We start from the raw sequence: 48,286 nt of genomic DNA, 5'->3' as shown, positions 1-48,286 counted from the left end.
TGGATCCTCCGGTTGCCGGGAAATGCGTGCATTTTCCACCTGGGCACATCGATGCCGTTGGCCCGTGAGGATCCACCCCTCTTTGCTCTCACGTGCATGGGTGGGACGCGTTCATTTCATTCTCCATTATCTTGATGAGGGCCGGCGCATCGTGGCGCCGGCCGCAGGAAATTCGTTCGCGCGAAGCGGTCGGGGAAGCCGCTTCGCGCGAGGAGGCTCAGAGCGCGTGGGCCTGGTCGCCGGCGACCGGTGCGGCGCTGCCCTGCTCGTCGGCCACATAGCGCAGTTCGCGGTTCAGCACGCGCGTCGCGCGGGCCCGGTCGATGTCGTTCTCCCACACGGCGACGACCACCGTCGCGACGCAGTTGCCGATCAGGTTGGTCAGCGCGCGGGCGATGCCGACGAACCAGTCGACCGGCAGGATCAGCACGAGGCCGAGCACCGGAATCGCGGGAATCGCCGACAGCGTCGCCGCGAGGATCACGATCGCCGACCCCGGAATCCCGTGCGCGCCCTTCGACGTGACGAGCGATACCAGCAGCACGACGATCAGGTCATGCGTGGACAGTGGCGTGTTGGTGGCCTGCGCGATGAACAGCACGGCGAGCGTCAGGTAGATCGAAAAGCCGTCGAGGTTGAACGAATAGCCGGTCGGGATCACCAGGCCGACCGTCGAATCCTTGATGCCCATGTATTCGAGCTTGCTCATCACCTGCGGCAGCACCGCGTCCGACGACGCCGTGCCGAGCACGATCGACAGCTCCTCGCGCAGGTAGCGGATCAGCTTGAACACCGAGAAGCCCGCGATGCGCATCACGATGCCGAGCACGACCGTGACGAACACGATGCAGCTCAGGTAGAACACGGCGACGAGGTAGCCGAGCTGCTTGAGCGACGCGACGCCGTACTTGCCGGTCGTGAACGCGATCGCGCCGAGCACGCCGAGCGGCGCGAGCTTGATGATGAAGCCGATGATGCGGAAGAACACGTGCGACAGTTCCTCGATCAGGCTGTTCACGCGCTGCGCCTTGTCACCGAGCAGCGACAGCGCGGAGCCGAACAGCACCGCGAACACGAGGATCTGCAGGATGTCACCCTTCGCGAACGCGTCGATCGCGGTCTCGGGGATGATCTTCATCAGGTAGCCGGCCGTGTCCTTCAGGCTTTCGGCATTCTTCGCATACGACGAGAGCGAGGCCGCGTCGAGCGAGCGCAGGTCGATGTTCATCCCGACGCCCGGGCGCGTCAGCCACGCGAGGACGAGCCCGATGCCGAGCGCGATCGTCGTCATCACCTCGAAGTAGACGACCGCCTTCAGGCCGACCCGGCCGACCTTCTTCAGGTCGCCCGCATTGGCCATCCCGCTGACCACGACGCAGAACACGATCGGGCCGATGACCATCTTGATGAGCTTCAGGAAGCCGTCGCCGAGCGGTCGCAGCGACTCGGCGAAATGCGGGAAGAACGCGCCGAGCGCGACCCCCAGGATTAATGCGACGACTACCCGGCCAAACAGCGAATTGAGGAATTTCGACACGGCGCTCTCCCGATCCAACGGTTGCAGTTTCGTCTGTTCATACTGGTAAGACCAGTGATGTTATGGTGGATAGTAGGAAGCCGATATAGTCGCGTCAAGGGCGAACAAAATAGGGATTTCCCGCGCATGCGGGGGCGGATCGTGGCTTTCCCGTAGGCCGGTCATGCATCGTGCGCGGGCGGATTACAATGCCGGTCAGACCGGCCATCGTTCACATCATGAAAAACGTTCCGCACACCGTGACCGACGCCGCCATCGCGACGATCCGCGACCGGATCGAGGCAGGCGTGTACCCGGTCGGCAGCCTGCTGCCGGCCCAGCGCCAGCTCTCCGAGGAGCTGGAAATCAGCCGCGCGTCGCTGCGTGAGGCGCTCTCCACGCTCGAGGCGCTCGGGATGCTGCGCATCCGCGCCGGCAAGGGCGTCTATGTCGAAAGCGCCCAGGCGACGGCCGCCCATCCGTGGCAGTTCGCCGAGCAATCGTCGCCGCCCGACACGTACCAGATGCGCTACGCGCTCGAAGGGTTCGCCGCGCGGATGGCCGCGCACGTCGTCACCGACGACGACATCGCATGGTTCGAGGACAATCTCGCCGACCTGCACGTCGCGCTGACCGAAAGCGCACTCGACGAAGCGTCGCGGCTCGACTTCGACTTCCACATGCGGATCATCCATCTCGCGGGCAACGCGGCGATCGAGTCGGTGCTGCGCAGCAGCGCGGACATCATGAAGGAAAGCCAGCGCATGCCGTTCTATCGGCGCGAGCTGCTGCTGTCGACGTGGCACGAGCACCGTGCGATCGTCGACGCGTTGATCGCCCGCGATGCGGCCGCGGCCGGCACGGCGATCGAGACGCACATCGCGAATGCCGCGCAACGCGCGGGCATCTTCTTCCCGACGCCGGGCGCCTGACGCCGCCGTCGGCCGGCGGTCCCGGCCGCCGCGGCCGCCCTTCTCCGGTCGTACCGGTCATCCCCCCGAAGGATCGCGATACGCAAGCGCACGCGCGATGAACGCGCGCGCCGCGACGCTGCGGTACGCGCCCTTGCGCGTGAGCAGCGCCGCCGTGCGCGACGGCAGCGGCGGATCGAGCGCCAGCGCGCACAGGTCGCCGCTCTCGCCCGCGACCGCGTCCGGCAGCACCGTCGCGAGCCGCCCGCGGCGTACGAGCTCCAGCACCGCGCTGACCGTGTTCGTCTCGATCGCGATCGTCGGCCGCGCGCCCTGTTCGATGAAGTACCGGTCGATGCTTTCCCGCGTCGCGAACGCGCGGCTCAGCAGCACCAGCGGCTCGCCGACGAGCTCGGCCGGGCTCAGCGCGCGCCGGCGGCGGGCAAGGCGGTGCGTGCGGCCCGTCACGAGCGCGAGCGGTTCGTCCCACAGCGGCAGCGCGTCGATGTCCGGCGCGCGCGGCGGCACGAACGCGAAACCCGCATCGAGCCGGTCGTCGGCGAGCAGCGCCTCGATGCGCTCCTGCGGCATCGCGTCGATCGTCAGCGCGACGTTCGGGAAATCCGCATGGAACGCGTCGATCAGCGAGCCGCTCAGGTAGGCCGCGAAGGTCGGCATCATCGCGAGCCGCAGCGAACCGCTGCCGAGATCGGCGACGTCGTGCAGCGCACGCTGCCCGGCATCGAGCTCGTGCAGCGCCGCGCGCGCGTGACGCGCGTAGACCTCGCCGAATTCGGTGAGCTGCACCGCGCGGCCCGAGCGGTCGAACAGCTGCACGCCGAGCATGTCCTCGAGCTGGCGGACCTGCTGCGACAGCGTCGGCTGCGACACGTGCAGCACATCGGCCGCGCGCGTGAAGCTGCGCTGCTCGGCGACGGCCAGGAAATAGCGAATGTGGCGGAGTAGCATCGTGGGCGATGTATTGGTAATGCCAATGGATACCATAAGAATCCAGTCTTGGACGCTATGGTTCGATTTCCGCATCATACGCACATCCGCTCCCGCCCACGGCGCCTGGCCGCCGCACCGGAGCGGCCCACCCGGGCCCGCCCTCCCTTCGCCCGCTGCACGACGCGCCGCCCGGCGCGCATCGGCACATCGTCGATCCGTTGACGCCGGCCCCGATTTCCGCAACCCGCTTCGCCGACGACCCATGCCGCCGGCCGGCGCCGCTGTTTTTTTCGCGACCATGGAACCGCATCACGACAACCATCCTCCCCTGACCCGCGCGATGACGCTGCTGTTCGCCTGCGCGTGCGGCATCGTCATCGGCAACATCTATTACGCGCAGCCGCTGCTCGCAGCGATCGCGCACAGCTTCGGCCGCCCGCCCGCCGAACTCGGCTATCTCGTCACGCTGACCCAGCTCGGCTACGCGGCGAGCCTGCTGCTGATCGTCCCGCTCGGCGACGCGGTCAATCGCCATACGCTGATCGTGCGGCTGCTCGTGCTCAACGTGATCGCGCTGGTCGGCGTAGCGTTCAGCACGAACTTCACGATGTTCGTCGTCGCGAACGTCGCGCTCGGCTTCGTCACGTGCTCGACGCAGTTGCTCGTGCCGTTCGCCGCCTCGCTCGCCGATGCGCGCACGCGCGGCCGCGCGGTCGGCACCGTGATGAGCGGGCTGCTGCTCGGCATCCTGCTCGCGCGCGTCGCGGCCGGCGCGATCGCCGACGGGTTCGGCTGGCGCGCGGTGTACGGAATCGCCGCGGCGATGATCCTCGCGCTGACCGGCGTGCTCGCGGCGAAGCTGCCGAAGGACCGCCGCCACGCGCGGCTCGACTACGCGGCGCTGATGAAGTCGCTCGTCGCACTGGTGCGCGCGCAGCCGCTGATCGCGCTGCGCTCGACCTACGGCGCGCTCGTGTTCGCATGCTTCAGCCTGCTGTGGACCGGCCTCACGTTCCTGTTGAGCCAGCCGCCGTACAGCTATTCCGAAGGGCAGATCGGCCTGTTCGGGATCGTCGGCGCGGTAGGCGCGCTCGCGGCGACGTCGGCCGGCCGCCTCGTTGATCGCGGCCACGGCAACGCGGCGACCGGCCTGTTCGCGGCGGCCGTGCTCGCCTCGTTCGCGCTGATCGCGGCCGGCGCGCATTCGCTCGTCGCGCTGATCGCGGGCATCCTGCTGCTCGAAGTGGGCGTGCAGGGCATGCACATCTCGAACCAGAGCGTGATCTACGCGCTCGCCGGCCACGCGCGCAGCCGCGTGACGACGATCTACCTGACGAGCTACTTCGTCGGCGGCGCATTCGGGTCGTTCGCGGCGAGCGTCGCGTACGGCATCGACGGCTGGCGTGGCGTGTGCATCGCGGGCGCGGCGCTCTCGGGCGTGCTGATCGCCCTGTGGCTCGTGTCGCAGCGCGTCGGCGCGCGGCAAGTCACGCAATAGCCCGCTTTCGCCCTCGCCAATGAAAAAGGCACGCTCCGCAAATCGCGGGCGTGCCTTTTCTGCATGCGCACCGTCGCGCCATCAGCAGACGATCATGCCCCCTCGTGCGCGAAATCGATCAGCACCTTCATCGCACGCTGCCGGTCACCGGCCAGTTCGAACGCGCGATTCGCGTCGCGCAACGGGAATACGCCCGTCACGGCCGGGCTCAGGTCGACGCGCCGCGCATTGATCAACTGCACCGCGAGCGCGAATTCCGCATGGAAGCGGAACGACCCGCAGATCGACAGCTCCTTGGCGACCACGACGTTCTGCGGCAGGCTGACGTCGCCGCCGAGCCCGAGCTGCACGACGACGCCGCGCGGCCGCATCACGTCGAGGCCGTCGCGCAATGCGCGCGCATTGCCCGAACACTCGATCATCACGTCGAACGTCCCCTTGTCGGCGCCGTAGCGCGCGACCCAGCCGGTGTCCGTCGACGCGTTGATCACGTGATCCGCGCCGAGCGCGCGGGCAACCTCGAGCGGCGCATCGACCACGTCGGTCGCGACGATCTCCGCCGCGCCGTGCACGCGCGCCGCCGCGACCGCCAGCACGCCGATGGGCCCGCACCCCGACACGAGCACGCGGCGGCCGATCAGCGGGCCGGCGCGCGACACCGCATGCAGCCCGACCGCGAACGGCTCGGCGAGCGCCGCGAGCGACAGCGGCACATCGTCCGCCACCTTCACGCACTGCACGGCATCGCACACGAGCGCGTTGCGAAATGCGCCCTGCACGTGCGGCATGCGCATCGCGCTGCCGTAGAAGCGCATGTCGAGACACTGGTTCGGGAGCCCTTCCAGGCAGTAGCGGCACGCGCCGCACGGGCGGCTCGGATTCACCGCGACGCGATCGCCGACCTTCACCGACGTCACGTCCGGCGCGACCGCCGCCACCGTGCCGGCCACTTCATGGCCCAGCACCATCGGCTGCTGCAGCCGGATCGCGCCGAAGCCGCCATGCCGGAAATAATGGAGATCGGAGCCGCAAATGCCGCCCATCGCGACATCGACGCGCACCTGGCCCGGGCCGATCTCGCCCGCGTCCCGCTCTTCGAGCCGCAGGTCGTTCGGCCCGTGGATCACGAGACACATGCAACGCATACGCATGACGTTCTCCTATACCGCGCTGGTCAGGCCGCCGTCGACGAACAGCGTCTGGCCGTTCACGAAATCCGATGCGGCCGACGCCAGGAAGATCGCCGCGCCGCACAGCTCGTCGACGCGCCCCCAGCGGCCGGCCGGCGTGCGCTTGCACAGCCAGTCAGAGAACGCCGCGTCGTCGACCAGCGCGCGGTTCAACTCCGTCTCGAAATAGCCTGGCGCGAGGGCGTTCGCCTGGATGCCGTGACGCGCCCAGTCGGCGCACATCCCTTTCGTCAGCATCCGCACCGCGCCCTTCGTCGCCGCATACGGCGCGATCGTCGGCCGCGCAAGCTCGCTCTGCACCGAGCAGATGTTGATGATCTTGCCGCGGCCGCGCGCGATCATGTGGCGCGCCACCGCCTGCGCGACGTTGAACACGCCGTCGAGATTCACGCGCATCAGCGCATGCCAGTCGTCCGGATCGAATGCATCGAGCGGCGCGCGGCGCTGGATGCCCGCGTTGTTCACGAGGATGTCGATCGCGCCGACGCGCGCCTCGAAATCGTCGATCGCCGCACGCACCTGCGCGTGCTCGGCGACGTCGAACACCGCGTGATCGGCCGCGAAACCTTCATCGCGGAAATGGTGCGCGAGCGTCGCGGCCTTCTCCTCATTGCGATCGTTGATCACGATCGCAGCACCGGCCTCCGCGAGCCCGCGGGCGAGCGTCAACCCGATCCCACGTCCGGAACCGGTGATCAGTGCGCGGCGGCCGTCCAGGCGGAACCGGTCAAGCGCGTTGCTCATGCGTGTCTCCTCGTGCCATCGAGCCGACCGCCGGTCGCGGCCGGTCTCGCGATGAGCGTATCTTCGGCGCTCCGCCGGAGTCGCGCCAATGGTCTTTTTTGATCCGGTTATCATGAAATCAGATCACCGTCCGCCGCCCGCCCACCATGGAACTCAAGCAATTGCGCGCCTTCGTCACGCTCGCGGAAGAGCTGCATTTCGGGCGCGCCGCGCAGCGCCTGTTCATCGTGCAATCCGCGCTGAGCATGCAGATCAAGGCGCTCGAGGAAGATCTGGGCGCCCGCCTGTTCGAGCGCGACCGCCACAAGGTCGAGCTCAGCGATACCGGACGCGTGTTCCTGCCCGAGGCGCGGGCGACGCTGCAGCAGGCCACGCGTGCGGAGCAGATGGCGCGGCTGTCGAGCCGCGGCGAGATCGGCACGCTGCGCATCGCGTTCGTGTCGTCGGTGCTGCCGGCGCTGCTGCCGGCCGTGCTGCGCACGATGCGCGAGCGCTATCCACTGATCGCGCTCGAACTGAAGGATCTGCCGACACCCGACCAGATTGCCGCGCTGCGCGACCGGCGCATCGATTTCGGAATGATCCGGCTGCCGGCCGCGTATGCGGGCATCGACACGCGCGTGGTGCTCGAGGAGGGCTTCGTCGTCGCGCTGCCGATCGACCATCCGCTCGCCGCGCACGAGACGATCGCGCCGGCCGCGTTGCGCGGCCAGCCCGCGTTCGTGCTCGCGCGCCGCTACGCGCCCGGCTTTCACGACGACATGCTGCTCGCGCTGAGCCGCGCGGGCACGACGCTCGAGATCGCGCAGGAATTCGGCGAATTCACGACGATGCTCGCGCTCGTCGCGGCCGGGATGGGGATCGGGCTGATCCCGGCGGAAGCCGCGAGCGCGCTGCCGCCGAACGTGCTCGCGCGGCCGCTCGACCTGGCCGGGCACCGGACCGGCATCGGCCTCGCGTGGACCGACCTCGAAAGCCCGCTCAAGCGCGCGTTCGTCGACGCGCTCGAACACGTGACGGCGAACGCCGGGCAATAAAAAAGCCCGGCCGGAAAAACCGGGCCGGGCTCGTTCGCCACGCAGACCGCCTTGCGGCGGCCGCGCGACGTGCGGGATTACTTCGCGTTCGCGAATGCGACTGCCGTATCCAGCATGCGGTTCGAGAAACCCCACTCGTTGTCGTACCAGCTCGACACCTTGACGAGGCGGCCCGACACCTTGGTCAGCGTCGCATCGAACGTCGACGAAGCCGGGTTGTGGTTGAAATCGATCGACACCAGCGGTGCGTCGTTGTAGCCGAGGATGCCCTTCAGCGCGCCTTCCGATGCTTCCTTCATGATCGCGTTGACTTCCTCGACCGTCGTGTCGCGCTTCGCGATGAACGACAGGTCGACGATCGACACGTTGATCGTCGGGACGCGGATCGCGTAACCGTCGAGCTTGCCGTTCAGTTCCGGCAGCACGAGGCCGACGGCCGATGCAGCACCCGTCTTCGTCGGGATCTGGCTGTGGGTGGCCGAACGCGCGCGGCGCAGGTCTTCGTGGTAGACGTCCGTCAGCACCTGGTCGTTCGTGTACGCGTGGATCGTCGTCATCAGGCCGGTTTCGAGGCCGATCTTGTCGTTCAGCGGCTTGACGAGCGGCGCGAGGCAGTTCGTCGTGCACGATGCGTTCGAAATGACGGTGTGCTCGGCCTTCAGCACGTCGTGGTTCACGCCGTAGACGATCGTCGCGTCGACGTCCTTGCCGCCCGGCGCCGAGATGATCACCTTCTTCGCGCCGCCCTTCAGGTGCGCGCTCGCCTTTTCCTTCGTCGTGAAGAAGCCCGTGCATTCCATCACGATGTCGACGCCCAGCTCGCCCCACGGCAGTTCCGCCGGGTTGCGGTTGGCCAGCACGCGGATCTTGTCGCCGTTCACGACGAGGTAGTCGCCGTCGACCGACACTTCGCCCGGGAACTTGCCGTGCGCGGTGTCGTACTGGGTCAGGTGCGCGTTGGTCTTCGCATCGCCCAGGTCGTTGATCGCGACGATCTCGAGATCGTGCTTCTTGCCGTTTTCATAAAACGCGCGCAGCGTATTGCGGCCGATACGGCCGTAGCCGTTGATTGCGACGCGAATCGTCATGGTCTATCTCCTGATGGCTGAAAAAATTCGTTTCGTGCAGCTTCACGGTGCGACGCGCGCGGGGGTGACGCGCGTCGCGAATGCTTTTAGGCCAGCACGGCCTTCGCGGTCTCGACGACGTGCTCGACGGTGAAGCCGAAGTACTTGAACAGCACGCCGGCCGGGGCCGATTCGCCGAACGTGTCGATCCCGACGACGCCGCCTTCGAGGCCGACGTACTTGTGCCAGAACGCGGTCACGCCCGCTTCGATCGCGACGCGGCGCACGCCGTGCGGCAGCACGCGTTCACGGTATTCGGCGTCCTGGCGGTCGAACACGTTGGTCGACGGCATCGACACGACGCGGGCCGCGATGCCCTGCTGCGCGAGCGGCTCGACGGCCTTCATCGCGAGTTCGACTTCCGAGCCCGTCGCGATCAGGATGATCTTGCGCGCGACGATCTCTTCGTCCCAGTCCTTCAGCACGTAGCCGCCCTTCTCGATGTTCGCGATCTGCGCGTCGGTGCGCGGGTTGAACGCGAGGTTCTGGCGGCTGAAGATCAGGCTCGACGGACGGTCTGCGGCAACCGCGTGGGTCCATGCGACGGCCGTCTCGACCGTGTCGGCCGGACGCCATACGTCGTGGTTCGGGATCAGGCGCAGGCTCGACACGTGCTCGATCGACTGGTGCGTCGGGCCGTCTTCGCCGAGGCCGATCGAATCGTGCGTGAACACGAAGATCGACGGGACCTTCATCAGCGACGCGACGCGCAGCGCGTTGCGGCTGTAGTCGGAGAACGTCAGGAAGGTGCCGCCGAACGGCTTGTGGCCGCCGTGCAGCGCGAGGCCGTTGATCGCGGCGCTCATACCGAATTCGCGCACGCCGTAGTTGATGTGGTTGCCGAGCAGCACGCCCGCGCCTTCCGGATTCGCGCGGACCGCCTTCGATGCCTTCCAGTTGGTCAGGTTCGAGCCGGTCAGGTCGGCCGAGCCGCCGAGCAGTTCCGGCAGTGCGGCAGCCAGCCCTTCGATCGCCTGCTGCGATGCCTTGCGGGTCGCGACCGTCTCGGCGCGCTCGTTCGCGCCGGCGATGATCGCCGCGGCCTTCTCGGCCCAGTCGGCCGGCAGCTTGTTGGCCATCCGGCGCTCGAATTCAGCGGCTTCCGCCGGGAACTTCGCGCGATATTGCGCGAACGATGCGTCCCACTCGGATTCGGCACGCTTGCCGGCTTCCTTCGCGTCCCACGCCGCATAGACTTCCTGCGGGATCACGAACGGTTCCCACTTCCAGCCGAGCGCTGCGCGCGTCTTCGCGATTTCTTCCGCGCCGAGCGCCGCGCCGTGCACGTCGTGGCCGCCGGCCTTGGTCGCCGCGCCCTTGCCGATCACCGTCTTGCAGCAGATCAGCGTCGGCTTGTCCGACAGCTTCGCCTTCGCGATCGCCGCGTCGACCGCGTCGACGTCATGGCCGTTCACGTTCGGAATCACGTTCCAGCCGTAGGCTTCGAAGCGCTTCGGGGTGTCGTCGTGGAACCAGTTGACGACGTCGCCGTCGATCGAGATGCCGTTGTCGTCGTACAGCGCGATCAGCTTGTTCAGCTTCAGCGTGCCCGCGAGCGAGCAGGCTTCGTGCGAGATGCCTTCCATCAGGCAGCCGTCGCCGAGGAACACGTACGTGTGGTGATCGACGATCTTCGCGCCGTCACGGTTGAACTCGTCGGCCATCAACGCTTCGCCGAGCGCCATGCCGACTGCGTTCGCGAGACCCTGGCCGAGCGGGCCGGTGGTCGTCTCGACGCCCGGCGTGATGCCGTATTCGGGGTGGCCCGGCGTCTTCGAGTGCAGTTGGCGGAAGTTCTTCAGCTCTTCCATCGGCAGGTCGTAGCCGGTCAGGTGCAGCAGCGAGTACAGCAGCATCGAGCCATGGCCGTTCGACAGCACGAAGCGGTCGCGGTCTGCCCAGTGCGGGTTCGTCGGGTTGTGCTTCAGGTGGCGCGACCAGAGCGCAACGCCGATTTCGGCCATGCCCATCGGCATGCCGGGGTGGCCGGAGTTCGCTTGCTGGACGGCGTCCATCGCGAGCGCACGGATCGCGTTGGCCATCAGGGTGGTGGAGGCGGGAGACGAAGTCGTCATGTCGAGTCCGGAGAACGAGTCGAGGAAACGGGGGCACGGCGGCATCCGGAAGCTCGAGCGTCAATCGTTCCCGGCGCGCGGTGCGGCGCCTGACGGACGCGAAGCGGACGGAGCCTACGGACGGGGCTGCAAAGCTCGACATTTTAACAGATGGGCTGACATTTCCCTTGTCGGCGCGCGGTGTTCCGGCACGCTTTTCCGCGGAACCGCATGCCTCCTATAATTCAGGCGTCGGAACTGCCCGCCCCGAGCGGCCCGCCCGTGAACACGACCCTTCTCTTCCATCCCACGCCCGACGCCGCGTACGGCTTCCCGAACGCACGCCGGCTCGCGCACGTCGCGTCGCCGCACCAGCACATCGAAGTCTGGGAAACCCCGCAGCTCGGCCGCCTGTTCACGCTGGACGGACGGCCGATGACGTCGGTCGGCGACGAATACGTGTACCACGAGTGCATGACGCACCCGGCCGCGCTCACGCATCCGTGCCCGCGCAAGGCGCTTGTGCTCGGCGGCGGCGACGGCGGCGCGGCGCGCCAGCTGCTCAAGCACGCGTGCATCGAGCGGATCGTCGTCGCCGAACTCGACAATGAAGTGGTCGGCATGGCGCGCCGCTATCTCGACGACGTGCACCAGGGCGCGCTCGACGACCCGCGCGTTGAGGTCGTGATCGGCGACGCCGCGCATTTCGTCACGTCGACCGTCGAGCATTTCGATCTCGTCGTGTTCGACCTCACGCCGCCCGATTCGCCGGCGGCCGGTCTCTATACGCGCGAGTTCTACGCGCGACTCAAGCGGATCCTCACGCCGTGCGGCGCGATCTCGCTGCATCTCGGCTCGCCGGTGTTCCACGCGGCGCGCATCGCCGCGCTGCTCGCCGACCTGCGCGCGAGCTTCGCGTTCGTCGATCCGTTGTCCGCGCACGTGCCGCTGTACGGATCCCAATGGCTGATGGCGATCGCGAGCGACACGCTCGATGCCGCCGCGCTGTTCGCGCACGACATCGACGAGCGTCTCTCCGCGCGCCGCGTGCAGGGCTTGCGCTACTACGATGCGCGGCTCCATGCGGCCCTCTTTGCCCTGCCGCGCGCGCTGCGCGATACACTGGGCGTTCGTCGCTGAGCGTCCCGGGCGGACGCATCGTTCTGCGGGTTGGCCGCGCGTTCTCCCGCGCTCGACCCGCGACGCCCGCGCCCGGAACGATGCACGCGGCCCGCCGGCATGTCCGCGGAACCGCACCGGGCGCCCGCGCGCCAATATCCGTTGGACTGCCAAGCATGGGACCGGAGTAACCGCTCAAGCGCCAACACCGTTCGACAGGAGATTTTCATGACCGATCCACGTCCGGCCAACGTGCCTTGGTTGACGCCTTACCTGGCCGTGCGCAATGCGCATGCGGCCATCGAGTTCTTCCAGGCCGCGTTCGGCTTCGAGTTGCGTGACGTCCTCGACGAGGACGGCGCGATCATGCACGTCGAGATGACCTACCGCGGGCAACTGATCGTGATGTTCGCGCCAGAAGGCGCGTTCGGCTCCACCGCGCTCACACCGAAGAGTGCGGGCGCAACCGCCCCGCAATCGTTCTATTTGTATGTCGACGACGTCGACGCGACCTGGCAGCGCGCGCTCGACGCGGGCGCAAAATCGCTGACCGCGCCGCAAGACCAGTTCTGGGGCGACCGCTTCGCGCAGATCGAGGATCTCGACGGCTACCGCTGGGCGCTCGCGCGCCGTCTGAGCGCATGAACGGAGCTGCGATACGCATGAGTGAAGCCACCACCACCGCGGCCGTGCCGCGCTTTTTCATCGAGGCGGCGCTGCGCACCGACGCGACGCTCGCATTGCCGGCCGACGTCGCGCGTCACGCGCAAGTGCTGCGGCTGCAGCCCGGCGACGCGCTGGCGCTGTTCGACGGCAGCGGCGGCCAGTACCGCGCGCGGCTCGTCGAGATCGACAAGCGCAGCGCGCTCGCGCAGATTGAGGCGTTCGACCCGGCCGAGGCCGAGCCGCCTTATCGCGTGACGCTCGCGCAAGGCATCGCCGGCGGCGACAAGATGGATTGGGTGATCGAGAAGGCCGTCGAGCTCGGCGTCGCGGCGGTCGTGCCGCTGTCGACCGCGCGCGGCGTCGTGAAACTGTCCGGCGAGCGCGCGGACAAGCGCGTCGCGCACTGGCGCGGCGTCGTGCGCGCGTCGTGCGAACAATGCGGGCGCAACCGCGTGCCCGACGTCGCGCCGGTACGCGGCTTCGGCGCCTGGCTCGATGGGCTGCCGGCCGCGCCGGCTGACGGCGAGCTGCGGCTGCTGCTGTCGCCGCGCGCGAGCATCCCGTTCGCGTCGCTGCCCGACGCGCCGCCCGCGGCGGCCGTCACGCTGCTGATCGGCCCCGAAGGCGGGCTGTCACCGGACGAGGAAAACGCGGCTCGCGCACGCGGGTTCACCGCGTTGTCGCTCGGCCCGCGCGTGCTGCGCACGGAGACGGCCGGCGCGGCTATGCTCGCGGCGCTGGCCGCGCGCTGGGGCGGCTGGTGACGAGCCCGACGTATCGCGACACGCGGCGCGCCGGCTCGCGGGGTCGCCACGCGAATGCGACGCGCGGACGCAAAAAAGCCCGCGCGAGGCGGGCCTTTTGCCGGATCGGCCGCGTTCGGGCGGCCGACGGGTTCGCGCTTTACGCGAACGAATAGAACACGCGGAACGCGACCTTGCGCTCGGCCCAGAATTCGGCGGCTTCGCGGAACACGTCGAGCAGCGTTTCGCGCCCTTCCTTGTCGAATTTCTGCGCGATCGGCAGCCCTTCGAGGACGATCACGAAACCGGGCTGCGCGCCGGCCTTCGCGACCAGGTCGGTCAGGCAGTCGTACAGCGCATCGTAGTTCTTCCCGAAATGTTTCGGAAACAGGAACGACGTCGCGATCGTCTCCATCACTTCCTGCTTCGACTGCGCGGCGCCGCAATACGCGTACAGGAAATGCTGGCCGAGCCGGTTGGCTTCGTCGGCGAGATCCTGCACGCGGAACGCGCGGATCGACTGCACGAGATTGGGTCGCACGGTCGTGAAAAGGCTCATAGGCTCCTCGTTCGATGAAAGCCCGGGCTCGGCTTCCTGTTGCTCCGGCGCGCCGCCGGCCTGTGCCGCCGCGTGGAGTTGCATCACGCGCTGAAACAGATTGCCGTCGCCGGCCGCGAACAGTTCCGCCGCCGCCGTATCGTGCGCGTAGATGGAGTCGCTCATTCCGTTCATCCCGAAGTCATTCAACAATACGTTTAAAACTGTTGTAGTGGTCGTCTGTGTAATAACAGTTGTCGATCCGGCGCAATGGCCCGCCGCAGACGATCCGGCGCGCGCCGCGATTGCGTGCGCGCGGCGTCGGCACCGTGTACTCGTGGTAGTAGCCGCGCTTCGCCTTCGGCAGAATCCGCTCGCGGTTGCCGAAGACGACGCCGTCTTTCTCGTACGGATAGGGGCCACCGGCGCCGATCAGGCCAAGCGTGGTCACGGCCTCGCGCGGCAGACGGGCGGTCGGGATCGTATCGACCCCGCCGACGGCCAAGTCGGCCGACGCGGCCTGCCGTGCGTAAGCGGCGGAAACCAGACTGCCCGTCGGTGTACCGACGATACCCATCGCGAACATCGCGAAGACGGACGCGAGCGCGCCGTTGCGGAGCCACTTGCGTGCCATGAACCAGGGTTCCCGCTGTTAAATCAAGTAGTTGACGACCAACCAAAGGCGTTAGCGTAGCGCTATTGTCCGCGCGAATCAATGTTCGTTTGGGAATCGAAAGGCTGGCCCCGCCCGGAATCGCGCATTTTTTACCGAAACAAGACTACATTTATCTTATATGAGATAGAATATTGGCGGCATCTCTCGTATGGCAAGACTTTGCCTCCTTGCCACGCTCGCTGCCTGGAGTGGAGAGATGTTGCTGCTGCTTATGGGAAGCGCGTTTGCGCCCTGCCCGACGGCGTGCCCATTGCGGGCGCGCCTCTTTTTGCTTTTGTTTACAATTTCACCCGACGCGCGGCACCGGTTCGACCGTTGCCGCGCGGTTCTTTCCGACTCAGCGTGCGGCGTTCACGTCGGCGACCAGCAGCGCCGCCATGTTGACGATGCGGCGAACGGTCGCCGATTCGGTCAGCACGTGCACCGGCTGAGCCGCGCCGAGCAGGATCGGCCCGATCGCGATGTTGTTGCCGGCCGCCGTCTTCAGCAGGTTGTACGCGATGTTCGCGGCATCGATGTTCGGCAGGATCAGCAGGTTCGCGTCGCCTTCCAGCGTCGATTCCGGCAGGATTTCCTTGCGCAGCGCGGCGTCGAGCGCGACGTCGCCGTGCATTTCGCCGTCGACCTTCAACTCCGGCGCACGTTCCTGCAGGATCGCGAGCGTATCGCGCATCTTCTGCGCCGAAGGCGCGTTGCTCGTGCCGAAATTCGAGTGCGACAGCAGCGCGACCTTCGGCTCGATACCGAACCGGCGCACTTCTTCCGCGGCCATGATCGTGATTTCGGCAAGTTGCTCCGGGGTCGGATCGACGTTCACATGCGTATCGACCAGGAAGATCTGGCGGCCCGGCAGCACGAGGCCGTTCATCGCCGCGTACACGCTGCAGCCCGGGCGCTTGCCGATCACCTGGTCGATGAAGTGCAGGTGGCGGTGCGTGGTGCTGATCGTGCCGCAGATCATCCCGTCCGCTTCGCCCTTCTTCACCAGCATCGAGCCGATCAGCGTCGTGCGACGGCGCATCTCCACACGGGCCAGCTGCTCGCTGATGCCCTTGCGCGCCATCATCTTGTAGTACGTCTGCCAGAAATCGCGGTAGCGCTCGTCGTGCTCGGTGTTGACGACCGTGAAGTCGGTGCCCGGCGTGAGACGCAGGCCGTAGCGCTGGATACGGTGCTCGATCACCGACGGACGGCCGATCAGGATCGGCTTGGCGAGCTTCTCGTCGACGATGATCTGCACGGCGCGCAGCACGCGCTCTTCCTCGCCTTCCGCGAACACGACGCGCTTCTTCTCCGCCGGCGCGCTGCGCGCGAGCTGGAAGATCGGCTTCATCGTCGTGCCGCTGTGGTACACGAACTGCTGGAGGTGAACGCGGTACGCCTCCATGTCCTCGATCGGGCGCGTCGCGACGCCGCCGTCCATCGCGGCCTGCGCGACGGCCGGCGCGATCTTGACGATCAGGCGCGGATCGAACGGCTTCGGAATCAAGTATTCGGGCCCGAACGACAGGTCCTGGATCCCGTATGCGGTCGCGACGATGTCGCTTTGCTCGTGCTGCGCGAGTTCGGCGATCGCGTTGACGGCCGCGATCTCCATTTCACGCGTGATCGTCGTCGCGCCGACGTCGAGCGCGCCGCGGAAGATGAACGGGAAGCACAGGACGTTGTTGACCTGGTTCGGATAGTCGGTACGGCCGGTCGCGAGAATCGCGTCGGGGCGCACTTCGAGCGCCGCTTCCGGCAGGATTTCCGGCGTCGGGTTCGCGAGCGCGAGGATCAGCGGACGCTCGGCCATGCCCTTCACCATCTCCGGCTTCAGCACGCCGGCGGCCGACAGGCCGAGGAAGATGTCCGCGCCGTCAATCACCTCGGCCAGCGTGCGGGCTTCGGTTTCGCGGGCGAAACGCTCCTTGTCCGGATCCATCAGCTCGGTGCGGCCCTTGTAGACCACGCCGGCCAGGTCGGTCACCGTGATGTTCTCGAGCGGCAGGCCGATGTCGACCAGCAGGTCCAGGCATGCGAGCGCCGCCGCACCCGCGCCGGACGCGACGAGCTTCACCTTCTTGATGTCCTTGCCGACGACCTTCAGGCCGTTCGTGACGGCCGCGGCCACGACGATCGCGGTGCCGTGCTGGTCGTCGTGGAACACCGGGATCTTCATCCGCTTGCGCGCTTCGCGCTCGACGATGAAGCAGTCCGGCGCCTTGATGTCTTCCAGGTTGATCCCGCCGAAGGTCGGCTCCAGCGCGGCGATCACGTCGACCAGCTTGTGCGGGTCCGACTCGTTCAGCTCGATGTCGAACACGTCGATGCCGGCAAACTTCTTGAACAGTACGGCCTTGCCTTCCATCACCGGCTTCGACGCGAGCGGGCCGATGTTGCCGAGCCCGAGCACCGCCGTGCCGTTCGTGACGACGCCGACCAGGTTGCTGCGCGCCGTGAAGCGCGCGGCGTTCAGCGGGTTCTCGACGATCTCCTCGCACGCATACGCGACGCCCGGCGAATACGCGAGCGCGAGGTCGCGCTGGTTGATCATCTGCTTGGTCGGGGCGATCGCGATTTTCCCCGGGGTCGGGAATTCGTGATAGTCGAGAGCGGCTTCGCGGAGCTTGGCTTTGGAGGAGGCTTGGGTCGACATGTGTCTCTTGACGTGCGGATTAGAATAACTGTTCGACGGCATTGTAGCGCCAATCGAAGGCCGCCAGACCGGCGATTCGGGTGCAACAGCCGCGACAAAAATGTACTGAACGGTGCAGGAACGGCGCCGTTCGCTGCGTACAATGCCGTTCCCTTCACCGCTTCCGGGTTCGTCCGCCGTGCCAGCCGCCTTGTCCGAGTTTTCGCTGATCGATCGCTTCTTCGCGCGCCGCGCGGCTCGGGGGGCGCGTGCGTCAACGCTCGGCATCGGCGACGATTGCGCGCTGATCGCGCCTCGATCCGGAAAATTGCTGGCCATTTCGACGGACATGCTGGTCGAAGGCCGCCATTTCTTCCCCGATGTCGCGCCCGACGCGCTCGGCCACAAGACGCTCGCGGTCAACCTGTCGGATCTCGCGGCGATGGGCGCCGAGCCGCGCGCGTTCACGCTCGCGTGCGCGCTGCCGCGCGCCGACGCGGCGTGGCTCGAGGCGTTCAGCAACGGGCTGTTCACGCTCGCCGAGCGGTTCGGCTGCGAACTGATCGGCGGCGACACGACGAGCGGGCCGCTGAACCTGTGCGTGACCGTGTTCGGCGAAGTCTCGCCGGACGCGGCGCTGCGGCGCGACGCCGCGCGTGACGGGGACGACGTCTGGGTGTCCGGCACGCTCGGCGACGCCCGCGCGGGGCTCGGGCTCGCGCGCGGCGAATGGACCGCCGGCGCGGACGAAGCCGCCGCGTTCCGGCAGGCGCTCGAGCGTCCCGAGCCGCGCATCGCGCTCGGGCTTGCGCTCGCTGGCGTCGCGCATGCGGCGCTGGACATCTCGGACGGCCTCGCCGGCGACTTGCAGCACATCCTGACCCGCTCGAACGTGCGCGCCGAGATCGACGCGGACGCGGTGCCGCGCTCGGCCGCGCTCGCGACGCTGCCGCCCGACGTACAGCGACGCTGCACGCTCGCCGGCGGCGACGATTACGAACTGTGCTTCACCGCGCCGGCCGCGGCCCGCGCGGCGATCGAGGCAGCGGGCGCGAGCGCCGGCGTTCGGGTGACGCGAGTCGGTACAATACACGCGCTGTCCTCGCCGTCGGAGCAGCCCGCGATCGCGTGGCGCGACGCCGCCGGCGCCCCCCTGACTCTCACGTTGCACGGTTTCGACCACTTCCATGCAGACTGACCCGACCGCGCAATCCGCGGCCGCGCCCGGCGCCGCCCGACACGTGCCGCAGCGCGCCACCGCGCGCTTCATGCTGTCGCACCCGGCGCACATCGTGTCGCTCGGCTTCGGCAGCGGGCTCGCGCCGTTCATGCCCGGCACGTTCGGCTCGCTGTTCGGCTGGCTCACGTTCGTGGTGTTCAACCGCTACCTGACGGTGCCCGAATGGTGGGCGCTGATCGCGGTCGGTTTCGCGGCGGGCACGTGGATCACCGGTTTCACTGCGCGGAAGATGGGCACGTCCGATCCGGGCGCCGTCGTCTGGGACGAAATCGTCGCGATCTGGCTCGTGATGCTGTTCGTCACGCCCGCGACCTTCATCGGCCAGTTGTGGGCGTTCGTCGTGTTCCGCTTCTTCGACATGCTCAAGCCGCCGCCGATCCGCTATTTCGACCGTCGCGTGAAAGGCGGGCTCGGCATCATGGTCGACGACCTGATCGCCGCGTTCATGACGCTGCTCGTGATCGCGTTCTGGCGCTCCGTCGTCGGCTGACCGATTTCCCGACTCCCGTTTCCCGACGCGCATGCCAACCGATTCCGTCGTCCATCAGCTTGCGATCCGCGCAGGCAACAAGCTGCGTGACGAGCACCTGTCGCTCGCCATCGCCGAATCCTGCACGGGCGGCATGATCGCCGCCGCGATCACCGACATCTCCGGCAGCAGCCAGTGGTTCGAGCGCGGCTTCGTCACCTACTCGAACCAGGCGAAGATCGACATGATCGGCGTGCCGCCCGACCTGATCGAGAAGCACGGCGCCGTCAGCGAGCCGGTCGCGCGCGCGATGGCCGAAGGCGCGCTGCGCAACAGCCGCGCGCAGGTCGCGCTGTCCGTCACCGGCATCGCCGGCCCGGCGGGCGGCAGCGAGAAGAAGCCGGTCGGCACCGTGTCGTTCGGATGGAGCAACCGGCTGCATACCGACGTCGAGACCCTCGTGTTCAAGGGCGACCGCGAGCAGATCCGCACGCAGGCGGCCGCGCATGCGCTGCGCGGGCTGCTGAAGCTGCTCGACGAACGCGAACGCTGATTCGCCGGCGCAGCGGCAGGGGCGGCCTCCGCCCGTGCCCGCCTGCTGGATCGCGTCGGGCTTCACGACGCTCCCGCTCTTGTCCGCCGTGACCGGCAGGCCGGGCGCGTTCTGCCGCGCGGCCCGCGGACGCGGGCTCGGCGGTGAAAGGCCGCCCGTGCAGGCGGCCCGTGTTTCGGCGATATTTCAGCGATACGCGTTGATCGTATCGCGCGTCTTCTGCGCGGCGAGCGCGGCGGCTTCGGCGAAATCCTCGCCCTTGCTCGCGTACAGGATCGCGCGCGACGAGTTGATCATCATCCCGGTGCCGTCGGCGGTGCGGCCCGCGTTGACGGTCGCCTGCACGTCGCCGCCCTGCGCGCCGATGCCGGGGATCAGGAGCGGCATGTCGCCGACGATCCCGCGCACGATCTCGATTTCCTTCGGGAATGTCGCGCCGACCACCAGGCCGAGCTGGCCGTTCTTCGCATTCCACTTGTTCGCCGCGAGGTCGGCCACGACCTGGTACAGCGGCCGGCCGTTGGTGTCGAGAAACTGCAGGTCCGACCCGCCCGGGTTCGACGTGCGGCACAGCACGATCACGCCCTTGCCTTCATGCTCGAAGTACGGCTCCACCGAGTCGTAGCCCATGTACGGGTTCACGGTGACCGCGTCCGCGCGATAGCGCTCGAACGCCTCGCGCGCGTACTGCTCGGCCGTGCTGCCTATGTCGCCGCGCTTCGCGTCGAGGATCACGGGCAGGCCCGGATGCTGGAGGTGAATGTGCGCGATCAGGCGCTCGAGCTGATCTTCCGCGCGATGCGCGGCGAAGTACGCGATCTGCGGCTTGAACGCGCTCGCATACTGCGCGGTCGCGTCGACGATCTGCCGGCAGAATTCGAAGATCGCGTCGGGCTGGCCGTCGAACTGCACGGGAAAGCGCGACGGCTCGGGATCGAGGCCGACGCACAGCAGCGAATTCGTGCGCTGCCACGCGGCGCGCAGCGATTCGATGAAAGTAAGCGGGGAAGACATGGCGGATACTCGCGGCAAACCGTTGGTAGACCGCGTATTTTACCCGCGTCGCCGGCGTCCTTCGCGCGCGGCGGCGTCGATGCGCGCATCGGACCGCTCGACGGTGAACGCGAAACGCCGCGTGAGCCGCTCGCCCGGCGCGAGCAGCGTCATCCCGTGCGCGGCCGCGCCGCCCGGCAGGTTCACCGCATTGATCGGATGATCGACCGGCTCGAAGCAGAAGAAATGCTCGCCGGGCGGCGTATAGAGCACGTACGAATCGGCGTCGGCCGCGATCGTCAGCAACAGCCCGCGGCGCGGCCAGCTTACCGTCGCGTGGCCGCCCCAGCCGGTGAACGCATGATTGACGAGCGTCGTCGGCAACGGATACGCGACGCCGAACTGCCAGGCCGGCGGCACGCTCACGTGCCGCACCGGCAGAAAATTCGTGCCCGACAGCCACAGGCCGCCCGCGGCCGCGGCCAGCTCGGTCGCGTCGTCGCGCACGAGGAACGGATGCAGGCCGAGCCCGAACGGCAGCCGTGCACGCCCTGCGTTCTCGATCGTCAGCGCGATCGACAGCGTCGTGTCGTCGAGCGCGAACGACTGGATCGCGCGAAACGCGTACGGCGCGCCGCTCGCGCGATCGAGCGACAGCTGCAGCGTCGTGTCGGTCGCATCGTCCACCTGCCACGACGCAAGCCAGCCGTCGCCGTGAATCGGCAGCGGCTCGTCGCGGCGGTTGCGCGGCACCGCGACGCTGCGTCCGTCGCATTCGAAGCGGCCGTTGCCGATCCGGTTCGAGTACGGCAGCAGCGGATAGCACGCGAGCGCATTCGGATCCGTCGCCGTTTCCGGGTGCTCGCACCGCCGGAACACCGGCACCAGCGCGCCGTGGTCGCCACGCCAGTCGAAGCGCGCGATGCCGCCGCCGAGGTGCGGCAGCACGTCGAGCCGCAGCGCCGCGTTCGACAGCGTGACGGCCGCCGCATGCGCGGCGCCGACGCCCTGCGCGAACGCGGCGGTCTGCGGGCCGGCGCTGACCGGCTGCGCGGCGGCAGCCAGGCGCGCGCGGCGCGACTGGCTCGTGGACGACGACGATGCGCGCGAGGACGTGGCGGTCATGGTGAGCTCCTTTCCTTCGTCGATGAAGCGATACGGGTCGTCGCGCGGTGCCGCGCGAACACGAACGTCGGCAATCAGGCCCAGCCACCGTCGACCACCACGTCCTGCGCGGTGATCATCCGGCTGTCGTCGGCCGCGAGAAACAGCGCCATGCGCGCGAGATCGTCCGGCAGCAGCTCGGCGTCGATGCACTGGCCGGCCTTGATCGCTGCGCGGCCCGCGTCGTCGAGCCACAGCCTGCGCTGCTTGTCGGTCATCACCCAGCCGGGCACCAGCGAATTCACGCGGATCCCGAACGGGCCGAGATCGCGCGCGAGCCCGCGCGTGAGGCCCTGCACGGCCGCCTTCGCCATCACGTAGACGGGGTAGCCGCCGTTCTTCAGCATCCAGCTGATCGAGCCGAGATTGATGATCGCGCCGCCGCCGCGCTGCTTCATGTCGTCGATCACCGCCTGCGCCGCGAAGAACTGGTGGCGCAGGTTCACCGCGATGCCCGCGTCGAACGATTCGGGCGTCACGTCGCCGATCGCGTGGCGCGCGTCGTTCGCCGCGTTGTTCACGAGCACCGCGATCGCGCCGATGCGCGCGCGGATCGCGTCGATCGCATGGCGCAGCGCGTCGATGTCGGTCAGATCGCACGGGATGAACAGCGGCGCGTGGCGCACGTCCGGCGCCTGCGCGAGGTTTTCCGCAAGCGCCTGGCCCGCGTGCGCGTCGAGATCGACGAACGCCACGCGCGCGCCCTGCCGCGCGAAGTGCTCGACGAACGCCGCGCCGATTCCGGTCGCGCCGCCCGTGATCAGCACCGCGCGATCCTCCAGGCTCGGGTAGCGCGCATAGCGCGCGTCGCTCGTGGCGCGCGGGTTCTGCGCGGAAGTTTCGTTGGTCATGCGAATCGTCTCCGTGGAATCGGTCAGTCGCGTACGCCGCGGTTCTTCAGCTGGTCGAGCAGCACGGCCGCGAGCAGGATCGCGCCGCGCACCAGGTACTGGTAGAACGCGTCGATGTTCAGCAGGTTCATCACGTTCTCGACGGTGCCCATGATCAGCACGCCGATCACGACGCCCGAGATCGTCGCGCGGCCGCCCATCAGCGACACGCCGCCGAGCACGCATGCGGAGATCACGTTCAGCTCGAAGCCCTGCGCCGCGTTCGGCTGGCCCGACGTGATGCGCGATGCGAGGATCACGCCGGCGAGCGCCGTCACCGCGCCCTGGATCAGGAAGATGTACACGCGCGTGCGTTCGACGTTGATCCCCGCGAGGCGCGACGCCTCGGGATTGCCGCCGATCGCGAGCGTGTTGCGGCCGTACACGGTCTGGTTCAGCAGCACGCCGAACACGATGAAGCACATGAGCGTGACCCAGATCGGCAGCGAGACGCCGAAGAGCGACAGCCCGCCGAGCGCGATGAACGTATCCGACGACACGCCGACCGCCTGCCCTTTCGACACGATGAAGCCGAGCCCGCGCACGATTTCCATCGTCGCGAGCGTCGTGATCAGCGCGTTGATGCGCAGGTACGCGATCACCGCGCCGTTCACGAAGCCGATCGCCGCGCCGGCCGCGACCGCCGCGACGATCGCGACGAACGTGTTGTCGGTCGCATTCAGCACCATCGCGCACAGCACACCCGAGAACGCGACGGTCGAGCCGATCGACAGGTCGAAGTCGCGCGAGGCCAGACAGAACATCATCGTGCACGCGACCATCCCGATCTGCGAGATCGACAGCGCGAGGCCGAGCATGTTGTCGATCGAGAAGAAGTGATCGACCGTCAGCGACATCGTCACGAACATCACCGCGAAGATCGCGATCAGGCTGTATTCGGTGAGGTGCTGCCACCACTTCTGGCGGTCGCTCTGCTGGGGGACCAGCGCGTCGGCCGACGGCTTCACGGCTGCGCTGGCGAGGTTTTCCCTGACTTGCATGGTTGTATCTCCTGCTCCTGCATCGCGCGGCCCGCGCCGCGCTTGATCGATTCGAATGTCGTGCGTCGCCCGCGGCGACCTCACACTGCGTCAGCCGCCTCGACGACGCTCGTCTGCGGCAGCGCGAGGCTCAGCACCGCATGCTCGTTCGCCTGCTCGCGCGGCAGCTCGCCCGCGATGCGGCCTTCGCGCATCACGACGATGCGGTCGGACACGCCGAGCACTTCCGGCAGTTCCGACGACACCATCACGATCGCGCAGCCGCGCTCCGCGAGCCGGTAGATCACGTCGTAGATCTCGTGCTTCGCGCCGACGTCGATGCCGCGCGTCGGTTCGTCGAGGATCACGACCTTCAGGTCGGGCTCCGCGAGCCAGCGCGACAGGATCGCTTTCTGCTGGTTGCCGCCCGACAGGAAGCGGATCTTCTGCCGCCGGTTCGGCGTCTTGATCTTCAGCCGCTGGATGAAGCGGTCGGCCGTTTCGCTTTCGGTCTTGCGGTCGATGAACAGGCCCGCGCGCAGCGAATGACGGCGGCAACTGATGTTGATGTTCTCCGCGACCGACGCCATCGCGATGATCCCTTCCTCCTTGCGGTCTTCCGGGCACAGCACGATGCCGTGACGGATCGCGTCGCCGGTGCGCTTCACGTCGATGCGCTTGCCGTCGAGCGTCAGCGCGCCGGCGCGCCGGCGGTCCGCGCCGTACACGAGCCGCATCAGTTCGCTGCGCCCCGCGCCGACCAGCCCGAAGAAGCCGACGATCTCGCCCGCGCGCACCGAGAAGCTCGCGGGTTCGCGCAACGCGGGGCCGTCGACGCCTTCGGCCGCAAACCGCACGTCGCCGAGCGCACGCGGCGCGTAGTGATAAATGTCCGCGATCTCGCGCCCGACCATCTCGGCGACCAGCCGCTCGCGCGGCACGTCGGCGAGCGATTCGTGCGACGCGATCTTGCGCCCGTCGCGAAAGATCGTGCACGCATCGCACAGCCGGTAGATCTCGTCCATCCGGTGCGAGATGTAGATCAGCGCGCGGCCCTGCGCGCGCAGATCGTCGACGAGCTTGAACAGCACCTCGGTCTCGCGATGCGACAGCGAGCTCGTCGGTTCGTCGAGCGCGATCACGCGCGCGTTGCGCATCAGCGCCTTGCAGATCTCGACCATCTGCCGCTGCGCGATCGACAGCCGCCCGAGTTTCGCGTCGGGATCGAGATCGACGCCCATCGCGGCGAGCCGCTCGCGCACATGGCGCTTCGCCTCGCCCTTCCTCACCCAGCCGAGCGCATTCGGCAGGCGGCCGAGCAGCAGGTTCTCCGCGACCGTCAGGTCGGGCACGTACTGCAGCTCCTGGTGAATCACCGCAATGCCGGCCGCGATCGACGCGGCCGCACTCGAAAAATGCACGGGCTGGCCGTCGACCAGCACGCTGCCCGCATCGGGCTGGTATTCGCCGCCGAGAATCTTCAGCAGCGTCGACTTGCCCGCGCCGTTCTCGCCCATCAGGCCATGCACCTCGCCCGCGTGCACGTCGAACGAGATGCCGTCGAGTGCGCGCACGCCGGGAAATACCTTGCCGATATTGTCAAAACGCAGTGCCGCTGACACGTCGTCTCCCTGCTTCCAGTTCCATCGATCGCCGGCCGCCGCATCGCCGCGGCAGCCGGCGGGCCGCTTACTTCGATGCGAGCCCCATCTCCTCGCGCACCTTCGACACGTTGTCGCGCGTCGCGAGCATGCCCGTCGTCAGCGTCAGCGCCGGCGGTGCCTTGCCCTGCGTGATCCACGCGTACATCAGGTCCGACGTTTCCTCGCCGTGGCGCTTCGGGCTGATGATCACGGTGCCGTAGAAGCCCGTCGGCTGCGGCTTCTTGAACTCGTTCAGCGCCGAATCGGAACCGCCGATGCCGATGCCGATCATGTTGTCCGCCTTGAAGCCGCGTCCTTCCGCCGCGCGCACCGCGCCGAGCACAGCCTCGTCGTTCAGGCCGTACGCGACCCAGTGCTTGAACTGCGGATTCTTGGTGAGCGCGATGTTCGCCGCGTTGAACGCGTTCTCGGTGTCGGTCTTCGCCTGCGGCGCCGCGATCACGTTCGCCTTCGGGAAGCCGGCCGCCACCAGCGCGTCGGTCGCGCCGCTCGTGCGGTCGTGCGCGGTCGGCAGCTGCTCGTAGGTGATGTCGATCGCGCCGACGTCCTTCATGTCCCAGCCGCGCTTCTTGATCTCGGCCGCGATGCCGTCGCCGACCTGCTTGCCGATGTTGTACGCGGAGATCCCCATGTGCGGCACCGCATCGATCGGCTTGCCCGCGCCGTCGACGAGGCGGTCGTCGACCGTCATCATCTTCAGGTTGTGCGACTTCGCCTTCGCGACGATGCCCGGCCCGAGCTTCACGTCGGGCGTGCAGATGATGAAGCCCTGCGCCTTCTGCGCGGACAGGTTGTCGATCGCGCTCATCACCTTCTCGCCCGACGGCGCGCCGATCTTCACGAGCGTGAAGCCCTTGTTCTTCGCTGCGATCTCGGCGAACTTCCACTCGTCCTGGAACCACGGCTCTTCCGGCTGCTTCACCAGGAAGCCGATCTTGACCGGGTCGGCCGCATGCGCGACCGGGCTGCCGATCACCACTGCCGCCGCGGCGGCCAGCGTTACGAAGGTTCTGCGTTTCATCTCCAGTGTCTCCTTGTCTTCATCGAACGGAATGCAGCCGCTTGTTGGTTTCGACGCAGCGTGCGCGCGGCCGTCGCACGTGCGGTCTGTCGAATCGTTGTGTCAGTCGTGGTACAGCGCCGCGCGCCCGCCGTCGACGGTGATGCACGCGGCATTGATGAACGGTGCCTCGTCGGACGCGAGGAACACGGCCGTCATCGCAACTTCCTCCGGCTTGCCGATCCGCTTCATCGGCTGCAGCGCGAGCGTCTCGGCGCGCGCCGCGGCCGGGTCGGCCTGCGCGTCCCACCAGTCGCGCGTGAGCTGCGTCTCGATGTAGCCGGGCGCGATCGCGTTCACGCGCACGTTGCGCGCCGCGTATTCGATGCCGAGCGCACGCGTGAGGCCCAGCACGCCGTGTTTCGCGACCGGGTACGGAAAGCAGCCCGGGATGATCCGGAACGCATGCGTCGACGCGATGTTCACGATGCTGCCGCGACCGCGTTCGACCATTCCCGGCAGCGCCGCGCGGCAGCCGTGCCACACGCCGTCGAGGTCGACCGCGAAGCAGCGGCGCCAGTCTTCGTCCGTCATCGTCAGCGGATCGGCGAACACGTTGATGCCCGCGTTGTTCACCAGTACGTCGAGCGGGCCGAATGCGGCCTCGGTCTGCGCGAGCGCGTCGCGCACCGAATCCTGCCGCGCGACGTCCGCATGCAGCGGCAGCACGCGCGCGCCGTCGATGTCGTCGGCGATCGCCGCGGCCGTGCGCTGCGCTTGCGGGAAGTCGAGGTCGACGAGCGCGACGGCCGCGCCCTCGCGCGCGAACGCCCGCGCGATCGCAGCGCCGATTCCGCGGCCCGCGCCCGTCACCATCGCGACCTTGCCCGCGAGACGTCCCATCATGCGGCTCCGCCGCGCGCCGCGCGCAGGCCGGCCTGGAACGCGCGCGCGTTCGCCGCGGTCTCGTCCGCAGACTGGCCGGGCCGGTACAGCGCCGAACCGAGCCCGAAGCCGTTGGCGCCGGCCGCGAGGAACGGCTGCATGTTGTCCGGGGAAATTCCGCCGACCGGAATCAGCGGCACCGCGCGGGCGATCACCGCGCGCCACGCCTTCACGACGGGCACGCCGAGCTGCTCGGCCGGGAACATCTTCAGCACGTCGGCGCCGTTCGCGAGCGCGGCGAACGCCTCGGTCGGCGTCGCGACGCCCGGTGCGCTCGCGAGCCCGCGCTCGCGTGCACGGTGGATCACGGCCGCGTCGCTGTGCGGCATCACGATCAGCGTGCCGCCCGCGTCCTGCACGCGGTCGACATGCTCGGCGCGCAGCACGGTGCCGGCGCCGACGATCATGTCGTCGGGCAGCGCGCGGCGCAGCGCGGCGATGCTGCCGAACGGATCCGGCGAGTTGAGCGGCACCTCGACGATCCGGAAGCCCGCTTCGTGCAGCGCCAGGCCGTGGTCGGCCGCTTCGGCGGGCGTGATGCCGCGCATGATCGCGATCAGCGGGCACGCGTCGAACGCGCGCATCAGCGCGGCGTGCGGCGTGTACGGTGCGGGCAGCGTAAGGTCGGACGACATCGATGGTTCCTCTTCAATCGGTTCACTGGTCGGCGCAGACGGGCTCGCCATCCGCGCGCACGAGCCCGGCGCGCGACGCGATCCACCACAAGCCGCGCTCTGTCGCCTGCGCGACGACGCGCGCATGCGTGCAGCCGAACACGCTCAACGCGTCGACGTAGCGCGCGCACAATCCGTCGTCGCCGATCAGCAGCAGCGGCTGGTTCGCGAGCGCGACACCGCGTTCCGCGAGCATCGCGTCGAGCGCGTTCAGCTCATGGCCGATCAGCAGGCCGGACAGGTAATCGCCCTGCGCATCGGGCGCGAGCCGGTCGGTCAGGCCGAGCGTGCGCGTGCTGAAGATCGTCGCGAGCAGCCCCGCGCGCTGCGCGCCGCGTGCCACCGCGACACCGCGCGCGAATGCCGCGCGGTCGGGCGATTCGCTCGCGCGCATCGTGCGGCCGAGGATCGTGTGATCGCGCAGCGCCGCGAACAACTCGCCGGTCATGAAAGTCTGGAAGCGCTCGATGAGCCCGTCCTTCACCCATGCCCATTTCGCATGCGTGCCCGGCAATCCGATCAGTACGCCTGAACGATCTGCATCAAGCATGGGATCGTTCGCGAGTGCGCCGAATATCTGCGTTTCTTCGCCGCGCATCACGTCGGGCAAGTCGCCCGTCGCGATCACGCCCGGCACGATCGACACCGTCGTGCCGCGCGACGTCGTCACCGTGACGAGCCCCGCGACGAGCGCGTCGGCGCCGGCCGGCACCTGGACGTACGGCGCCTCGCGCCAGCCCTGCGCGCTGCCGACCATCCCCGCTGCCAGCACCGGCACGCCCGGCGCGCGGTCGAGCCAGTCGCCGCACGCTTCCTCGAACACGACGTCGAACGCACGCACGCCGCCGGCCGGCACGTGCATCACGCCCGCGGCACGGCTGCGCGTGTCGAGCAGCGCACCGTGCGCGTCGAACAGATACGCGCGCAGCGACGTCGTGCCCCAGTCGAGCGCGATCAACGACGGTGCGGCGCAGGAGGCGTCCGGAGCGGTCCGGGTCGAATTGGTCATCGTTTGATCCTGCGGGTACCCTGCGGCGGGCTCCAGCCCAGTTCCGCGGAAATGGCTCGCGCTTCGCGCTGCACGAGCGGAATCAGTTCGTCCATCCGGTCGTGCGGCATGTACGGAATCGTGCTCGCGACCGATACGGCCGCGACGATCGCGCCCGACGCGTCACGGATCGGCGCGGCCACGCAGCGAATCGACGCCTCGTTTTCCTCGAGGTCGAACGTGTAGCCGCCGGCCGCGTAATGCGCCATGCGCTGCAGGAACGCGCTCGTCTCGGGCCGGTTGTCCGGCTTGAAGTTGACGCCGGCCAGCGCGCGCCGCGCGGCTTCGAACAGCGAGCGCCACAGGTCCGGATCGAGGTCGAGCATCATCGCCTTGCCGATGCCGGTCGACGCGAGCGGCATCCGGTGGCCGACTCGCGAGCGCATCTCGAGGCCGCGCGTGCCGGGGATCTTGTCGATATACAGCACGTCGTCGCCGTCGCGCACGCCGAGGTGGATCGTGTCGAGCGTCGCTTCGGCGAGCGCCTCGAGGTGCGGCCGCGCGACCGCCGTGAGCGGCATCTGCTCGAGCGCGATCGTGCCGAGCTCGATCAGCTTGGGGCCGAGCAGGTAGCCGCCCTGCACCTGGCGCAGGTAGCGCGCCTGCACGAGGCTGCTGACGAGACGGTGCGTCGTGCTGCGCGTCGTGCCGAGCGCGGCGCCGATCGCGCGCATGTCGCGCGCGCCGTTCGCGATCGCTTCGAGGATCGCGAGACCGCGCAACAGCGTCTGCGTGCCGGCCTGCTGCGCTGCGAGGTCGAGCGGCGTGCTGGTCGCGCCGATGGTGTCGGTGAGCGGCGCAGCGTCCGGCGTCGCGCGCCGGGTGTCGAGAGCAAGGGATTCTGGCATCTTGATCATGGGACAGGCTTCTTCAACGGAATCGGTGAAGCCGCCGTCGCGACGCCGGAACGAGGTCGGGCGTCGCGGCAACGCGGCGGTCGATGCACCGAGGAAAGCGCCCGGCGAACTTCATGGAATGTGTCTCCGTGTGCGTCGGGCGCCGCGCGATGCGTGGGTCCGAAGCTGTCGATGTGCTTCGGATTGTAGGAGCGCACGCACTCGTCTCCAATATTTGAATGCGTTGTCCAGATAATGAGATAAACCGGCAAAGTGCTGCGGTGGCCGTCGCGAAACGGCCGCGCCATGCGCACGGGGGCGGAACCCGACACGTCGCGGGTTCCGCCCCCGTATTGGTCATGCGCGCCGCGCTTACTGCTGGCTCGTGCTGCGCGCCTGCATGTAGCGCTGCACGTCGGAGAACGACACGCGACCGCTACCGCTCGCGTCGATCTGCCGGAAGTGATTCGCGACATAGCCGAGGCCGGCCGCGCGCGCCTGCGCTTCGGTGATCGAGCCGGTGTTCTGCGTATCGGCCGCGCCGAACTGCCGCGCGAGCTTGCGCACCACCTGCGCGTGCAGCGCGGCGCCCGTCGTCTGCGTGCCGGCGGTCGGCTTGCGCGCGGCCGGCGGCACGTATGGATCGCCGAGCTGCGCCTGGCGCGCGCGCGCCGGGGTGGCGGCGTCGCTCGCCTGCGCGAACGCGGACACCGATGCGGATGCTGCAACGCCGGCGCACGCGAGCGCGGCGGCAACGACGATGAAACGTTTCTTCATGTCAGGCTCCAGTCTGGAATGAGGTCGTCGACGGCCGGCGAACGGCGCCGCCACGGGCGCGCGTCGCCAGGCCCGCACATCGCATCAGTGCGCGGCCGCGTTGTAGAAAGTCACGAGGTCGGCTTTCTCCTGCGGACGCGACGTATCGTCGAGATAGACCATGTGTCCACCCTGATAGTCCTTGATCGTCAGGTTCGGTTGCGCGCCGAGCCGCGCGAGGTCAAGCTCGGTCTGGTAGAACGGCGTCGCGATGTCGTGATACCCGTTCAGCGACAGCACCTTCAGCGACGGATTCAGCGTCAGCGCAGCCGCAAGATCGGGAATCGTGTCGGGCATCGCGAGGCCGTCGTGCGTCCAGTCCCAGGTCTGGATCGCATTGCTGCTGAGCGAATACGCCGACTGCGCGCTGTACTTCAGCACGTTCGGCAGGTAGCTGCCGATCGTGTCGGTGAACGGCTTCGTGATGAACGTGCTCGACGGGTCACCGTCCGCCGCGAGCGGGCTCGACGACGGCACGTTTACGCGCGCGTCGTAGCGGCCGATCAGCGTGCCCGGGATCAGCGACACCTGGAAGCTGTTGTCGAAGAAGGTCGGGACGACGTTGAAGTCCGCGTTCCACAGCGACTGCTTCACGCCGGTCGAATTCACCATCGTCGTGACGAGCGTCGGCGGGGGCGGCGTGTGGCTCGCGAGGTACGCGTTCACGGCGGGCACGTAACCGCCGGCCGTCAGCTGGCGCATCTGGTCCGCGTATTGCGGCAGGCTCGACGGGTTCGGGTTGTCGAGCTGGTAGTACGCGCCGACGGTGCCGTAGGACGGCACGAAGCCCGCGCAACTCACGGGGCTCGCCCCGTTGTTCGAGTTGCCGACATAGTCGCTCGCCATGTCGCAGTTCGCGTTGTAGTTCAGGATCGACGACTGCAGCACGATACCGTCGAGCTTCACGCCGGCCGTCTCGAGCAGGTTCGCGAGCACGTCGGTGCGCGGCGTGCCGTACGACTCGCCGAACAGGTATTTCGGCGAAGTGTCGCGCTGGTTCACGGCGATGTAGCGCGTCACGAAGTCGCGGAACGCGCCGCCGTCCTGGTCGACGCCCCAGAACGTCTGGTTCGTGTTCGGCGCGATCGCCTCCGAGAAGCCGGTGCCGATCGCATCGACGAACACGAGGTCGGTCGTATCAAGCAGGCTTTCCGCGTTGTCGACGAACGGGAACGTCGACGCGTTTGCGTTCGGGTCGCCCGTCTGGATCCGCTTCGGACCGAACGAGCCGAGATGGAGCCACACCGATGCGGAGCCGGGGCCGCCGTTGTACAGGAACGTGACGGGCCGTTTCGCCGCGGGCTGGTTGTCGGCGGTGTACGCGACGTAGAAGAACGATGCTTCGGGCGCGCCCGTCTGCGGATTGCGCGCGACGAGGTGGCCGGCGGTGGCCGTGTAGCGAATCGTCTTGCCGTTCAGCGTGATCTGGTGATGGGTGACGGCGGCCTTTTCGACCGCGGCGGACGCGTCGAGCGACGCGGTCGCGCTCGACGAATAACTGTTGGGATCGTTGTACGGCTTGTCCACCTGAGCGGCGGGATCGGCTGAATTGTCGGTACCTGCTGCGGAGGACGACGACACGTCGTCGTTGCAGGCCGTCAGAATCAGCGAAGAGAACACAACTCCCAACAACAGCTTCGCTTTGCTCGCTGGCATCGTTGCTTTCCTTCTCTCGAATGTTTTTTGTGTCGAGCAGCCGGGTAAGCCGCCCCCCGCCTCGATTGCGGCCGATAAGCCGAGGCGCTGGCCAATATACGTGAGCGGGTCGGCTTTGAAAAATTTGGAAATATTCGAGCACCGCTCGGTGCGGTGCACACCTTTCAGGAATGCTTCGATTAACGAACCATTGTTTTTCGGCAGCCTTTCAACTGCTTTCGCGTTTACCCGGAAACACTAAAACCGCGTGGATTTCGTGCCATATCGGCAAACAAAATCCCGCGCGGGCTGGCATTGCTCAGTAAAGCGAAATAGACGAATTCGTCTAATGGATATGTCCCGAAATGCGGGCGACATGAATGCGCTGCAGCGCACCAATGGCGCGCCGGCGACGGAACGGACAATGTGACGGCGCGGGCGCGCCGCTCACTGCGATTGCGGAAGTTCGGCCGCGCCCATCCGGCGGGCGATTACGGCCGCGCGCTGCGCCTGATAGGCCGAGCCGCGGTGCGCGTCGAACCAGCGCGGCTTCGGCAGCATCACCGCGAGGCGCGCCGACTGCCACGCGCCGAGCCGGCTCGCGGGAATCCTGTAGTAATAGCGGGCGGCGGCCTCGGCACCGTACACGCCGCGGCCCCATTCGACGGAATTCAGGTAGATCTCGAAGATTCGCTCCTTGTCGAGCACCGTCTCGAGCATCCACGTGATGATCAGCTCCTGCCCCTTGCGGATGTAGCTCTTCTCGCGCGACAGGAACAGATTGCGCGCGAGTTGCTGCGTGATCGTCGAACCGCCCGCGACGATCCGGCCGCGCGCCTTGTTCTTCTCCCACGCCTGCAGGATCGCGTCGACGTCATAGCCGTTGTTGGTCGCGAAGGTCGAATCCTCCGACGCGATCAGCGCGCGCTTCAGGTTGCGCGAGATCTGGTCGTACGGCACCCACTGGTGCTGGATCCGCGCGGGCGGATTGTCGCGCGACAGCCACCACGCGTCGGTCCGCATGAACGCGGTGGAACCCGGATTGATGAACGACCAAAGCGCGATCTGCACGAGATAGAACAGCTGCGTCGCGAGCCACGCGCCCGCGAACACCGAACCCGCATAGACGATCCAGCGGGTCGGGCTGATCGTCCGCGTGCGCTGCGTGCCGCTTACCGCCACCACCTGCCGCGCTCCGGTCAGGCCGCCGCGAGCGCCTGGCGCAGCGCGGCCAGCACCGGTGCGCCGTCCGGCCGCACGCCGCGCCAGATGAAGAACGATTCGGCCGCCTGCTCGACCAGCATCCCGAGCCCGTCGGCCGTGCGTGCGCCGAGCGACGCCGCATGCTGCATGAACACGGTCGGCTGCGCGCCGTACATCATGTCGTACGCGAGCGTGCCCGCGCCGAACGCCGCCGCGTCGCACTCCGGCAGCGCCGCGTCGAGGCTGCCGGCCGTCGCGTTGACGATCACGTCGTACGGTTCCGCACGCACGGTGTCCGGGCCGCCGCCCGACAGCACGCAGCCCGCATCGTGCGCGGCCTGCGTGAACTGACCGACGAGCGCCTCGGCCTTGCTCGCGGTGCGGTTCACGATCGTGATCGACAGCGGCGCGCGCTCGAGCATCGGCAACACGACGCCACGCGCCGCACCGCCCGCGCCGAGCAGCAGGATGCGCGCGCCCGCGAGCGACACGCCGAGATTCGATTCGATGTCGCGCACGAGGCCGACGCCGTCCGTGTTGTCGCCGTAGATGCGGCCGTCGGCTTCGATGCGCAGCGTGTTCACCGCGCCCGCCGCCGCCGCGCGCGGCGACAGCGTATCGGCGAGCGCATGCGCGTCGAGCTTGAACGGCACCGTCACGTTCGCGCCGCGGCCACCTTCGGCGATGAACGCGCGCACGGCGGCCTCGAAGCCGTCGACCGGCGCGAGCCGGTGCTCGTAGACGATCGCCTCGCCCGTCTGCGCGGCGAACTGCGAGTGAATGAACGGCGACTTGCTGTGCGCCACCGGATTGCCGAACACCACGTAGCGGTCGGCGCCGCTCGTCGAGGCGGCTGCGTTCATGATGCGCGTCCCTCTTCGCTCTCTTCACTTTCCTGGCCGTTGCCGCTCGCGGCCTCGCCGCCTTCGACCGCCGCGCCGTCCGCTTCGGCCAGTGCCTCGGCCTCGGCTTCCGCCGACGCGTCTTCCGCATCGACCAGCGTGTCGTCGCCGCCTTCGGTCTCGTCTTCGTCGTCGGCCGCGTCACCACTCGTCACGGTCGGCGCGTCGAGCACGTTCAGAAGCCGCACCGACGCCTCGATCGTCAGCTCGTCGAGCGACATCACGTCGAGCAGCACGCGCGTGCCGCGCGCATGCACGCCGAGCCCCGGCACGTGCAGCAGCAGCGGGATTTCCTCGAGGCGCACCAGGTCGCCCTTCACGACGCTCGCGACGACCTGCTTCTTCTGCTCCTGCGCGAGCCAGCGCAGGCACCAGAAGTACTCCATCCGGCGCTGGTAGTCGGCGTAGGCGGTATAGGTGTCGTCGAAGCCCTGCACGACCGCGTACAGGTCGGCGTCCTTCGGCTTGAACGGTGCGGCGAGCTTCGCGGTGACGCCGTGCTGCACGCACGCGAGCAGTTGCCACTGGTTCACGAGGTCGACGTAGCGGCGCAGCGGCGACGTGCTCCACGCGTACTGCGCGACGCCGAGGCCTTCGTGCGGCGCGGCCGTCGTCTGCATCCGCGTGCGCTTCGGGCCCGGCGCGCCGAAACCGCGCTGCGAGCGATAGATGCCGGGCACCGTGTGATCGTGCAGGAACGCGCCCCACGTCGAGTTCGCGAGGATCGCAAGCTCCGACACGATCAGGTCGAGCGGCGACCCGCGGCGACGCGGCGTGATCGTCACGTGCTCGCCTTCGACGTAGAAGTTGTAGTCGGTGTTGCGCTGCACTTCGCGCTTCAGGCCGTAGCCCGCGCGCGCGACCTGGCGCTTCTCGAACAGCGCCTGCGCGAGCGGCCACAGCACGGCGATGTCGTCCTTGTGCGGGTAGTCGCCGGTGCCGGCCGCGAGCGTCTCTTCATTGACGAGCTCGTCGAGCGTGTTGTGGCGCAGGTTGTTCTTCACGAACACGAGTTCGGCACGCGTCTCGTTCGCGACGATCTCCTGCGTCTCGCGGTTGACGATGATGTACAGCGACAGCGCCGGGCGGTAATCGCCTTCCTTCAGCGTGAACACGTCGACGACGTCGTCCGGCAGCATCGTGATCTTGTCGCCCGGCATGTAGACGGTCGACAGGCGCGCGCGCGCGATCGCGTCGACCGCGTCGCCGCGCACGATGCCGAGCGCCGGCGCCGCGATGTGCACGCCGATCCGCACGCGACCGTCGGACAGGTGTTCGACCGAGAACGCGTCGTCGATTTCGGTCGTCGTGATGTCGTCGATCGAGAACGCCTCGACGTCCGCGCGCGGCAGGTCGTCCGGCAGCGGGCCGACCGTGACGGCGGGAAAGCCCGTGCCGTGCGGGAAGAATTCCGCGAGGAAGCGCGCCTCGTGCAGCGCGCGCGGCGACGCGATGCCGCCGCAGTCGAGCATCAGCCGCGCCGGCGACACGCCGCGCGCCCCGGCCGCCGCTTCCATCGCCTTGTATTCGATCGCGTTCTTGTCCGGCCGCGTCAGCAGCCCGAGCACCTTGCCCGCGAACGCTTCCGGCAGCTTGCCGGCCTTCAGTTCCTCTTCATACTGCGCCTGGACGAGCGCCTGCTGGCGCTTGCGCTCGAGCGACGCGAGCGCCATCTTGAGCTGCTCCTCCGGCGCCCGCTGATACTGGCCGCGCCCCTTGCGGCGGAAGTAGACGGGCGAGCCGTGCAGCCGCAGCACAAGCGCCGCGCGCTCGACCGGGCCGTAGGTCGCGCCGAAATATTCCGAGGCCAGCGCCGTATATGCGAATTCCTCGGCCGGCGCGCATTCCCACAGGAAATCCAGGTCGATCTGTTGCGCGGCCGTATCGGCTTCCTGCATCAGCTCGCTCGCGGCCGGCTTCTCGAATTCGATCAGCACGTCCTTTGCACGGACCTTCGCACGCCGCCCGCCGGGCAACTCGACCTGAAATGCGTCGCCCTGGCGCGACAGCACGCTGCCCGCCTTGAAACTGCCCGATTCCTCGAAGAAAACGTTCACTCAGTACTCTCGTTCAGACTGCCGGGCGCCGCATCGGCGGCGCCGCATGATGATGGGAATTCGATCGGCATGACGCCGGGTTCATGACGTTCTTTCGTCGCAAAAGGCGAGAACGTCGTCGACATAGTCGGCAAATTCGCTGATTCCATGATCGCTGCCTTCGATCACGCGCGTTTTCGCGCCCGGGTAATGGGCGAGCATCTCGCGGTAGTCCAGCACTTCGTCGCCCGTCGCCGCGAACAGATAGTAGCGTTCGGGCCGCGAAATCGCCGGCACGCGCAACGCATCGAGCTCGTGCAGGTGATGGCGTTCGACGACGATCGACCCGCCGCCGTGCCACAGCGGCTGTTCGCCCAGATACTGCTCGAGATCGCGTTGCGGCACGATCGCCGGATTCAGCACCACCGCCTTCCAGCCGTGCTTTTCGGCGAGCCAGGTTGCGTAGTAGCCGCCGAGCGAGCTGCCGATCACCGTCACGTCGCGCGCACCGGCCACCTCGGCTTCCGCGACGGCGATCGCCTCGAGCGGCGACACCGACAGCGACGGGCAGCGCCACTCGTGCGTGCGGCCGAGTTCGGCCATGCGCGCGGCAAGGAGCCGCGACTTCTGCGACTCCGGCGACGACCGGAATCCGTGCAGGTACAGGATCACGCGCGGCTCCCGAGCGCGTCGAGCAGCTTCTGGTGCACGCCGCCGAAGCCGCCATTGCTCATCACGAGCACGTGGTCGCCCGGGCGCGCGGCCTCGACGACCGACTTCACCAGCAGGTGGAGATCGTCGAACGCGCGGGCCTTGTCGCCGAGCGGCGCGAGCGCGTCGCCGAGGTTCCAGCCGAGCGCGTCGCGCCCGGTCGGGGCGCCGTAGCCGAACACCAGGTCGGCGTCGGCGAGGCTTGCCGGCAGTTGCGCCTTCATCACGCCGAGCTTCATCGTGTTCGAACGCGGCTCGAGCACGGCGAGAATGCGGGAATTTTGACGGCCGATGCGCGCACGAAGACCGGCGATCGTCGTTTCGATCGCGGTCGGATGGTGCGCGAAGTCGTCGTAGACGGTCACGCCGTCCACGCTGCCGCGCACTTCCATGCGCCGCTTCACGTTGCGGAACGATGCGAGCGATTCGGCAGCCTGCGCGGGCGGCACGCCGACGTGGCGCGCGGCGGCGATCGCCGCGAGCGCGTTCATCCGGTTGTGGTCGCCCTGTACCTGCCACGCGACTTCACCGACGCGCTCGGCCTGCGAATACACCGCGAAACGCTCGTCGACCGGCACGCCGTCCTCGGCAGGCAGAGCCTGCCAGCCGCCGTCGACGCCGAAGCGCTCGACCTCGCTCCAGCAGCCGCGCGCGAGCACGCGCTCCAGCGCGTCCGAGCGGCCGTTGGTCACGATCCGGCCGACGCCCGGCACGGTGCGCACAAGGTGATGGAATTGCGTTTCGATCGCGGCGAGATCCGGGAAGATGTCGGCGTGATCGAACTCGAGATTGTTGAGCACCGCGGTGCGCGGCCGGTAGTGGACGAACTTCGAGCGCTTGTCGAAGAACGCCGTGTCGTATTCGTCGGCCTCGATCACGAAGAAACTCGAATCGGTCAGCCGCGCCGACACGCCGAAGTTCAGCGGCACGCCGCCGATCAGGAAGCCCGGGTTCAGGCCGGCATCTTCCAGCAGCCACGCGAGCATCGACGACGTGGTCGTCTTGCCGTGCGTGCCCGCGACCGCCAGCACCCATTTGCCGGCCAGCACGTGCTCGCCGAGCCATTGCGGGCCGGATACATACGGCAGGCCGCGATCGAGGATCGCCTCCATCAGCGGGTTGCCGCGCGTGACGACGTTGCCGATCACGAACAGGTCGGGCTTCAGGTCGATCTGCTCGGCGCCGTAGCCCTCGATCAGCGTGATGCCCTGCGCCTCGAGCTGCGTGCTCATCGGCGGATAGACGCCCGCGTCGCAACCCGTCACCGTGTGGCCCGCCTCGCGCGCGAGCACGGCGAGACCGCCCATGAAGGTGCCGCAGATGCCAAGAATATGGATGTGCATAGATGAATGCTTTCGCGCCGCCGGGCGCCGTCGATTCGGAAAGGAAGGTCTGCGGCACGCCGGACAGGCCGCCCGGCCAACGACTTTCGCCGCGACACAAAGACCGTCATTGTAACTGACGGCCCGCCCTGCCCGGCGGCCCGAACGATGGATCCGAACGCCGCGCGGCGCGGCGGACGGCACCCGGCCGCACCGCGTTCGACCGTGGCGGCGATCGAGTATGATTGCCGGATCATGTCTCGCAAACCTCTTGTCGACCCGCGGCGTGCCCGCGAGGAAATTGCCCAGTCCGCCGCCCGCCTGATCGCGGAAGACGGCCTCGATTACGCCGGCGCGAAACGCAAGGCCGCGCGCCAGCTGTTCGGCGATACGCGCGTTGCCGGCGAATGGCTGCCGGATAACGACCTGATCGAGGAAGAACTGCGCGAGTACCTCGCGCTGTTCCAGAGCGACACGCAGCCGGACGAACTGCGCCGCCTGCGCGAGATCGCGCTCGACTGGATGCGCCGGCTCGCCGAGTTCAATCCGTACGTGACGGGCGCGGTGCTGAATGGCACCGCGAACGCGCATTCGGACATCCATTTGCAGATATTCACCGACAACCCGAAGGACGTCGCGATCTACCTGCTGAACCAGAACGTCCAGTACGACGTGTCCGAAACGCGGCATTTCGCCGGTCGCGCCGACGTCGAGACGCTCAGCTTCCTGTGGCGCCCGCGGCGCGACGTGGACGCGATCGGCATTCACGTCGCGCTCTACGCGAGCGACGACCTGCGCGGCGCGGTCAAGGCCGACGCCCGCGGCCGGGTCGCCCGCGCCGACGCCACTGTGTTGCGCGCGCTGCTCGAGGCCAGCAACGCCCCTTCCGAACCGGAATGATTCAACGATGATGATGAAACGCATGTTGGCGCTCGCGGTGGTCGCGGCCGCCGCCGTTGCCGGCGGGCTCGCCGCCGGCCATTGGTTCCGCGGCGGCAGCGCCGATGACGGCGTCGCCGTCGCCGCATCCGCCGCGAAAGGCAGCCCGGTCGACCAGCTGTGGGCGGCGTCGCTGACCGGCGTCGACGGCAAGCCGGCGTCGCTCGCTTCCTTCAAGGGCCAGAAGGTCGTGGTCAATTTCTGGGCGTCGTGGTGCGGCCCGTGCGTCGAAGAGATGCCGGAACTCGTCGCGCTGTCGCACCAATACAAGCAGAAGGGGATCCGTTTCATCGGGATCGGCGTCGATTCCGACCAGAACGTGAAGAACTTTCTGCAGAAGGTGAAGGTCGACTATCCGGTTTTCGTCAGCGGTTATGCGGGCGCCGATCTGGCCCGTAATTTTGGAAATACCGCCGGCGCGCTGCCGTTTACGGTCGTCATCGACGAAACCGGCAAGATTCGCGAGACAAAATTGGGACAAATCCAACCGGCCGAGCTGAAAAAGACCCTCGACGCGTTGTGATCGCCCTGAACGGCTGCCTGCGCGTTGGCGGCGATTTGTGCGTCGATCGGCGCAATTTCACGGGAATTCGCTGATACTTTGCGGCCGCACCGGTAATTCTTGCAGGTCCGGCGCGCGCGGCCGTTCGGCAAAACTAGACAAATTTCTCTAAATAGCGCTAAAGTTCGCGCAATTCCGCAGAAATAGAAGCGACCATGACACGATTGCTGGTGCTGCACGGCCCCAACCTGAACCTTCTCGGCACCCGGGAACCGGAGGTGTACGGCCGCGTCACGCTCTCGCAGATCGATCAGGCGCTTGCCGCGCGGGCGCAGGAAGCCGGCGCCGAACTGTCGTCGTTCCAGAGCAACCATGAAGGCGCGCTCGTCGACCGCATCCAGGCCGCGCGGGAGGAACAGACCGATTTCATCCTGATCAATCCCGCCGCGTATACGCACACGAGCGTCGCGATCCGGGACGCGATCGCCGGCGTTGGCATCCCGTTCGTCGAGGTTCATCTGTCGAACGTGCACCGCCGCGAAGCGTTCAGGCACCACTCCTACTTTTCCGACCAGGCCGAAGGCGTGATCTGCGGGCTCGGCTGGAAAGGTTATCTGTACGCGCTCGAGTACGCGCTCGACAAGCTCCAAGGCGCGTCGCGCGGCTGATTTCGCGATCTAGATTCAGCGCCGGTCCCACCGGCGCTTTCACGTATTGAAAGGGGAATTCCCGATGGATCTTCGTAAGCTGAAAACTCTGATCGACCTCGTCTCCGAATCCGGCATCTCCGAGCTGGAAGTGACGGAAGGCGAAGGCAAGGTGCGTATCGTCAAGAACGCGCCGCCGGTCTATGTCCAGCCGACGGGCGGATTTGCCCCGCAGGTCAGCGCACCGGCCCCGGCGGTCGCGCTGCCGACCGAAGGCGCGGCTGCCGCGCCGGCCGCAGGCGCCGCTGCCGCGCCCGCCGTGCCGCAAGGCCACGTCGTGACGTCGCCGATGGTCGGCACGTTCTATCGCGCGCCGTCGCCGGGCGCGGACCCGTTCACCCAGGTCGGTGACACGGTCAAGGAAGGCCAGACCATCTGCATCATCGAAGCGATGAAGCTGCTCAACGAGATCGAGTCGGACAAGGCCGGCGTGATCAAGGAAATCCTCGTCGAGAACGGCCAGGCCGTCGAATACGGCCAGCCGCTTTTCGTGATCGGCTAAGCCCGCCGCGCGGCCTGTCCGGCCGCGCACCGCCGATGCTCGCCAGGCGCCGTTCGCGCGCCCCTCGAAGAGACGAATACTCGCTATGTTTGAAAAAATCCTCATTGCCAACCGCGGTGAAATCGCGCTGCGCATCCAGCGCGCGTGCCGCGAGCTCGGCGTCAAGACGGTGGTTGTCTACTCGGAAGCCGACAAGGAAGCCAAGTATGTCCGCCTCGCGGACGAAGCCGTCTGTATCGGCCCGGCCCCGTCGAACCTGAGCTACCTGAACATGCCGGCGCTGATCAGCGCCGCGGAAGTCACCGATGCCGAGGCGATCCACCCCGGCTACGGCTTCCTGTCGGAGAACGCCGACTTCGCGGAACGCGTCGAGCAGTCGGGCTTCACGTTCATCGGCCCGCGTCCGGAAACGATCCGCCTGATGGGCGACAAGGTCACCGCGAAGCAGACCATGATCAAGACCGGCGTGCCGTGCGTGCCGGGTTCGGAAGGCGCGTTGCCGGACGATCCGAAGGAGATCGTGAAGATTGCCCGCGCGATCGGCTATCCGGTCATCATCAAGGCAGCGGGCGGCGGCGGCGGGCGCGGGATGCGCGTCGTGCACACCGAGGCCGCGCTGGTCAATGCGGTCAACATGACCCGCGAGGAAGCCGGCCGTGCGTTCGGCAACCCGCAGGTGTACATGGAGAAGTTCCTCGAGAACCCGCGCCACATCGAAATCCAGGTGCTGTCGGACGCGCACAAGAACGCGATCTGGCTCGGCGAGCGCGACTGCTCGATGCAGCGCCGTCACCAGAAGGTGATCGAGGAAGCGCCGGCGCCCGGCATTCCGCGCCGCCTGATCGAGCGCATCGGCGACCGCTGCGCGGACGCGTGCAAGAAGATGGGCTATCTCGGCGCGGGCACGTTCGAATTCCTGTACGAGAACAACGAGTTCTACTTCATCGAGATGAACACGCGCGTGCAGGTCGAGCACCCGGTGTCGGAAATGATCACGGGCGTCGACATCGTCCAGGAACAGATCCGCATCGCAGCCGGCGAGAAGATCGCGCTGCGCCAGCGCGACATCCAGTTCCGCGGACATGCGATCGAATGCCGGATCAACGCGGAAGATCCGTTCAAGTTCACGCCGTCTCCGGGTCGGATCACGTCGTGGCATACGCCGGGCGGCCCCGGCGTGCGCGTCGACTCGCATGCATACAATGGCTATTTCGTGCCGCCGAACTATGATTCGATGATCGGCAAGCTGATCACCTACGGCGCGACGCGCGACCAGGCGATCCGCCGGATGCGCATCGCGCTGTCGGAGATGGTCGTCGAAGGCATCCAGACCAACATCCCGCTGCACCGCGAGCTGATGATCGACTCGAAGTTCGTCGAAGGCGGCACCAGCATCCACTATCTCGAACACCGGCTCGCCCAGAAGCAGCAGGTCGCACCGGAAGAAGCGTAAGCATGAGCTATCGCGAACTCGTCGTCGAACTGGCCCGTGAGCATGCGGAGGCGCTGTCCGACGCGCTGCTCGACCTGGGCGCGCTGTCGGTGTCCGTCGAGGACGCCGACGCCGACACGCCCGACGAACAGCCGCTCTTCGGCGAGCCGGGCCTCGTTCCCGAACGCACCGCATGGCAGCACTCGCGCGTGATCGCGCTGCTGTCGCCCGATCACGATCCGGCCGTGCTGCTCGCGGCGGCCGCGAACGAGATCGGCGTCGCCGAGACGCCGAAGTTCGACGTACGCGAAGTCGAGGAACAGGACTGGGTGCGGCTCACGCAGTCGCAATTCGAGCCGATTCCGATCGGCGAGCGGATCTGGGTCGTGCCGTCGTGGCACGACGCACCCGACCCCGACGCGCTGATCCTCGAACTCGACCCCGGCCTCGCATTCGGCACGGGCAGCCACCCGACCACGCGCCTGTGCATGGAATGGCTCGAACAGTCGGTGAAGCCCGGCCAGTCCGTGCTCGACTACGGTTGCGGCTCGGGCATTCTCGCGATCCTCGCGAAGAAATGCGGGGCGAACCCCGTGGTCGGCATCGACATCGATCCTCAAGCGGTCGAATCGGCGCGGCAGAACAGCGAACGCAACCACGCGGAAGTCACGTACGGGCTGCCCGACGCATGCCCGGCCGGCGAATTCGACATCGTCGTCGCCAACATCCTGTCGAACCCGCTGAAGCTGATGGCGTCGATGCTCGCATCGAAGGTGAAACCGGGCGGGCGCATCGCGCTGTCGGGTGTGCTCGCGCGCCAGGCGGACGAAGTCGCGGCCGTCTATGCGCGCTACGTCGACATCTCGGTCTGGCGCGAACACGAAGGTTGGGTATGCCTCGCCGGAACGCGGCGGGAAAGCCATTAGAATAGCGCTGTCCTTCACTCTGGCCAGCAGGCCGCCCGGCTCGACATGCTTCTTGCGACGCGCTGCCCTCATTGCGAAACCGTCTTCCGGCTGCAGCAGGAACAGCTCTCGCTGCATGACGGGCTCGTGCGCTGCGGACACTGCCATCAGGTCTTCAACGCGGCGCAGTCGCTCGTTCCCGAGCCGGCGCTGACCGAAGCGGAACCGGCCGGGCCGGCCGCCGCCGTACCGCAACACGAAGCCGCGCCCGCACGGCTCTTCGCCACCGACGCACCGGTCGAGCCGACGTCCGGCTCCGACTACCAGCCCGAAGGCTGGGACATGTGGGCGCCGTGGCTCGATGCCGGCGTCGATCCGTCCCTGCAGCACAACGTACAGACCGTGCGCACCGAGCCGCTGGTGCCGCTCGCGCCGCCGGCCATGGACGCTGGCGTCGTCCACCTGTCCGGCACGCCTGCCCCGATCGCATCGGCTCCGGCCGAACTGCACGCTGTCGCGTCGGCGGAGCCGGATTGGGCGCGCCACGAAACCGACTCATCCGGCGCATCGCGGGCCACGCCACCCGCCGAACCCGACCTGCGCGAACCGCGCTTCGTCGCGCACACGCCGTCGGCGGCCGACGCGGACGAACCTGTTGGCAACGCGCACTTCTCCGTACCCGACGACGAACGCGCACCGCGCGAACCGCGCTTCGCATTCACGCCGGCGCAAGCCGTCCCTGAACCCAGCGCCGACGCCGACGAGCGCGCCCCCGCACCGGCCGCGGCGGCCAGCGAAGCGGCCGTCCAACCGGCCGCGCCCTTCCCCGCCGCACTGGCCGACGACGATCGCCCGCACTTCGCCGTGACCCGCGAGACGCGCGCGCCGCAGCGACGCGGGATGCTCGGCGGCTTTTTCGGCGGACTCGTCGCCGCCGCGCTCGCGGTGCTGCTCGTCGCGCAACTCGCGTGGTGGCAGCGCGAAACCGTGATGATCTACTGGCCGGTCACGCAAGGCTGGTTCCGGCAGGCGTGCGCGCCGCTCGGCTGCACGGTGACGCCGCCGCGCGCAATCGATGGCCTGCGGCTCGACGCGGCCGACCTGCGCCAGATCGACGGCCCGCGCGTGCTGGAGTTGAAGGTGCCGCTGACGAACCGCTACCGCGTCGCACTCGCCTACCCGTCGCTCGAGCTGACGCTGCTCGACGACACGAATCACGTGACCGTGCGCCGCGTGCTCGCGCCGCGCGACTACGTCCGCCCGGGCACGCCGATCGACGCCGGGCTGCCGCCCGGCACGACGCGGACGATGGTCGTCCGTCTCGACACGAACGGCGCGCCCGCCTCGAATTTCCGCGTCCAGATCTTCTATCCGTGACGCCCCGCGGCGCGCGCATGCGCGCCGTCTCAACCCGCGCGCCGCAGCGGCGCGCTATTTCGGAGCACGAACATGAGCAAAGTTACGCTGGGTGGCAACCCGATCGATCTCGCCGGCACGTTCCCGGCCGTCGGCTCGCAAGCCCCCGACTTCAAGCTGGTCGGCAAGGACCTCGCCGATCTGTCGCTCGCCAGCTTCGCCGGCAAGCGCAAGGTGCTGAACATCGTCCCGAGCCTCGACACGCCGACCTGCGCAACGTCGACCCGCAAGTTCAACGAAGCCGCGTCGTCGCTCGACAACACGGTCGTGATCGTCGTATCCGGCGACCTGCCGTTCGCCGCCACGCGCTTCTGCACGACGGAAGGCCTCGCGAACGTCGTGACGGCTTCGACGTTCCGCGGCGCCCGCGCGTTCGCGAACGCGTATGGCGTCGACGTGACGAGCGGCCCGCTGAACGGCCTGACGGCCCGCGCGGTCGTCGTGCTCGACGCGCAGGACAAGGTGACCCACGCGGAACTCGTCGGCGAGATCAAGGACGAGCCGAACTACGACGCAGCGCTCGCCGCACTGAAGTAACCCGCTGCCGCCCGGCGCTGCCGCGCGAGGCCCGACGGCCTCGGCGCACCGGCCGGGCGGCCGCTTCCTTTTGCTCTCTACAGGAACGCACGCCTTGACTACGCTGATTTGCGGCTCGCTCGCCTACGACAACATCATGACCTTCGAAGGCCGGTTTCGCGAGCACATCCTGCCCGACCAGGTTCACCTTCTGAATGTGAGCTTCCTCGTGCCGACGATGCGTCGCGAATTCGGCGGTTGCGCGGGGAACATCGCTTACGCGCTGCACATGCTCGGCGGCGACGCGCGCATCATGGCGACGGTCGGCGCGAACGACGCCGATCGCTATCTCGAGCGTCTCGACAGCCTCGGCCTGTCCAAGGCCAGCGTGCGCGTGGTGCCCGAAACGCACACCGCGCAGGCGATGATCACGACCGATCTCGAGAACAACCAGATCACCGCATTTCACCCGGGCGCGATGATGCAGTCGCACCTGAACCGCGCGGACGAAGTGTCGGGCGTGAAGCTCGGCATCGTCGCGCCGGACGGCTTCGACGGGATGGTCCAGCACGCCGAGCAATTCGCGAAGGCCGGCATCCCGTTCATCTTCGATCCGGGCCAGGGCCTGCCGCTGTTCGATGGTGCGACGCTGCGCCGCATCATTGAACTCGCGACCTTCGTCGCGGTCAACGACTACGAGGGCAAACTCGTCAGCGACAAGACGGGCTGGTCCGAACAGGAAATCGCCAGCCGGGTTCAGGCGTTGATCATCACGCGCGGCGAGCACGGCTCCACTATTCTTCACAAAAACGGCGAAGAACAGATTCCGGTCGTGCAAGCCGAGCGTGTCGTCGATCCGACCGGCTGCGGCGACGCCTTCCGTGGCGGCCTGCTGTACGGCATCGAGAATGGCCTCGACTGGGCAACCACGGGCCGCCTCGCGAGCCTGATGGGCTCGATCAAGATCGCCCACCAGGGGCCTCAAACTTACGCACTGACGCGCGCCGAAATCGACGCGCGTTTCGAGGCTGCCTTCGGGTACAGTCTCAAATGAATATTGTGGGAGAGCAAAAATGACGACCAAGAAAACCCTCACGCTCGCCGCCATGCTGACGGCCACGCTGACGCTCGCGGGCTGCTTCACGGCGCCGGGCTCGGCAGATGTCTATAGCGTCGGTCAGGCGCAGCGCGAACAGACCGTCCGCATGGGCACGGTCGAAAGCGTCCGTGCCGTGCGCATCCAGTCCGACGGCGGCGGCAGCGCGATCGGTACGCTCGGTGGCGGTGCGCTCGGCGCGGTCGCAGGCAGCGCGATCGGTGGCGGCAAGGGGTCGATCCTGACGGCCATCGCGGGCGGTCTTGTCGGCGCGGTCGCGGGCAACGCGGTCGGCGAAAACCTCAGCACGGCGAACGGTGTCGAGATCACCGTGCGCCTCGACAACGGCGACCTGCGTTCGATCACGCAGGCGGCGAGCGGCGAAGTGTTCCGCGCCGGCGAGCGTGTGCGCCTGCTGTCGAGCGGCGGCGTCACGCGCGTCACGCACTAACGAGCATCCTCAGCACGCGGCGCAAGCCGCGGTCGAACGCATGTGCGAAGCTGCACATGCGTTTTTTTTCGTCCGTGCCCGGCAGCCGGTCGACGCATCGACGAATACGGACGAAAAAAATCCCGCCACCTGAGCCAGATGGCGGGACCGATTGAGTAGCGCTACTCAACCCGCGGACACCACGTGAGTGTCCGGGTGGTACTGGTCAGCCGCGATTACGGACGGCTGCCGGTCGGGAACGGCCATGCCGCTGCCGGGTTGAGCGCGGTCTTCACGCCCGATGCCGGCGCGACCGATGCGGTCGACGCGGTGGTTGCCGGTGCAGCCTTCTTCACGACGGCCTTCTTCGGAGCAGCAGCCTTCTTCGCCGGGGCAGCGGCCTTCGGTGCGGCAGCCTTCGGTGCAGCGGCAGCCTTCTTCGCAGGCGCAGCCTTCTTGGCAGGGGCAGCCTTCTTCGCAGCGGCCTTCTTCGCAGGCGCAGCCTTCTTCGCGGCAGCCTTCTTCGCCGGCGCGGCCTTCTTCGCAGCAGCCTTCTTCGCCGGTGCGGCCTTCTTCGCAGCAACCTTCTTCACTGCGACTTTCTTGGCTGCAACCTTCTTCGCAGCGGCCTTCTTCGCCGGTGCTGCCTTCTTCGCGGCAACCTTCTTCACCGCGACCTTCTTCGCAGCGACCTTCTTCGCAGCAACCTTCTTGGCTGCAACCTTCTTCGTTGCGACCTTCTTTGCCGCGACCTTCTTCGCAGCGGCCTTCTTCGCCGGTGCTGCCTTCTTCGCGGCGACCTTCTTCACCGCGACCTTCTTCGCAGCAACCTTCTTCACCGCAGCGGCCTTCTTCGCCGGAGCAGCAGCCTTCTTCGCAACGGTCTTCTTGGCAGCGACCTTCTTAGCAGCCGGTTTTTTCTTGGCAGTAGCCATGTTGTTCTCCTTCAGGTTCAGATGAGAGTCAGTTCAAACTACACCCTTCGTCAAAACCCGCTTCCCGCGGACGCTGTTCAGGACGTGCGCTTCGAAGCGGGCTATTCATCGGCGTACGCGGATACCACGCGCTTACGCTAATGAATACGGTATGGCGCGCGTGACCCCATGGCCTCGCGCGCCAAATCAAGTCGGTAGCCGGCGCACCTCGCGCCGCTACCCCTAATCGCTTGATCAAGCGGACCGCCACACGGCCGTCCGCTTTTTCCGGAGGGAAGTTTGCCCATCCCACTGAAGGGTTCGCAAAGTGCCGATCATGTCGTTGGGCCGATAAGGCACCGGGCATGCTTTGCATCAGGCGTTCTTGCTCCTAAACCTTGGGCCGGGGCCGAGAGGCCGCCGGCTGCTCCATCATGTGACGGGTTCGCTGCTGCGGGT

Annotated in this window: 48 protein-coding genes (1 of these 48 running past the window's edge); 19 read left to right on the top strand and 29 right to left on the bottom strand. The window is 67.7% G+C overall.

Annotation, left to right across the window (positions count from 1 at the left end; translation table 11 throughout):
- Positions 1-217 precede the first annotated feature (217 nt).
- Complete coding sequence (locus tag HWX25_RS25140) at positions 218-1,537, bottom strand: C4-dicarboxylate transporter DctA (RefSeq protein ID WP_059535511.1); 1,320 nt, start codon at positions 1,535-1,537, stop codon at positions 218-220.
- A gap of 188 nt (positions 1,538-1,725) precedes the next feature.
- On the opposite strand from HWX25_RS25140, the gene HWX25_RS25135 reads away from it, so the two are divergent.
- On the top strand, positions 1,726-2,448 hold the full coding sequence (locus tag HWX25_RS25135) for an FCD domain-containing protein (RefSeq protein WP_175911119.1): 723 nt from the start codon (positions 1,726-1,728) through the stop codon (positions 2,446-2,448).
- 57 nt (positions 2,449-2,505) lie between these two features.
- Here the strand turns inward: HWX25_RS25135 and cynR are convergent, their stop codons facing one another.
- On the bottom strand, positions 2,506-3,396 hold the full coding sequence (gene cynR, locus HWX25_RS25130; protein ID WP_175911117.1) for a transcriptional regulator CynR: 891 nt from the start codon (positions 3,394-3,396) through the stop codon (positions 2,506-2,508).
- Between the two features lie 280 nt (positions 3,397-3,676).
- Here cynR and HWX25_RS25125 point away from each other — a divergent pair, with 280 nt between their 5' ends.
- Positions 3,677-4,876, top strand: a complete 1,200-nt coding sequence (locus HWX25_RS25125) for an MFS transporter (protein ID WP_175911115.1) — start codon at positions 3,677-3,679, stop codon at positions 4,874-4,876.
- Between the two features lie 92 nt (positions 4,877-4,968).
- Here the strand turns inward: HWX25_RS25125 and HWX25_RS25120 are convergent, their stop codons facing one another.
- Together HWX25_RS25120 and HWX25_RS25115 are read right to left on the bottom strand one after the other, a co-directional pair.
- Positions 4,969-6,027 (bottom strand): L-idonate 5-dehydrogenase, encoded by a 1,059-nt coding sequence (locus HWX25_RS25120; protein ID WP_175911113.1) that lies wholly within the window; start codon positions 6,025-6,027, stop codon positions 4,969-4,971.
- A gap of 9 nt (positions 6,028-6,036) precedes the next feature.
- Positions 6,037-6,810 carry an SDR family NAD(P)-dependent oxidoreductase gene (locus HWX25_RS25115; RefSeq protein ID WP_059820429.1) on the bottom strand — a complete coding sequence of 258 codons (774 nt, stop codon included), beginning with the start codon at positions 6,808-6,810 and terminating at the stop codon, positions 6,037-6,039.
- Between the two features lie 146 nt (positions 6,811-6,956).
- Between HWX25_RS25115 and HWX25_RS25110 the strand changes: the two genes are divergently transcribed.
- Positions 6,957-7,847, top strand: coding sequence for a LysR substrate-binding domain-containing protein (locus tag HWX25_RS25110; RefSeq protein WP_175911111.1), 891 nt, complete (start codon positions 6,957-6,959; stop codon positions 7,845-7,847).
- Between the two features lie 77 nt (positions 7,848-7,924).
- Here HWX25_RS25110 and gap read toward each other — a convergent pair whose 3' ends face one another.
- A complete protein-coding gene (gene gap / locus HWX25_RS25105) occupies positions 7,925-8,935 on the bottom strand; it encodes a type I glyceraldehyde-3-phosphate dehydrogenase (protein WP_175911109.1) in 1,011 nt (336 codons plus the stop codon).
- 86 nt (positions 8,936-9,021) lie between these two features.
- On the bottom strand, positions 9,022-11,094 hold the full coding sequence (gene tkt / locus HWX25_RS25100) for a transketolase (RefSeq protein ID WP_059689086.1): 2,073 nt from the start codon (positions 11,092-11,094) through the stop codon (positions 9,022-9,024).
- 216 nt (positions 11,095-11,310) lie between these two features.
- Here tkt and speE point away from each other — a divergent pair, with 216 nt between their 5' ends.
- The 3 genes from speE (at position 11,311) to HWX25_RS25085 (ending at position 13,577) form a co-directional block, all read left to right on the top strand.
- Positions 11,311-12,168 carry a polyamine aminopropyltransferase gene (gene speE / locus HWX25_RS25095; RefSeq protein WP_175911107.1) on the top strand — a complete coding sequence of 286 codons (858 nt, stop codon included), beginning with the start codon at positions 11,311-11,313 and terminating at the stop codon, positions 12,166-12,168.
- Between the two features lie 207 nt (positions 12,169-12,375).
- Positions 12,376-12,792, top strand: a complete 417-nt coding sequence (locus tag HWX25_RS25090) for a VOC family protein (RefSeq protein ID WP_059535265.1) — start codon at positions 12,376-12,378, stop codon at positions 12,790-12,792.
- A 17-nt stretch (positions 12,793-12,809) separates the two neighbouring features.
- Positions 12,810-13,577: a 16S rRNA (uracil(1498)-N(3))-methyltransferase gene (locus HWX25_RS25085; protein ID WP_175911105.1), complete on the top strand. Its 768-nt coding sequence runs from the start codon at positions 12,810-12,812 to the stop codon at positions 13,575-13,577.
- Positions 13,578-13,716: 139 nt separating this feature from the next.
- Here HWX25_RS25085 and HWX25_RS25080 read toward each other — a convergent pair whose 3' ends face one another.
- The 3 genes from HWX25_RS25080 to HWX25_RS25070 all read right to left on the bottom strand — a co-directional run bounded on the left by HWX25_RS25080 (position 13,717) and on the right by HWX25_RS25070 (position 17,450).
- On the bottom strand, positions 13,717-14,280 hold the full coding sequence (locus tag HWX25_RS25080) for a barstar family protein (protein WP_059820729.1): 564 nt from the start codon (positions 14,278-14,280) through the stop codon (positions 13,717-13,719).
- A gap of 16 nt (positions 14,281-14,296) precedes the next feature.
- Positions 14,297-14,728 carry a ribonuclease gene (locus HWX25_RS25075; protein ID WP_014898117.1) on the bottom strand — a complete coding sequence of 144 codons (432 nt, stop codon included), beginning with the start codon at positions 14,726-14,728 and terminating at the stop codon, positions 14,297-14,299.
- Positions 14,729-15,107: 379 nt separating this feature from the next.
- A complete protein-coding gene (locus HWX25_RS25070; protein WP_269467394.1) occupies positions 15,108-17,450 on the bottom strand; it encodes an NADP-dependent malic enzyme in 2,343 nt (780 codons plus the stop codon).
- A gap of 100 nt (positions 17,451-17,550) precedes the next feature.
- Here HWX25_RS25070 and thiL point away from each other — a divergent pair, with 100 nt between their 5' ends.
- Genes thiL through HWX25_RS25055 form a run of 3 tightly spaced genes read left to right on the top strand, consistent with a single transcriptional unit; the run spans position 17,551 to position 19,649 of the window.
- On the top strand, positions 17,551-18,585 hold the full coding sequence (gene thiL, locus HWX25_RS25065) for a thiamine-phosphate kinase (protein ID WP_175911103.1): 1,035 nt from the start codon (positions 17,551-17,553) through the stop codon (positions 18,583-18,585).
- Complete coding sequence (locus tag HWX25_RS25060) at positions 18,575-19,117, top strand: phosphatidylglycerophosphatase A (RefSeq protein WP_059535259.1); 543 nt, start codon at positions 18,575-18,577, stop codon at positions 19,115-19,117. The genes thiL and HWX25_RS25060 overlap by 11 nt, the downstream gene beginning before the upstream one ends.
- A gap of 31 nt (positions 19,118-19,148) precedes the next feature.
- Complete coding sequence (locus HWX25_RS25055) at positions 19,149-19,649, top strand: CinA family protein (RefSeq protein WP_175911101.1); 501 nt, start codon at positions 19,149-19,151, stop codon at positions 19,647-19,649.
- 186 nt (positions 19,650-19,835) lie between these two features.
- Here the strand turns inward: HWX25_RS25055 and pyrF are convergent, their stop codons facing one another.
- The 17 genes from pyrF to mpl all read right to left on the bottom strand — a co-directional run bounded on the left by pyrF (position 19,836) and on the right by mpl (position 38,489).
- Complete coding sequence (gene pyrF / locus HWX25_RS25050) at positions 19,836-20,663, bottom strand: orotidine-5'-phosphate decarboxylase (RefSeq protein ID WP_059535255.1); 828 nt, start codon at positions 20,661-20,663, stop codon at positions 19,836-19,838.
- A gap of 39 nt (positions 20,664-20,702) precedes the next feature.
- Positions 20,703-21,767 carry an aldose 1-epimerase gene (locus tag HWX25_RS25045; RefSeq protein WP_175911100.1) on the bottom strand — a complete coding sequence of 355 codons (1,065 nt, stop codon included), beginning with the start codon at positions 21,765-21,767 and terminating at the stop codon, positions 20,703-20,705.
- A 74-nt stretch (positions 21,768-21,841) separates the two neighbouring features.
- Complete coding sequence (locus HWX25_RS25040; RefSeq protein WP_175911098.1) at positions 21,842-22,657, bottom strand: SDR family oxidoreductase; 816 nt, start codon at positions 22,655-22,657, stop codon at positions 21,842-21,844.
- Positions 22,658-22,680: 23 nt separating this feature from the next.
- Positions 22,681-23,697: an L-arabinose ABC transporter permease AraH gene (araH, locus tag HWX25_RS25035; RefSeq protein ID WP_059465359.1), complete on the bottom strand. Its 1,017-nt coding sequence runs from the start codon at positions 23,695-23,697 to the stop codon at positions 22,681-22,683.
- A gap of 80 nt (positions 23,698-23,777) precedes the next feature.
- Positions 23,778-25,298 carry an L-arabinose ABC transporter ATP-binding protein AraG gene (gene araG / locus HWX25_RS25030; RefSeq protein WP_175911096.1) on the bottom strand — a complete coding sequence of 507 codons (1,521 nt, stop codon included), beginning with the start codon at positions 25,296-25,298 and terminating at the stop codon, positions 23,778-23,780.
- A 67-nt stretch (positions 25,299-25,365) separates the two neighbouring features.
- The gene (locus tag HWX25_RS25025) at positions 25,366-26,361 is read right to left on the bottom strand and encodes an arabinose ABC transporter substrate-binding protein (protein ID WP_059535248.1); all 996 of its coding nucleotides are present in this window, start codon (positions 26,359-26,361) and stop codon (positions 25,366-25,368) included.
- A gap of 102 nt (positions 26,362-26,463) precedes the next feature.
- Entirely contained in the window at positions 26,464-27,243 is a 780-nt protein-coding gene (locus tag HWX25_RS25020) for an SDR family oxidoreductase (RefSeq protein ID WP_175911121.1), read from the bottom strand.
- Positions 27,243-27,920, bottom strand: coding sequence for a 2-dehydro-3-deoxy-6-phosphogalactonate aldolase (locus tag HWX25_RS25015; protein ID WP_175911094.1), 678 nt, complete (start codon positions 27,918-27,920; stop codon positions 27,243-27,245). Before HWX25_RS25015 ends, HWX25_RS25020 begins: the two co-directional genes overlap by 1 nt.
- 22 nt (positions 27,921-27,942) lie before the next feature.
- Positions 27,943-28,968, bottom strand: coding sequence for a 2-dehydro-3-deoxygalactonokinase (locus tag HWX25_RS25010; protein WP_175911092.1), 1,026 nt, complete (start codon positions 28,966-28,968; stop codon positions 27,943-27,945).
- Positions 28,965-29,864, bottom strand: coding sequence for an IclR family transcriptional regulator (locus HWX25_RS25005; RefSeq protein WP_175911090.1), 900 nt, complete (start codon positions 29,862-29,864; stop codon positions 28,965-28,967). The genes HWX25_RS25010 and HWX25_RS25005 overlap by 4 nt, the downstream gene beginning before the upstream one ends.
- Before the next feature lie 351 nt (positions 29,865-30,215).
- The gene (locus HWX25_RS25000; protein WP_175911088.1) at positions 30,216-30,620 is read right to left on the bottom strand and encodes an EF-hand domain-containing protein; all 405 of its coding nucleotides are present in this window, start codon (positions 30,618-30,620) and stop codon (positions 30,216-30,218) included.
- A gap of 84 nt (positions 30,621-30,704) precedes the next feature.
- Positions 30,705-32,315 carry a peptidase S10 gene (locus tag HWX25_RS24995; RefSeq protein ID WP_175911086.1) on the bottom strand — a complete coding sequence of 537 codons (1,611 nt, stop codon included), beginning with the start codon at positions 32,313-32,315 and terminating at the stop codon, positions 30,705-30,707.
- Positions 32,316-32,741: 426 nt separating this feature from the next.
- Positions 32,742-33,479 (bottom strand): monofunctional biosynthetic peptidoglycan transglycosylase, encoded by a 738-nt coding sequence (mtgA, locus tag HWX25_RS24990; protein ID WP_059681846.1) that lies wholly within the window; start codon positions 33,477-33,479, stop codon positions 32,742-32,744.
- A gap of 14 nt (positions 33,480-33,493) precedes the next feature.
- Entirely contained in the window at positions 33,494-34,360 is an 867-nt protein-coding gene (gene aroE, locus HWX25_RS24985; RefSeq protein ID WP_175911084.1) for a shikimate dehydrogenase, read from the bottom strand.
- Complete coding sequence (locus HWX25_RS24980) at positions 34,357-36,456, bottom strand: RNB domain-containing ribonuclease (protein WP_059820712.1); 2,100 nt, start codon at positions 36,454-36,456, stop codon at positions 34,357-34,359. The genes aroE and HWX25_RS24980 overlap by 4 nt, the downstream gene beginning before the upstream one ends.
- Before the next feature lie 81 nt (positions 36,457-36,537).
- The gene (locus tag HWX25_RS24975) at positions 36,538-37,107 is read right to left on the bottom strand and encodes a YqiA/YcfP family alpha/beta fold hydrolase (RefSeq protein WP_059700721.1); all 570 of its coding nucleotides are present in this window, start codon (positions 37,105-37,107) and stop codon (positions 36,538-36,540) included.
- Positions 37,104-38,489, bottom strand: a complete 1,386-nt coding sequence (mpl, locus tag HWX25_RS24970; RefSeq protein ID WP_059689100.1) for a UDP-N-acetylmuramate:L-alanyl-gamma-D-glutamyl-meso-diaminopimelate ligase — start codon at positions 38,487-38,489, stop codon at positions 37,104-37,106. Before mpl ends, HWX25_RS24975 begins: the two co-directional genes overlap by 4 nt.
- 234 nt (positions 38,490-38,723) lie before the next feature.
- Between mpl and HWX25_RS24965 the strand changes: the two genes are divergently transcribed.
- The 10 genes from HWX25_RS24965 to HWX25_RS24920 all read left to right on the top strand — a co-directional run bounded on the left by HWX25_RS24965 (position 38,724) and on the right by HWX25_RS24920 (position 46,934).
- Complete coding sequence (locus HWX25_RS24965; protein ID WP_059535498.1) at positions 38,724-39,368, top strand: hypothetical protein; 645 nt, start codon at positions 38,724-38,726, stop codon at positions 39,366-39,368.
- Positions 39,369-39,375: 7 nt separating this feature from the next.
- On the top strand, positions 39,376-39,930 hold the full coding sequence (locus HWX25_RS24960; RefSeq protein WP_175911082.1) for a TlpA disulfide reductase family protein: 555 nt from the start codon (positions 39,376-39,378) through the stop codon (positions 39,928-39,930).
- A gap of 194 nt (positions 39,931-40,124) precedes the next feature.
- Positions 40,125-40,577, top strand: coding sequence for a type II 3-dehydroquinate dehydratase (aroQ, locus tag HWX25_RS24955; RefSeq protein WP_175911080.1), 453 nt, complete (start codon positions 40,125-40,127; stop codon positions 40,575-40,577).
- Between the two features lie 64 nt (positions 40,578-40,641).
- A complete protein-coding gene (gene accB / locus HWX25_RS24950) occupies positions 40,642-41,118 on the top strand; it encodes an acetyl-CoA carboxylase biotin carboxyl carrier protein (protein WP_059535226.1) in 477 nt (158 codons plus the stop codon).
- 85 nt (positions 41,119-41,203) lie between these two features.
- A complete protein-coding gene (gene accC, locus HWX25_RS24945) occupies positions 41,204-42,571 on the top strand; it encodes an acetyl-CoA carboxylase biotin carboxylase subunit (RefSeq protein WP_059535225.1) in 1,368 nt (455 codons plus the stop codon).
- 2 nt (positions 42,572-42,573) lie between these two features.
- Positions 42,574-43,476 (top strand): 50S ribosomal protein L11 methyltransferase, encoded by a 903-nt coding sequence (prmA, locus tag HWX25_RS24940; RefSeq protein ID WP_059535223.1) that lies wholly within the window; start codon positions 42,574-42,576, stop codon positions 43,474-43,476.
- Between the two features lie 45 nt (positions 43,477-43,521).
- The gene (locus HWX25_RS24935; RefSeq protein WP_175911078.1) at positions 43,522-44,832 is read left to right on the top strand and encodes a DUF3426 domain-containing protein; all 1,311 of its coding nucleotides are present in this window, start codon (positions 43,522-43,524) and stop codon (positions 44,830-44,832) included.
- Between the two features lie 72 nt (positions 44,833-44,904).
- A complete protein-coding gene (gene tpx, locus HWX25_RS24930) occupies positions 44,905-45,408 on the top strand; it encodes a thiol peroxidase (RefSeq protein ID WP_175911076.1) in 504 nt (167 codons plus the stop codon).
- Positions 45,409-45,502: 94 nt separating this feature from the next.
- Positions 45,503-46,441 carry a carbohydrate kinase family protein gene (locus HWX25_RS24925; RefSeq protein ID WP_059689104.1) on the top strand — a complete coding sequence of 313 codons (939 nt, stop codon included), beginning with the start codon at positions 45,503-45,505 and terminating at the stop codon, positions 46,439-46,441.
- 19 nt (positions 46,442-46,460) lie between these two features.
- Positions 46,461-46,934 (top strand): glycine zipper 2TM domain-containing protein, encoded by a 474-nt coding sequence (locus HWX25_RS24920; RefSeq protein ID WP_059820708.1) that lies wholly within the window; start codon positions 46,461-46,463, stop codon positions 46,932-46,934.
- A 215-nt stretch (positions 46,935-47,149) separates the two neighbouring features.
- Here the strand turns inward: HWX25_RS24920 and HWX25_RS24915 are convergent, their stop codons facing one another.
- The 3 genes from HWX25_RS24915 to HWX25_RS24905 all read right to left on the bottom strand — a co-directional run.
- Complete coding sequence (locus HWX25_RS24915) at positions 47,150-47,848, bottom strand: histone H1-like DNA-binding protein (protein ID WP_175911074.1); 699 nt, start codon at positions 47,846-47,848, stop codon at positions 47,150-47,152.
- Positions 47,849-47,876: 28 nt separating this feature from the next.
- On the bottom strand, positions 47,877-48,203 hold the full coding sequence (locus HWX25_RS24910) for a hypothetical protein (protein WP_082725592.1): 327 nt from the start codon (positions 48,201-48,203) through the stop codon (positions 47,877-47,879).
- Between the two features lie 82 nt (positions 48,204-48,285).
- Position 48,286: a 1-nt sliver of a ribonucleotide-diphosphate reductase subunit beta gene (locus HWX25_RS24905; protein WP_059535212.1), read on the bottom strand. 1,211 nt of this gene lie beyond the right edge of the window; just 1 of its 1,212 coding nucleotides falls inside the window; its start codon lies off the right edge, out of view; only part of the stop codon is in view: it crosses the right edge, with 1 base visible at position 48,286.

The organism is Burkholderia sp. BCC1640, from assembly GCF_902833125.1.
GTDB lineage: Bacteria > Pseudomonadota > Gammaproteobacteria > Burkholderiales > Burkholderiaceae > Burkholderia > Burkholderia diffusa.
This window is presented reverse-complemented; position numbering and strand designations above follow the sequence as displayed.

Coding starts and splice junctions, on each gene's coding strand:
- HWX25_RS25135 (WP_175911119.1), top strand. CDS start 1,726: ATGCCGGTCAGACCGGCCATCGTTCACATCATGAAAAACGTTCCGCAC.
- cynR (WP_175911117.1), bottom strand. CDS start 3,396: ATGCTACTCCGCCACATTCGCTATTTCCTGGCCGTCGCCGAGCAGCGC.
- HWX25_RS25125 (WP_175911115.1), top strand. CDS start 3,677: ATGGAACCGCATCACGACAACCATCCTCCCCTGACCCGCGCGATGACG.
- HWX25_RS25120 (WP_175911113.1), bottom strand. CDS start 6,027: ATGCGTATGCGTTGCATGTGTCTCGTGATCCACGGGCCGAACGACCTG.
- HWX25_RS25115 (WP_059820429.1), bottom strand. CDS start 6,810: ATGAGCAACGCGCTTGACCGGTTCCGCCTGGACGGCCGCCGCGCACTG.
- HWX25_RS25110 (WP_175911111.1), top strand. CDS start 6,957: ATGGAACTCAAGCAATTGCGCGCCTTCGTCACGCTCGCGGAAGAGCTG.
- gap (WP_175911109.1), bottom strand. CDS start 8,935: ATGACGATTCGCGTCGCAATCAACGGCTACGGCCGTATCGGCCGCAAT.
- tkt (WP_059689086.1), bottom strand. CDS start 11,094: ATGCCGCCGTGCCCCCGTTTCCTCGACTCGTTCTCCGGACTCGACATG.
- HWX25_RS25090 (WP_059535265.1), top strand. CDS start 12,376: ATGACCGATCCACGTCCGGCCAACGTGCCTTGGTTGACGCCTTACCTG.
- HWX25_RS25085 (WP_175911105.1), top strand. CDS start 12,810: ATGAGTGAAGCCACCACCACCGCGGCCGTGCCGCGCTTTTTCATCGAG.
- HWX25_RS25080 (WP_059820729.1), bottom strand. CDS start 14,280: ATGAGCGACTCCATCTACGCGCACGATACGGCGGCGGCGGAACTGTTC.
- HWX25_RS25075 (WP_014898117.1), bottom strand. CDS start 14,728: ATGGCACGCAAGTGGCTCCGCAACGGCGCGCTCGCGTCCGTCTTCGCG.
- HWX25_RS25070 (WP_269467394.1), bottom strand. CDS start 17,450: ATGCCGTCGAACAGTTATTCTAATCCGCACGTCAAGAGACACATGTCG.
- thiL (WP_175911103.1), top strand. CDS start 17,551: ATGCCGTTCCCTTCACCGCTTCCGGGTTCGTCCGCCGTGCCAGCCGCC.
- HWX25_RS25060 (WP_059535259.1), top strand. CDS start 18,575: ATGCAGACTGACCCGACCGCGCAATCCGCGGCCGCGCCCGGCGCCGCC.
- HWX25_RS25055 (WP_175911101.1), top strand. CDS start 19,149: ATGCCAACCGATTCCGTCGTCCATCAGCTTGCGATCCGCGCAGGCAAC.
- pyrF (WP_059535255.1), bottom strand. CDS start 20,663: ATGTCTTCCCCGCTTACTTTCATCGAATCGCTGCGCGCCGCGTGGCAG.
- HWX25_RS25045 (WP_175911100.1), bottom strand. CDS start 21,767: ATGACCGCCACGTCCTCGCGCGCATCGTCGTCGTCCACGAGCCAGTCG.
- HWX25_RS25040 (WP_175911098.1), bottom strand. CDS start 22,657: ATGACCAACGAAACTTCCGCGCAGAACCCGCGCGCCACGAGCGACGCG.
- araH (WP_059465359.1), bottom strand. CDS start 23,697: ATGCAAGTCAGGGAAAACCTCGCCAGCGCAGCCGTGAAGCCGTCGGCC.
- HWX25_RS25025 (WP_059535248.1), bottom strand. CDS start 26,361: ATGAAACGCAGAACCTTCGTAACGCTGGCCGCCGCGGCGGCAGTGGTG.
- HWX25_RS25020 (WP_175911121.1), bottom strand. CDS start 27,243: ATGGGACGTCTCGCGGGCAAGGTCGCGATGGTGACGGGCGCGGGCCGC.
- HWX25_RS25015 (WP_175911094.1), bottom strand. CDS start 27,920: ATGTCGTCCGACCTTACGCTGCCCGCACCGTACACGCCGCACGCCGCG.
- HWX25_RS25010 (WP_175911092.1), bottom strand. CDS start 28,968: ATGACCAATTCGACCCGGACCGCTCCGGACGCCTCCTGCGCCGCACCG.
- HWX25_RS25005 (WP_175911090.1), bottom strand. CDS start 29,864: ATGATCAAGATGCCAGAATCCCTTGCTCTCGACACCCGGCGCGCGACG.
- HWX25_RS25000 (WP_175911088.1), bottom strand. CDS start 30,620: ATGAAGAAACGTTTCATCGTCGTTGCCGCCGCGCTCGCGTGCGCCGGC.
- HWX25_RS24995 (WP_175911086.1), bottom strand. CDS start 32,315: ATGCCAGCGAGCAAAGCGAAGCTGTTGTTGGGAGTTGTGTTCTCTTCG.
- aroE (WP_175911084.1), bottom strand. CDS start 34,360: ATGAACGCAGCCGCCTCGACGAGCGGCGCCGACCGCTACGTGGTGTTC.
- mpl (WP_059689100.1), bottom strand. CDS start 38,489: ATGCACATCCATATTCTTGGCATCTGCGGCACCTTCATGGGCGGTCTC.
- HWX25_RS24965 (WP_059535498.1), top strand. CDS start 38,724: ATGTCTCGCAAACCTCTTGTCGACCCGCGGCGTGCCCGCGAGGAAATT.
- HWX25_RS24960 (WP_175911082.1), top strand. CDS start 39,376: ATGATGATGAAACGCATGTTGGCGCTCGCGGTGGTCGCGGCCGCCGCC.
- aroQ (WP_175911080.1), top strand. CDS start 40,125: ATGACACGATTGCTGGTGCTGCACGGCCCCAACCTGAACCTTCTCGGC.
- accB (WP_059535226.1), top strand. CDS start 40,642: ATGGATCTTCGTAAGCTGAAAACTCTGATCGACCTCGTCTCCGAATCC.
- accC (WP_059535225.1), top strand. CDS start 41,204: ATGTTTGAAAAAATCCTCATTGCCAACCGCGGTGAAATCGCGCTGCGC.
- prmA (WP_059535223.1), top strand. CDS start 42,574: ATGAGCTATCGCGAACTCGTCGTCGAACTGGCCCGTGAGCATGCGGAG.
- HWX25_RS24935 (WP_175911078.1), top strand. CDS start 43,522: ATGCTTCTTGCGACGCGCTGCCCTCATTGCGAAACCGTCTTCCGGCTG.
- tpx (WP_175911076.1), top strand. CDS start 44,905: ATGAGCAAAGTTACGCTGGGTGGCAACCCGATCGATCTCGCCGGCACG.
- HWX25_RS24920 (WP_059820708.1), top strand. CDS start 46,461: ATGACGACCAAGAAAACCCTCACGCTCGCCGCCATGCTGACGGCCACG.
- HWX25_RS24915 (WP_175911074.1), bottom strand. CDS start 47,848: ATGGCTACTGCCAAGAAAAAACCGGCTGCTAAGAAGGTCGCTGCCAAG.
- HWX25_RS24910 (WP_082725592.1), bottom strand. CDS start 48,203: ATGCAAAGCATGCCCGGTGCCTTATCGGCCCAACGACATGATCGGCAC.